Genomic DNA, 56,889 nt, shown 5'->3' on the forward strand with positions numbered 1-56,889 from the left:
TGTTTCGGGCCAATGAGTCCTGTGAAAGTACCGCTGCCCGCCTTGGTGCATGTCTTGAGTCAGGTGAAGCAGCGTTAGCGACCACGCCAGAACCGCGTCGTACCAACAAGGCGGACCAGGTGATGGCACAGGAAAGACTGGCCCGAAACAAATGTGGGAGCGGGCTTGCCCCGCGATGCGCCGCGCGGGCGGCGCTCGATCTCATAGGCGCTACAACCCTTTCGGCATACACATCGCGGGCGACATACGGTCTCAAGCCCACCACATCCCCCCGTCACACAGAATCAAATCCCTGGCACACTCAGGCAAGACACCTACCGCTCGTTAGGTGCCCAATAGCTGCCACAGCCAGCGCTTGTGCAAGCCCTGCTTCCTAACAATTCCAACTGTCCAGGCTGCGCCATGATCAACATCGAAACGCCCACCTATTACACCGCGACCAAAAAATACAACCTCAGCTTCCCCACCCTCGAAGCCGACATCGAAGCCGATGTGGTAGTGATCGGCGGTGGCTTCTCGGGCATCAACACGGCCCTGGAGCTGGCCGAAAAAGGCATCACCAATGTCGTCGTGCTCGAAGCCCGCTACCTGGGCTTCGGCGGCACGGGGCGCAACGGCGGGCAGATCATGGCCGGCATCGGCCACGACCTGGAAAAGATCAAGAGCAGCGTCGGCGAACAGGGCCTGCGCGAGATCTTCGAGATCAGCGAACTGGGCGCCGGCATCATCAAGGACCGCATCGCCCGCTACGCCATCGACGCCGACTTCTGCCACGGTTACGGCTACATGGGCTTCAACGCCCGCCAGGAAAAGACCCTGCGCGCCTGGGAGAAAGACTTCAAGGCGATCAACGGCAAGGACGAGATCCGCTTCCTGGGCGGCTCCGAGGTCAAGCAGATCATCGGCTCCGACGCCTACAGCAGCGCCCTGCTGCACATGGGCGGCGGCCACGTGCATTCGCTCAACCTGCTGCTCGGCGAAGCCCAGGCCCTGGTGGGCCATGGCGCACGGATCTTCGAGCACAGCCCGGCGCTGGAAGTGCACTACGGTGAGCGCATCAGCGTGCGCACCGGCCGTGGCTCGGTCAAGGCCAGCAAACTGCTGTGGGCCTGCGACAGCTTCCTCAACAAGCTCGAACCCGAGCTGCACGCCCGCACCGTCAACACCTACGCCTTCCAGCTGATGACCGAACCGCTATCGGATGAACTGATCCAGCGCATCAGCCCGATCCGCGGCGCCTACAGCGATATCCGCCCGGTGATCGACTACTACCGCGTCACCCGCGAGAACCGCCTGCTGTTCGGCGCCGCCACGCCTTTCGTGGAGCACATCCCGAAAGACCTCAAGGCGTGGAACCGCAACCTGATGCTAAAGATCTTCCCGTACCTCAAGGACGTGCGCATCGACCTCGCCTGGGGCGGCCCGATGGCCACCAGCGCCAACCTGTTCCCGCAGCTCGGCACCCTGAGCAACCGCCCCAACGCCTTCTACGTGCAGGGCTATTCGGGCTTTGGCGTCACCCCCAGCCACATCATTTGCAAGATCCTCGCCGAAGGCATGAGCGAAGGCTCCAGCCGCTACGACCTGATCAGCTCGGTCAAGCACGCGCGCATCCTCGGCAAGGACCACATTCGCCCACTGCTGCTGACCGCCGGCAAGACCGTGCATCAGCTGTCGGGCTTCTTCAACGGCCGCCGTTGAGCCTTTTTGAACTGACCAGGAGAACCACCATGACCCTTACCGCCGTCCGCCAGGGTGTGCAACTGTCCGAACTCGATGCCTGGGGCACTGTTGCCGACCTGGGTTCGACCATTCTCGAAGGCGAGGTCAAGTGCTACGGCAAGATGACCCACGGCGCGCCGACCGACCCGGTCAGCAGCGCTTACTTTGGTACCACCCAGGGCAAGTTCCGCATGGTCTACCCGTTCAGTGAACAGGCCGTGATCGTGACCGGGGAGATCCAGCTGACTGATGAGTCCACCGGGCAGGTGACCCGTTACAAGGCAGGTGATGCCTGGTTCGTGACCAAGGGCACGCCGGTGTTGTGGGAAGTGTTGAGCGAGACCTTCGTCAAGCATTACCTTGCGGTAGCCTGATCGAGCCATCGCGGGGCAAGCCCGCTCCCACGCCAAACGTTGATTGTGGCGTGGGAGCGGGCTTGCCCCGCGATCTTTTTTACCCTAACGCCCCGCCATCAGGGCCATGGCCCGGAAGTCCTTCGGCGACTGCTCGAACTGCTTCTTGAACGCCCGGCTGAAATGCGCCGAATCGGTGAACCCCCACTTGAACGCGATCGAGGTGATCGACTCGCGCTTGAGGAACGGGTTGGACAGGTCATCGGCACTACGCTTGAGCCGTGAACGCTGGATATACCGGCAGACACTGTCACCCTCCTCCTCGAACACTCGGTACAGATGCCGCACCGAAATGCTCAGGCGCTCGGCCAGGTTGGCCGGCGTCAGGCCGGGCTGGCCCAGCGACTCGTCGATGACCTTCTGCACATAACCGCGCAGGTTGCTGCCAGCCACGCCGCCCAGCGCGGCGGCATTGTGCTCGCCACGCTCGAAACCGGGCTCCAGCAGGGAAATGAATGCCGACTGCAGGGCATCGCCTTGCGCACCGCCTGCGTCTTCCTCTTCGCGGCACAACTGGTCCATCAGCAAATGCAGCATGCGCCCGCAGGCGTTGGTCGAGGAGATCTTGCCAAAGGCGGCGCCTTGCCCGGTCACGTGCTTGCGCACCTGCTCGCGGGACAGCGACAGCGAGACGTGCTCGATCAACCCGAACGGCGTGATCTCGCAAGGGCCGACCGAGTCCATCAACAGCAGATCGCCGGGTGACAATTGCAAGCTCACCCCGCCCTGGGTGATCCGCGAATAGCCCATGCGCTGGCTGACCAGGAAACAGTGCTGGTCGTCGTCGCGGTCGGGGTTGTCGCCGAAACGGCGGATATTGCCGGCATTGGTGCGCAGGTTGGCCAGGGCCAGGCCTGCGCGATTGAAGGTGGCGATTTCGCCGATGAACAGCGCTCGGTTGAACGCAAGTTCGGTCTGGAAACGGCCGCACACTTGCTGCATGGCGGCGGTCCAACGGTCCAGGCCGTCGGCTTCGGGCTGGGTGCTGCAGTGGGAAACGGGCTGGGGCATGGCAACCTCCACACGCGGGCATTGTTGTTATGGGCCAATTGTTAACATGTTATCCATTGACGCACAACTGTCATCTGTTGACCGGTGTAGAGAGCAGGTTTTATGCCAAGGGGTCTGGGGTTGCGCATGGGTTGAGAGTGCTGGGGCTGCTTTGCAGCCCTATCGGGGGGGGGGGGGGGGGAGGAAGGGGGGGGGGGGGGGGGGGTTGGGGGGGGGGGGGGGGGAGGGGAGTCTTCGCTGCTTCCTTCTCCCGTTTTTGTGCGTTCCCCTTCCCCCTCCCCCCCCCCCCCCCCCCCCCCCGATAGGGGCGCACAGCGCCCCTGCTTTCAAAACTCCCGAAGGATACGCTGCAGCGCCTCGAAGGCCTGCCAGAGATGCCCACGCTGATCAGCGCTGAGCGGGATATAGCGGCGGAATGCGGGCACCCGGTTGACCACTTCACTGGCCCCCATATGCTCCAGGGTGACCTGCCACTGGCCACCCTCGCAGCCAATGCTCAGGCGCTTGAAGTCCAGCGGCATCAGTGCTGCCTGCAAGGCACTGTCGTCGCTGATACGCGCCTGCAGCAGGTCGAACAAAGCCTTGTCACCACCCCGCTGCCGACAGGCCAGGCCCGTACGGCGCAATGCCCCGCGGTGATGCATGTCCAGCTGCACCGTGCCCTGCCCCGAGGCAGGCACACTTAGGCGGAACTCGCACATCACCAGGTGCATCAGCAGGTGGCTTTCGGTGCGTTCGCGCACCTCGACCACCGGGCCATCCTGCCGGTAGGTAAAGGTGAGCAGAGCTGCCCCGGATTGCAACTCCGTCAAACCGAGGTTGCGCTGCAGCCGCGCCAGGGTCGCCCCCGGCCGGTAGCCGGCCGGGGCGCGGGGGCCGGTCAGGCGTTCAAGCCAGCTTGCCGACATGCTGCACCTGCTCGCTGTGGAAGTGGCCAGGTTCGGCGCCGAACTCTTTCTCCAGCACATCCTCGACCCGCGCCGGCTGGAACGGGTTGACCTTCTGCACGCAGAAGGTCCAGAACAACGCGTAGGCCGCCGTAGCGCCCAGCATCACGGCAAACGGCACATACACATCGGCAGGGTTCATGCCCGGCGGGGTGATGAACCACATGCCCAGCAAGATGCCGATGCTGGAGACAATCTGCGGCAGCGGGAACAGCGGCGAGCGATAGGCGCGCGGCAGGTCCGGGCGGCGAATGCGCAGGATCACCACCGACAGCGTCACCAGCAGGTAGGCCGTGCTCCAGGCGCACACCGCCGCCAGCACCAGGTGCAGGATGTTGTCGGTGTTGCCGCCCAGGTACCAGGCGTGCAGGCACGGGATCAGCGCCACGACCAGGATGCACAGCAGCGGCGTCTTGAAGCGCGGGTGCAGGTAGGTGAACACCTTGGGCAGCGCCCCATCCACGGCCATGCCGTAGAGAATCCGCGGCACCCCGGCCATCAGTGTGTTGATGGTGGCCGCGCCGGCGAACAGGAAGCCGATGCCCAGCCACACCGGGCCGATATCGCCCATCACCTGCTCGGCGAAACGCGGGATAGCCATGGGTGTATCCAGCAGGTGCACGCCGCTGGCGGCGTCGAGCAGCACGTTCTCCACCTGGCGCTTCATCGCCGCGCCGTAGATGAACATGCAACTGGCCACGCCGAACAGGCCCAGGGCCATGGCCTTGGGCATCACCCAGGCCGAACGGCGCAGCTCCGGGGCCAGCGGGGTGACGAACTCGCAGCCGACGAACATGAACATGGCCATGCCCACCAGCGAGAGGATGGTCATCAGGTCGGTGCCGACCATCGATACGCCGAACGGCCCTTCCAGCTGCACCGCCGGCGCCGCCAGCAGGCCGAGCACGCCGAACACCATCAGCGTGGTCCACATGCCGAAGGTCAGCACCACTTCGGCGCGGCCGAAGGCACTCACGCCAAAGGCGTTGAGCACACTGAACGCCAGGACGAAGCCCACCCCCAGCAGCCAGGAGCCACCGGCGGATTCAGCAAGGGTATTGAGGTGCTCGAAGTTCACCAGCGCCATCACCCCCGAAAGGATGGTCTCGGCGGTGCCGGCGAACACATGCACGATCAGGTAGGCCGACAAGGTGCCGGTGATGGCGAAGAAGCGGCCCAGGCCGCAGTTGATGTAGTCGTACACGGAGCCGGTGGTCGGCAGGATCGCCGCCGCTTCGGCGAAGGTGGTCGACTGCGCGAGCATCATCACTGCCGCAATCACCATGGCCACGGCGAAGGCGCTGCCGCCGATGCCAAAGCCCATGGTGGCGGTGAGGATCACGGGGCTGGCCATGATCAGGCCGACGGTGCTGGCCAGCGCGGTGGGGAAACCGACGCTGCCGCGGTTGAGGTGCTCGGTGAGCTTATTGTTGATTGTCATGGGGTGGGCCCTGGCTGGACGAGGGAAAGATGACGGCTTGCCGGGCGCGCCGCAAGTGCTGGCGATCGCCGAGGGTGCCTGGTGGATGTCTGGCATCCATCGCGGGGGGGGAACAACCCCCCCCGCTTCTTGGGAAGAGGGCGGCCCACGGCGGGGGCCAATTTGTCATCCACAGTCTGTCCCCCCCCTCCCCTCCTTTGTTTTTTTATCTCCCCCCCCCCCCCGCGATGGGCTCGACACCACTACCCGATCACTTTGACTTTCCCCGCCACAGCGGTCTTGCCACTGCCTGCCGCCTTGCTTGTTGCTGGCTGCCAGTTCAGCCCTGCAACATCGCCTGGATCTGCTGGGTGGCCTGGCGGGTGCTTTCGGCGAGTTTCTTCACTTCGTCGGCCACCACCGAGAAGCCACGCCCCACCTCCCCGGCCCTGGCGGCCTCGATGGCCGCGTTCAGGGCCAGCAGGTTGGTCTGTTCGGCAATGCTGCGGATCACCCCCACGGCGGTGGCGATCCGGGCATAGGTGGCCTCGTTGTGCGCCTGCAACTGCTGGTGGCTGGCCTGGGCATTGCGCTCGTCGCTGATATCGCGCACAGCACCCAGCACGCGCACCAGCACCCCCTGCGAGTCACGCACCGCACGGCCGCGTTCGCGGCACCAGATGTAGCCGCGCTGCTTGTGATGCATGCGGTACTCGAACACGTATTCCCCGCTGGCATGCACGCCCAGGATCTCGCGCTCGAAGATGGCCATGATCTGCGCCAGGTCGTCAGGGTGGGTAATGCCGACCTGGGCATCCCAGCCATCGGCCAGCTCCTTCGGGCCGTAGCCCATCACCGCGCGAAAGGCATCGGACAGGCGCATGCGACTGTGCGGATGGTGCACGTCGCCCTGCGCGACCTCGATGTCCCAGGTGCCTTCGGTCAGGGTGGTTTGCAGCAGGTTCCAGAAATGCGCCTGGCGCTGGTGCCCTTCGCTGGCCTGCAGCTGTTGATCCAGTTGTTCACGCAACAGCGCGCATTCGCCCTGCAACTGCTGGTGTGCCGCTTGCTGCTGCGCGTTCATCCGTTGCTGGCTGGCCAGCGTTTCGCCCAACAACTGCAGCTCTTGTGCCTGCGCTTGCAGCTCCCGCGCCTGGCCTTGGCGCTGCTGCTCCAGCGTTTGCAGGGCCTGCAACAAGGGCGGGTGGCGGCGCACCTCCACCAGGCTTTCGGCAATCTCGCCGCGGCCAAAGCGGGTCAGCGCCTCGGCCAGCGTGGCCACCCAACGTTCATTGCGAAACAGCATTCACGCCCCCTTGAACCATCGAACAAAAGCGCGAGTTCAACCCAAGTCGGCGGCCGCCGTCTTGCGCCGGCCTGCCGTTGGCTTGACCTTGGCTGCCAGGGTTCAGCGGCTGATGATCGCCTTGAGCACGGTCTTGAAGGTCTGAAGCTGTTCCTCGCTGAACTGGCCGAACACCTGGTCCTGCTGGGCCTTGGCAATGCTCCACAGCCCTTCGGTCTCGATGCGCCCGGCCTCGGTCAGGCATACCCGGCCGTTGTCGTCGGTGACCAGGCCCTTGCGGGTCAGGTTGGCGATGGCCTCGCTCACCTCACGTTCGGGCATCGCCACTTCGCCCAGCAGTTCGGCCTGGGCCAGCCCGGCGTCGTGTTCCAGCACCATCAGCATGCGTGCCTCGCTGGTGCGCAGGCCGGTGGCCAGTTGGCGCGGCTGGTAGCTGGCCTGGTAGGCGCGCAGGGCCTGGGTCATCAGGTAGTACAGGTTGTGCTGCAAACGGCCCTGGAAATGGCTGCTGGCCGGCGCGCCTTCTGCGCGACGGGTCATCCGCGTATGCGGCAGGACCATGGAGTAGGCGCCCTGGTGGTACAGCAGCGGTGAGCGGCCGAGGTCATCGAAGGCCAGCACCTTGCCGACCAGGATCCAGTGGTCGCCGCCGTCCAATTGCTGGAACTTCTGGCAGCGAAAGCGCGCCGCGCAGTCGGGCAGCAAGGGCGCGCCGCCCTCGCCTGCCTGGTAATCGATACCGGCAAAGCGGTCGTCACTGGGGCGGGCGAAGGTATTGGACAGGTCGATCTGGTCAGCGGCCAGCACGTTGACGGCGAAGTGCTCGGCGGCGTCGAACACGGCGTGGCTGCTGGAGCGTTTGTCGATGCTCCAGAGAATCAGCGGCGGATCGAGGGATACCGAGTTGAAGCTGTTGGCCGTGACGCCGACCTTGTTGCCGGAGGCGTCGGCGGCGGTGATCACGGTAACGCCGGTGGCGAAGTTGCCCAGGGCGCGGCGGAAGGCACGGGTATCGAAGGGGGTGGACATGCAAGGCTCCAGGATTGTTCTTGTGTAGGGCGGTTGCGGCCTCATCGCGGGGCAAGCCCGCTCCCACGGGGTGAAAGTGTGGGAGCGGGCTAGCAACCCCTCCCCGTTGGGGGGAAGTGGCCAGCTCCCCCCCCCCCCCGCGATGACTTGCTCAGGTCATCGCCGGATCCGGCTCCAGCCCCATCAGCTCACGGCCGAGGATCTGCGCGCAGACGTCGTAGTCGGTGTAGGCATGGGCACCGGTCATGTGCGCATCGCGGAACAGCCGCTGCATCTCGCTGCTGTCGAACCAGGCGCCGCCACCGGCGGCTTCCATCAGCCGGTCCACGGCCTGGATGCACAGCTTGACCGCATAGCCCTGGTTGGTGCGCCAGTAGGCCAGCTCGGTACGGGTCGGGTATTGGTGGCGTGCGCTGAAATCGGCGATCTGCTCCCAGCTTTTTTCCAGCAGCGCACGGGCCGCGGCGACCTGGTGGGTCGACTCGGCCAGGCGCATCAGTGCCGGGGTGGCCGCGCCGACCGCCGCGCCGGTGTAGGCCCGCACGCGGTTGCGGGTCTTGTCCTTGAAGGCTTCGAGCATGCGCTCGGCGATGCCCAGGCTGACGGTGGAGAAGCCACTGGCGAAGTACGGGCGGTACGGGTTGAAGTAGATCGCGCTGTCCGGGTACAGGCCGAAGCCCGCCGAGGTGCCCTCCATCATGTCCTTGGCCCTCTGGATGCGGTGCTCGGGCACGAAGGCGCGCTCGACCACCAGCGTGCGGCTGCCACTGGCACGCATGCCGGCGGCGAACCAGTCGTCGCGGATCTGGTAGTCGCTGCGCGGCAGCACGGCGAAGCAGTAGTCCTGGCCACCCTGCGGGTTGGCGCGGCGAAAGCCCATGATCGCCCACTCGGCATGATCACAGCCGCTGCTCCAGCCCATCTCGCCGCTGAACAGCACGCCGCCCTCGACCTCTTCGGTGCGACCGAACGGGGCGATGCTGCTGCTGGCGGTGGCGTGCGGGTTGTCGCCCCAGACTTCGTCCTGCAGTTGCTTGGGGAACATCGCCAGTTGGTGGCTGTGGGTGCACAGCAGGCTCATGGCCCAGGCGGTGCTGGCGCAGGCGCCGGCCAGGGCGGCGATGCATTCGGCGAACTGCGGCAGGCTGATTTCCAGGCCGCCATAGGGCTTGGGCAGGAAGGCCTGGTGCAGGCCGATGCCTTTGAGCAGGGCAATGTTTTCGGCGGGCACGGTACGCTCGCGCTCGGCCTGGTCGGCGCGGGCGGCGATGGCCGGCAGCAGGGGCTTGAGGTCTTCGAGCAGGGAATTTGGCTTTTTCATGGTCTGGCTCATTGTTATTGGACCCTGGCGAGCGCTGCCTGGTGGTGGCGGCTCGCTGATGAATGCCGGGTCAGTATGGGAGCCTGGGGTGCGGTGGAAAATGCAACTTCCGCACCTCGGATTGTATTTTTCATGGGGTGGCTTTGTGGCTGGCAGGCAGGGTCATGGGGGTGGCAGGGGTAGGCAAGAACACCGAGTACGCAGGCGTTAGGCTCGGGATATGAATACGTCCCTATCGCGGGGCAAGCCCGCTCCCACGCCAGTCGCCCAAGTTGCAAACGGGGTTGCGTGGGAGCGGGCTTGCCCCGCGATTGAACACTGTCTTGCGGAGCCCAAAGCATGAGCGACATCCCCCTCCTCCCCAGCGTTACCGCGTTCCTCGCCCGCCACCACGGCCTGTACATCCACGGCCAGGCCATCGCCAGCCAGTCGAGCGCCAGGATCAAGGTGGTCAACCCGGCCAATGGCGAGGCCATCGCCGAAGTGGCCGACGCCTGCCAGGCCGATGTCGAGCAGGCCGTCGACTCCGCCCGCCAAGGCTTCAACGCCTGGTCGCGCACCAGCCCCGCCGCCCGCGCCGCGGTGCTGTTCAAGCTGGCGGACCTGCTCGAAGCCAACCGCGAAGAGCTGGCCCAGCTGGAAACCCTGCAATCGGGCAAGCTGATCAACATCGCCCGTGCCTTCGAAGTGGAACAGGCCGCGCACTTCTTGCGCTACTACGCCGGCTGGGCGACCAAGATCACCGGCCAGACCATCACCCCGTCGCTGCCCTCTTTCGCCGGCGAGCGCTACAGCGCCTTCACCCTGCGCGAGCCGATCGGCGTGGTGGTGGGGATCGTGCCGTGGAACTTCGCCACCATGATCGCCATCTGGAAGCTCGCCTCGGCCCTGACCACCGGCTGCAGCATCGTGCTCAAGCCCAGCGAGTTCACCCCGCTGACCCTGCTGCGTATCGCTGAACTGGCCACCGATGCGGGCCTGCCAGCGGGCGCGCTCAACGTGCTGACCGGCGGCGGCCTGGTGGGCAAGGCGCTGGTCGAGCACCCGGGCACCGACAAGGTGTCGTTCACCGGCTCCGTGCCCACCGGCATCGCCGTCGGCCAGGCGGCCATGGGCGCCAAGCTGACCCGCGCAACCCTGGAGCTGGGCGGCAAGAACTCGGTGGCGTTCCTGCCCGATGTCGGCATCGACAAGGCGGTGGACGGCATCATCGAGGCGGGCTTTCTACATTCCGGGCAGATCTGCGCGGCGGGTGAGCGCTTCTTTGTCCATCGCTCGCGGATCGAGCCGATGCTCGAAGCGCTGTCGCACCGTTTGGGGCAGCTGAAAACCGGCTCGCCGCTGGACGAGAGCACCCAGTTCGGCCCGGTCGCCAACAAGCCGCACCAGCTGAAGCTGGCCGAGCTGTTCGCCACCGCCCGCGCCGAAGGCAGCCAGATCATCCACGGCGGGCGTATCGGCGACGGCCCGGGCTGCTTTGTCGAGCCTACGGTGATCCTCGCCAACAGTGCCGCCGACACCCTGCTCAACCAGGAAACCTTCGGCCCGGTGGCGACCTTCCTGCCATATGACGACGAAGAGCAACTGCTGCACCTGATGAACGCCACGCCCTACGGCCTTTCCGCCAGCCTGTGGAGCAACGACCTGGGCAAGGCCATGCGCCTGATCCCGGAGATTCAGGCCGGCACGCTCTGGGTGAACATGCACACCCTGCTCGACCCGGCGGTGCCCTTTGGCGGCATCAAGGCCTCCGGCATTGGCCGTGAGTTCGGCTCGGCGTTCATCGACGACTTCACCGAGCTCAAGTCCGTGATGATCCGCTATTGAACCTGCACGACAACCTGGGCCGATACTGCCTGCAGGCGTTCAGCCAGCAGGTACCGGCGGCGCTGGCGGCGTTCTACCGCATCGATGCCGGGCAGCAGGCCTGCGATTTCCTGTTGCAGGACCTGCAGGCGCCCATGCATGCGCGCTACTTGCAGCACTACCGCGCCTACGACCCGCTGCAACCGGCGCGCTGCCTGGCAATCGGCACGCCGGTGGTATCGCTGCGCCAGGGCCTGGCCCAGTTGCCCGAAGCCCAGGGCAACACCTACCGGGGCTTTCTGGCCCGGCACCAGGTGGTGGATGTGGTGGAGATCATCGCCCAGGTCGGCGGCCGGCCGCTGGCCGGGGTGTCGCTGTTGCGCTGCGCAAGCCAGGGCGAGTTTCGCCCCGACGAGCTGCAGCGCCTGCTGCCCTTGCACGGGCTGATGCAACTGGCGGTGGCCAGCCAGCCCTTGGCGCCAAGGCCGGCAGCGGTCGAACTCACCCCCCGCGAACGGCAGATCGCCGAACTGCTGCGCCAAGGCCACAGCAACAAGCTGATCGCACGGGCGCTGGAGGTCGGATTGCCCACCGTCAAGACCCACCTGATCAACCTGTTCCGCAAGCTCGGGGTGAGCAACCGCACCGAGCTGGTGGCGTTGCTGTTTCTGTGACTCAACCTTCCGGTTGATACCGGGCCGCCGCGCCGCGTTGCACCCTGTGGGCACCTAAACCCCAGGAGTCACGCACATGTCCAAACCCTCCGACTGGATCACCGTAGGCGCCCTTGCCGAGGGCTTCGCCCCGCAAGCCTTCATCCTGCCGCAACGCGCCGACCTGAGCGGGCGCAGCCTCAGCCTGCACTTCGCCAATGGCTGGCTGATCGAGCACCGTTTCGATACCGATCAACTGCACTGGCACGCCGCCGACGGCCATAGCCAGGGCTCGGCCAGCTACCGCGCCACCTCGGTGCGCGACGGCATCTACCTGGTGGATTTCATCAAACACGAAGGCGGCCAGGCCTGGTCGGTATCGCTGGTGCTCGACACCCTCAGCCAATCCTTCACAGCCGTACTTGGCCGCTTGCCGGGCCAGGCCCGCACCCAGCGTGGCCTGTACGACCTGGCCCTGGCCGGTGAGGCGCTGACCGGCGTCGAGGCCACATTCCTGCACGGCACCCTAGACCGCCCCTGGCAGGATGGTGCCTGCCCACACGCGCCGACCCGCGAGCTGGTGGGCCTGCGCAATCACTACCGCTACAGCCCGACCGAGGAGTACGAGCACATCTACCTCAACCCCGACTACTACAGCTGGCAGTGCCTGAAGGGTGTCGAGCAGGGGCTGTGCGACACCGACCGTGCCCATTACTACAAGATCGCCGAACAGCTGTACCTGTTCGTCTGGTGCGAGAAGATCGTGCCGACCCTGGGCCTGGTGATGATCGACCTGCAGCAGCACCGCAGCGACGGCAAGATCTTCGGCTACGAGGGCGGCAGCTTCGATGCCCTGGCCAACTTCCCGGTGTCGTCGTATTGCCGGGTGCTCAACCGTACGGAGTACCCGCAGTGAGCCGCAGCGTGCTGATCACCGGGGCCGGCAGCGGCATCGGTGAGGCCTGCGCCCTGCGCCTGGCAGCCCAGGGCTGGCAGGTGGCGCTGGTGGGCCGTCGCCGCGAGGCGCTGGAGCGCGTAGCCCAAACCACCGGCGGCCTGGTGTTGGCGGGTGATGCGGCCGACGGCGCCACCTGGCGCGGCTTCATCGAACAACTGGACGCGCGTTTCGGCGGCCTGGATGCCGTGATCGCCTGCGCCGGCGGCCATGGCCTTGGTCGGGCCACCGAGACCAGTGACGAAGCCTGGCAGGCGGCACTGCGCAGCAACCTCGACAGCGCCTTCCACACCGCCCGCGCCTGCCTGCCGCTGCTGATGCGGCGGCGCGGCAGCCTGGTGCTGCTGGGTTCCATCGCGTCCTTGGCTGCCGGGCCCGAGGTGTGCGGCTACACCACGGCCAAGCACGCGCTGGTCGGCCTGAGCCGTTCGCTGGCCCGCGACTACGGCCCGGCCGGCGTACGGGTGAACTGTGTATGCCCAGGCTGGGTGCGCACGCCCATGGCCGATGAGGAAATGCAGGTGCTGATGGCCCACCACCAGGAAGACCTAGACGCGGCCTATCGCAGGGTCACGGCCGACGTGCCGCTGCGTCGCCCGGCCAGCAGCGACGAGATCGCCGCCGTGTGCGAGTTCCTGGTCAGCCCGGCGGCGAGCATCGTCACCGGCGCAGTACTCACCGCCGACGGCGGCGCGACCGTGGTCGATGTGCCCACCCTGCCCTACACCCGCCTGGCGCCACAGCCATGAGCGCCCGTCACGATTTTCAAGAGTGCACGGTGCTGGTGACCGGTGCTGCGGGTGGCATCGGCCAGGCCATCGTCGAGGGGTTTGCCCGTGCTGGAGCGCGGGTGATTGCAGTGGACCTCGACCCGGCGGCGCTGCGCCAGGTGGTCAAGGTGCAGCTCGCCCTGGGCCATGAGGTGGAGGGGCTGGCCGTGGACCTCGCTGACGAACAGGCAATCGCAACCCTGCTGGCCGGCCTGGAACGCCTGGACGTGCTGGTACACAACGCGGCGTATTTTCCGCTCACCCCCTTCACCGACATCACCCCGGCTCTGCTGCAACGCACGCTGGCGGTCAACCTGGGCGCGCTGTTCTGGCTGACCCAGGCGGCGCTGCCGTTGTTCCGTCGCCAGGGCGGCGGCTGCGTGCTGGCCACGTCATCGGTGACCGGCCCGCGGGTGGCCTACCCAGGCCTGAGCCATTACGCCGCGTCCAAGGCCGGGGTCAATGGCTTCATCCGCAATGCCGCGCTGGAGCTGGCCCCCCTGAACGTGCGGGTCAATGGCGTCGAGCCGGGCATGGTGCGCACCCCGGCCATGGGCAACCTCGGCGACCCGGCCCTCAATGCGCGGATCGCGGCCGGGGTGCCCCTCGGCCGCTTGGGCGAACCCAGCGATATCGCGGCGGCGATGCTGTTCCTCGCCTCGGACGCGGCGGCCTACATCACCGGCCAGACCCTGATCGTCGATGGCGGCGCCACCCTGCCCGAAACCCTGGCCAGCTCCTGAGCCGCCCTGGCGGCGACGTGCAAGTGGGCTGGCAGCCACGGGCAAGACCCGCCCCGGCGATCCACGCGCTAATGGTCCGTCGCTTCAGACACCTCTGCCTCCACAACAACGCGGCACTCAAGACCGCACACAACAAACGAGGAACGATCCATGCGTCTCACTCCACGTCGCACCGCGCTGGCCACCGCCCTGGCGCTGCTGGTCAACGGCCAGGCCAGCTCGGCCTACGAGCTGTATGCCGACGACGACACCCACCTGAATGCCGATATGCTGGCGGTGTGGGGCATGTTCAACAGCCGCCACAACTACGACGGCACCCCCGGCGGCTCGACCTGGCGCGAAGGGTTCATCAAGTACGGCCTGAGCGGCGACCAGGGCCTGGCCGGCAATGGCAGCCTGTATGGCGCGTTGAACTGGGTCAGTTCCGGCGCCTGGGGCGATGGCGATGCCGGCGGCAACCAGGATGGCAGCGAACGCACCACCAAGATCGAGGATGCCTACCTGGGCTGGCGCTCGGGCGACCTGTTCCCGCTGCTGGGCAAGGATGGCGTGAATGTCTCCGGTGGCCGCCAGGTGATCAAGCTGGGCAACGGTTTCCTGATCAACGACGACGGCCCCAACCTCGGCAAGGGCCCGGCCGATGGCCAGCTCAACCGCGGTGGTGGCTTCTACCTGGGGGCCCGTCACGCGTTTGATCGCACGGCCATGTTGCGCCTGGGAGGTAACGAGGGGCTGCATGGCAGTGTGCTGTGGTTGAAGTCCGACAACCGCGCGCAGGCCGAGACCGAGTTGGCTGCCGGGACCCTGGACTACACCAATGAACTCGGCACCCTGGGTTTGACCTACATCCACGGGATCGACGTTGCCGACCAATGGGCCAGCGAGTTCCAGAAGGCCCGCGAAGGCATGGACGTTTACAGCTTGCGTGGCGAAGGCAGTGCCGGGCTTGAGAACACCCGCCTTGCCTTTGAGTACGCCTGGCAGGACAAGCGCGGCGGCCATGAAACGGCCTGGTACGCCGAGGCGGGCTACACCTTCGCCGAGGCGCCCTGGGCGCCGCAACTGACCTACCGCTACACGCGTTATTCGTCGGGCTGGGACTTGCTGTTTACCGGGCTTTCCAGTGGTTATGGCACCTGGATACAGGGTGAAGTGGCGGGCAACTATGCCGGGCCGTTCAATACCAATAGCGGGATTCACCACATCGGGCTCAAGGCCACGCCGCGGGACAACGTCACGGTCGGGGCGTTGTTCTTTGACTTCAATACGGTGCGAACGCGGGACACGCTCGATCTCGATGCTCAGGAGCTGGACGTGTATGTGGAGTGGGCGGTGAATGAGCACCTGATCGTTACGCCGCTGGTGGGGTTGTTCAAGCCGCGCAAGGATGAGAGCAATGGGGGGAATCAGGTGGGGAGTGGGACCAATGTGTATAGCCAGTTGACGGTGGCTGTGCCGTTTTGAGCGTGAGGGCGGACAAGTGCCAGGCGCAAGCCTTGCAGCGCTCTTGAGATCGAGCGCCGCCCGCGCGGCGCATCGCGGGACAAGCCCGCTCCCACATTTGTTTCGGGCCAGTCTGTCCTGTGCCATTACCTGGTCCGCTTTGTTGGTACGACGCGGTTCTGGCATGGTCGCTAACGCTGCTTCACATGACTCAAGGCATGCACCAAGGCGGGCAGCGGTACTTTCACAGGTCTCATTGGCCCGAAACAAACTGTGGGAGCGGGCTTGTCCCGCGATGCGCCGCGCGGGCGGCGCTCGATCTTGAGGGCGCTGCAAAACCATCGGCGAGCACCTGGGACCTTCACTCAACCATCTTCGAAAGCTCGCAAAGGCCCCTGCTTATAGCTCCGAAGGCCCCAAAAAACGCCCCCAGAGCCAGCAAAAACTCACCCCAACAACACCCGTAAATCAGCCCCCGCCTCACCCATCGGCGGACACCAGTAATACCCGCCACTCAAAGGCCGGCTGAAGCGGTAAAGCCCATCAACCACCCCATCCTCCAGCCCACTCATACGCCGCAGCTGCACCTCGAACGCATCCAGCGAGTACCCCAGCGCAACAAACGCCAGCCCCGCCCCACGCTCATCGGCCCAAGCCACCGAACGCCGCACGACAAACGCCTCGGGCTCGAAGCTCTCCTGGGCCGTACGCTTGACGTGCGCCGACTCCGGCGCGTCATCGAGCTCCTCGTTGTCGCTCAGGCGCCGCCCGATGATGTTGTCCTGCTCATCCTGCGGCAGCGCCTTGAAGTAGTTCAGGTCATGCTTCCACAACTGGAACGCGGCAAAGCTGGAGCCGGCCAGGCCAGGTACGTCACCTGGAACGATGGCGGCATCGACCGCGTCCTGGTCCACCGGGTTTTCCGTACCGTCCTCGTACCCCGTCAGGTCATGCCCGCCGCGGTGCAGGAAACCATCGACGCTATCGACCAGGCGCAGCGCCGGTGCCAGCATCGCTTGCAGCGCCTGGGCCCGCAGGAACAGCTCGCCACGCTCCTCGCCGCGCAGCCACAACCACAGCGCGTGCTGGGTCGCCGGGTTCTCCACCACGGCGTCCAGTTGCGGGAAGCTGCGCAGGCCCGGCACTTCGCGGCCCAGGGCCTTGGCCAGCGGCGCGCCGACGCACAGGATCAGGCTCTGCCCATCGACTTCGGCGATCAGCTGGTCGAGCACGGTGGGCAAGGCCTCATGGCAATCGAGGGCGAAGAACAGGTGGCGGGCATGGGCCGGCACCGGGGTGGCAAGCAGACCTTGCTGGAACGGCATGACAGGCTAATCCTTCGGCAAAACGCAGATGCTACTGCGCCAGGCGCAGCATCGCAACGCGACGCAGGGCCGCTGGGTCCGTGGCTTTGGTAATAAATGGTTACCAAGTATGGCTCTTTGCGATTAGCTATCGTTCAGCCGCCACCTAGACTGCTCGAGATCCTTCGCCCGAGAGACCACCCATGACCGCCTCGCCGCTGCTCACCGCAATCCTGCCCCTGGCTCTGGGCATCATCATGCTCGGCCTAGGGCTGTCGCTGACCCTGGCCGATTTTGCCCGGGTGGTGAAATACCCCAAACCCGTGGTCATCGGCCTGGCCTGCCAGATCCTGCTGCTGCCCCTGGTGTGCTTCCTGATCGCCAACGGCTTTGGCCTGGAGTCGGCGCTCGCAGTGGGCCTGATGCTGCTGGCCGCCTCCCCTGGCGGTACCACAGCCAACCTGTTCAGCCACCTGGCCCATGGCGACGTGGCCCTGAACATCACCCTCACGGCCGTGAACTCGCTGATCGCCATCCTCACCATGCCGCTGCTGGTCAACCTGTCGCTGATCTGGTTCATGGAGTCGGACCAGGCCATCCCGCTGCAATTCGCCAAGGTGATGCAGGTGTTCGCCATCGTCCTGCTGCCGGTGGCACTGGGCATGCTGATTCGCCACTGGGGGCCGCGCTTTGCCGCGCGCATGGAAAAACCGATGAAGCTGGTGGCGGCGCTGTTCCTGGCCTTCACCATCGTCCTGGCGCTGGCCAAGGACTGGCAGACGGTGGTCGAGTACGCACCGATCGTGGGTGGCGCCGCGCTGCTGTTCAACGTGCTCAGCCTGGGGGTGGGTTACTGGCTGCCACGGCTGCTGAGCATCCCGAAACGTCAGGCGATCGCCATCGGCATGGAGATCGGCATCCACAACGGCACCCTGGCCATTGCCCTGGCACTGAGCCCTTCACTTTTGAACAACGCGACCATGGCAGTGCCAGCGGCGATCTACAGCCTGATCATGTTCTTTACCGCAGGGGCCTTTGGCTGGTGGGTGAGCCGGGGCCATGGGGTGGAGAAGGCAGCTGGCCAACCTGCGAACTGAGCCCATCGCGGGGCAAGCCCGCTCCCACGCTCAAGTTCAGTGGCTGCAACGTGGGAGCGGGCTTGCCCGCTTGGGAGGGTGTGTGCGGGGGGGGGACATCCCCCATCGCGGGGGGGGGGGGGGGGGAGGGGGGGGGGCCCCCCCCCCCCCCCCCGATAAGTCAGCCCCGACGCCGTTTGAGCTGCTGTTTCAAAACCCGCAACGGCGGCGCATAGAAGAACCCGAACGACACACTGCCCTGGCGGCCTTTCACCGCATGGTGCAACTGATGCGCCCGATGCAGGCGCTTGAGGTAACGGTTGACCGGCTTCGGCGCCCGTGGCCAGTGCCGGTGAAAAAAGCCGTCATGGGCCAGCACGTAGGCCATGCCATACCCCGCCACGCCGCCGCCCACCCACTGCAAAGGCGCGTGCCCGGCCTTGCCCAGTGCCACCAGCGCCGTGGCGATCAAGCCCAGGGCGACAAGATACAGGTCATTGGTTTCCAGCATGCCCAGCTGCGGTTCATGGTGCGAGCGGTGCAGCCACCAGCCCCAGCCATGCATGACGTACTTGTGGGCCAGCGTGCCGACGCCCTCCATGGCCACCAGGGTGCCGAACAGCACGGCGAGATTGAACAGCATGGGAGGGTCCAAGGGTTGGCAACGAAAGCCGCAAGGGTACCACTGCCCAGCGCCGCTGTTCCATGAAGGCCGCCCACCTGCACGCGCCCGCCGTAACACAAATGTCATGCGCCCAGCCTTGACCCTGCCAGGCTCAGGGCGTAAGGTCCGCCGCGCATTCAAGCATCCCCCGCACAGGAGACCCCTGCATTGGACAGTAGCCCCAGTCGCTTGCGACAGGCCCACATGGCGAGCTAGTCCGGCAGTGTCCCTGCCACTGTCTCGCCGCACTCGGTAGACGGTGGTTTTCTCAGGTCTCAGACGGCCTACCCCTCCTCCTCTTCCCCCGCCCCGCCACTTCGTTGGCGTGCCGGCCCGTGGTCCTGCGCATTCACCGTTTTCAACCGCGCCGCTGTGCAAGCGGCGCCTGCATGGGCCAAGGCCTGTGGAACGAGGTTCGCTATGGATTGGAAAATCTTTCTGCTGCGCGTGAGCGTGGCCCTGGTACTCGGCGCGCTGATCGGCGCCGAGCGGCAACTGCGTCAGCGCCTGACCGGCCTGCGCACCAACGCGCTGGTCAGCACCGGCGCCTGCCTGTTCGTGCTGATGACCCAGGCCGTGCCGGGCATGAGCCCCAGCGATGCCTCGCGCATCGCCGCCTATGTGGTGTCGGGCATCGGCTTTCTGGGCGGTGGCGTGATCATGCGCGACGGCTTCAACGTACGTGGCCTGAACACCGCCGCGACCCTCTGGTGCACCGCCGCGGTCGGGGTGCTGTGCAGCCTCGGCCTGTTGCTGGAGGCCGCGTTGGGCAGCCTGGTGGTGCTGTGCGCCAATATCCTGCTGCGTGACATCGCCCAACGCCTGGACCGCCAGGAGGTGTTGCCGGCCAGCGAGGTCGAGCAGCGTTTCGAAGTGCGCATCGTCTGCCGCGCCGAGGACGAGATCCAGGTGCGCAGCCTGATGCTGCACAGCCTCAGCGACCCAGGCCTGCGCCTGCAGTCGCTGCACAGCGAGGACCTGGCCGACCCTGCGCGCCTGGAAGTGCGTGCCGAACTCTTGGGCAACCCGCAGGCGCCCGCCACGCTGGAACGCCTGGTCAGCCGGGTAAGCCTGGAGAAAGGCGTCAGCTCGGTGCGCTGGCAGCTGCAGGCCCTGGCGCTGAACAGCGATTAAGCGTCGTGGCGCAGATGCCGCTCCCGCAGCTCCTGGCGCTCCTTGGCTTCGATGCTCAGGCTGGCGGTGGGCCGCAGCAGCAGGCGGCGCAGGCCGATCGGCTCACCGGTTTCCTCGCACCAGCCGTACTCGCCACGGGCCAGGCGCTCCCCGGTAGCGCGTGCTGCACCAGCGGCAAGCCGGCCGGCGCGCGGCTGTAGGTTCGGCGCTTTTCCTCCAGCGTGTGCGGCGCATGGTCGGTGCCGATCACGTCGATGCGGTCCTCGGCCAGCGCCCGGCGCAGCGCCTCGCGATCGCTGGCGGTCTTGATCGCCGGGTTGCACTTGATCAGGTGGCCGAGGCTGGCGTAGTCGCTGTCGTCGAAATGCAGGTGGTGCAGGCACACCTCGGCGGTGATGCGCTTGCCGGCCAGCGGGCCGGGCTCGAACAACGCCAGCTCCCGCGCGGTGGTGAGGTGCAGCACGTGCAGCCGGGTGCCAAAGCGCCGGGCCAGCTCGACGGCCAGGCTGGACGAGCGATAGCAGGCCTCGGCATCGCGAATCAGCGGATGCGCGGCCGGCGGGATGAACTCGCCGTGTCGGTCGCGCCACCAGGCCTCGTTGTCGAGGATGCTGGGCGTGTGTTCGCAATGAGCAAGGACGATGGTCGGCGCATAGACGAACAGTTTTTCCAGCACCTGCGGGTCGTCCACCAGCAGGTTGCCGGTAGACGCCCCCATGAACACCTTGATCCCGGCCACCTCACGTGGGTCGAGGGCGGCAATGGTGTCGAGGTTGTCGCGGCTGACGCCGAAGTGAAAGCCATAGTTGGCCTGCGACCCCGCCGCCGCCCGGCGCCGCTTGTCGGCCAGGGCCTCGCGGGTCAGGGTTGGCGGGCTGGTGTTGGGCATGTCCATGAAACTGGTGATGCCCCCGGCCACCGCCGCCCGCGACTCGCTGGCGATGCTGCCTTTGTGCGGCGCGCCCGGCTCGCGGAAATGCACCTGGTCGTCGATCATCCCCGGCAGCAGGAAGGCGCCCTTGGCGTCTATCTCCCGATCTGCGCGCACGTTGTCGATGCTTGCGTCGATCCGCTCGATGCGGCCGTGGCGCACCAGCAAGTCGGCGTCGAACTCACGCCCCTCGTTGACCAGCCGGGCATTGCGTACCAGCAACGTGTCCATGCTCAGAACTCGTTGTGCAGGGCCTTGTAGCCCTGCACCAGGTCGATGTTGGTGCGCGCCACGTCCTCGGAGAACTCCGAGGCCGAAACGCTCACCGGCGGGTAGCTGGCAAGGTCGGTGTGCGGGCCGATGTGTTCGGTGGGCGGCACGTAGAAACGCGCCGGCAAGTCGCGGCCATCGACCACCGAGTTGTGCCGCACCACGCTGCCGTCCCCCACCTTGCAGTTGAACAGCACGCTGTTGAAGCCGATGAACACCCGGTCGCCGACCTCGCACGGGCCGTGCACGATGGAGCGGTGGGCAATGGAGCTGAATTCGCCGATGCGCACTGCGGCGCCGGATTTGGAGTGGATCACCACGCCATCCTGGATATTGGAGTTGGCGCCGATGACGATCGGCTGCATGTCGCCGCTGGCATCCACCTCGTCGGCGCGGATCACCGCGTAGGGGCCGACGAACACGTTGTCGTGGATGATCACCTTGCCGGAGATGATCGCGGTGTGGTCGATGTAGGCCGAGGCGGCGATTTCGGGGAGATGGCCAGAAGGGTTTCTGCGGATCACGGAGGGAGACCTTGGTCGGTGAGAGCCGCAAATGTTACGTTATAACACTAACAATGCAAACACTCTCGACGGGCCTCATCGCTGGCAAGCCTCCCCCACTTGATTCAGGCTTGTGCGGTTGCTGGAAACCGACAAGGGATCAACAACCGGATGAAAGGTGATCAAGCGCATGGCCTACGGTTACCGGGCAACGAACTCCATTTCCTGAAGATCAGGAATGACGTCCCCGGTAATCCGTGAGGAACCTTTTTCATATCAAGTTCAGAGGGTCAGACGGATCGCTCTGGGCATCGAGCATGGCGAAGATCTCGTCGGAGGTGACTACCTTGATCTCCGGCACCCTGGAGGCACGCTCCACCGGCGCCATGGCCAAGGGCTCGACACGGGTGTTGGTGAGCAGCGCCTGCCACCGTGCCAAGGCTTCGGCCAGTTGCGGCTGGCCGGCGAGGGTGCCGTAGACGTCGGCCTCGCTGATCGGGGCGTGGCGCAGGCTGCCTAGGCGTGCACGGGTGGCCTCCAAGCGTTCCAGTTCCCGCTCGATCTGCGGCAAACTGGCTTCACGAGGGCGCCGGTAATGGTCGCCCAGCGCTAGCCTGGTACGGCGATCGCGCAACTGCCTGCTGATCTCCTCCAGCGCGTCCTCCACCACTTCCAGTTCCCGCACGGTCACCGCCGGCGTGCGGTTGGCCAGCGCCTGCTGGTGGCGGCGCAGCATGGCCCAGCAGGCCGGGACATAGCTGGTGACCATGTAATGATCGTTGAGGCTGAACGAGCGGTGCTCGGGCAGCTTGTCCACCTGCCTCAGGTACTGGTTGCAGGCAGCTCGCGCGGTGATGGTGGTGCAGCCCGGGCTCCAGAGGATGGCCGACGCCTCCTGGTCACTGAGCTGGATCGGCATGAAGTGGCGCAGGTCGCCATGGTGCTCGTAGGGCTCGCCGTCCTGGTTGACCAGGCCTGAGTGCATTCTATTCACGCCTAGCGGGAAGCTGATCTTCGCCAGGATCGCGCCTTCGGCGATCACCTCGTAGCGGGTGTTCATCCACGGCAGCGGCAGGTTGGGAATGAGGTCATTGTTGCTGACGATGCGGTGGTGCAGCAGGTCGGCGGCGCTGCGGGTGAAGGTGGCGTCGCCAGCACGCGGGGCGCCGTAGGTGTAGAGCTGCAGGGGGTAGCGGCTGTCGGATACGCGCAGCATTTGCGCCAGCAGCAAGGCGATTGCACCGCCTAGGCTGTGGCCACAGATGATGAGCTGTTGTGATTGGTAGAACTTGTCCAGGTAGCTTGTCACGAACAGCGAGGCACGCTTTGCCGCCAGGTAAAAGCCCCGATGAACCATACCGTTCCCCTCTTCGAACGGCACCTGCAGGGCATCAAAATCGCGAAGCAGATCGGGGATCATCTCGCTGGTGCCGCGAATCGCGATGATCATCACATCGGCGTTGTGGGTAATGAAGGCCTGCGTGTCCGTAGCGTCTAGCTCCTTCCTGTCATCCAGGAAATGAATAGAGGCCGGGTTATCCTGCTCTTCACCCAAATCGGGACTGTTCTCCTGATAGAGGTCAGGATCGAATGGCACGATTTCCCATCGCTGTGAGTAGGGCACATCCTCGTACAGCGGGAAGTATTCCTTGGGCTGGGACGAGTCAACGCGCCAGATCTCCTGGCCACAGGCCAGCGCCTCGCCAAACCAGTTTCCGACGGAGGGGGCATGGGGAAAACTGACCGAAGAGGCCAGCACAGGATGGCCCGGTGGCTCCTGGCCGAACGGGTTGTAGCTGAGCGTGGCCATCAAGGCCAACTGATACAGATTCAGCGCGCAGAACTCAGGGTCCATTGATAGCACGGGCCGGAACGCTCGAAGCGGGCGGACCTCCAGCACAGTATGCTTGCCGGGCATGAGCGCCACACCCCACTCGCAGTGCTTGCCCATGATCCGCCGGAGCCCTTTGGCGGGTGGGAAGGAACGTGCTGATAGCGGAGGAAGGTGGCAGCCATGACGGACAAGCTCCCGAACTTCTACTTGAAGGAAATAGTCCGCATGCTCGCCTGCCGGGTTGGAGGTCGTTCGAGTGCTATCGTGGTTCACATAGCGAGTTTGTTCTGCACAAACCTGAATGTCTGTAATTTTTAGCGGATAGTGGCGCCGCTTTTGTAGCCATGAATAACATTCATCACCGCCCGCGTAGTCAACTGTAAATCGCAAGCACACTGGACCAGCGTAATGACGTTGGATCTCCCCTCTACCCTCCGCATTTAGTGCACCCTTATATATCACCCCCTCCATGTCGACAACCTCATAAAAAGCCCCCGCATATGAGGCGCCACTCCCTAGCTCATCCACTAACTGAAAGCTTGTTGATCCGTCACGACTTGGGCAGACCAACATAAGGCCATTCACTGGATGATTTATCTCTTTTATGAACTCGTCGCGATTCATCATTGATTATTCACCGCAGTTTGGATAAATGTTGCAGATGCGTCCGTCCGGCATCTTGAAATTAACAAAATTTGTTTGATTTCCCCGGCAAAACCCGTAAAGATCATTAACGCCCTTCCCTAAGCATCTCTTCCATCCATAGGGGAATTCGATCCAAGTATCTCCAATTGAAGGGATTTCTTTATCTTTAAGCCTAATATTCATTCTTACTGTTTTGCCAGGAAGTTGACTGACCAGGTAAGCACCAAAAGGACTCCCGAGAGAAACCTCGCCGCGCTCATTGTCTTTCTTGCAATCTAATATTTTTCGAATTACACGATCCGGCCCCATAGTGCGAAATAGCCACTGACATTTACCGTAGAACGTATCTCCATCCTCGGCATTCATGACGCGCCGATATTTTTCATCCAGCTCTGTATAAATCCCAACATTAGCCCTATCTTCTGATCGATGGTAAAAAGCGCTCCCGTAAGAGGCCATGATTCTGATTTTTATATGACTAACAATCATCCGGCAGCCCTTGATTGTTTTTCGAATTTCAATGGTCAACGTCGGGCTGTACTCTTTAGGCCAATTCCTATTGAACGACGGCATGGTTCTACGCCAATCGGTCACTTCGCACTTTGTCCCGGGCTCAGGCTCATAGAGCGCAACCGCCGCGTACCCAAAGTCAGGGGGTAATTCACCCACTAACTTGAACGTATTTGGCTTTTCTTCAGTGCACCCCACGGCTGAAACCAAACCGACCAGCACCCCACACTTGAGTATCGAACTCTTCATACTTTCCTCCCTGTTCAAAACACCGTGCGAAGCCGCAACCGTTCCAGGTGCGCCTGAGGGCTTTCATCAACCAGCGGCGCACACTCACGCGGCACCTCGTACCCCGGCGAGTGCAGGCTCAGCATCAGCAGGAACTCGATCGCCTCCCCCGTATGCCAACCCCAGGCCCGGGCCTGGCGCAGCTGGCTTGCCAGCCAGTCGAGGGGCGGCTGGCTTTCGGCGAGGGCGCTGTAGGCAGGCAGATGCCGGCTGCAGAGATAGCGATGGGCATTGGCCAAGACGACGCCATCGCTTGCGGCCTCGGCCGGGGTGGGAAACCAGCTTGGGTCGGACGGGGCCGGGTAGGCGCGCGGCGCCGGGTTGTCCACCACCTGCCAGGCCGTGGCCTGCCAGTAGCACACACTGATAGCCTGGCCGAGCCAGGCGGCCCTGTGCTCCGGCATCGCCATCACCCGGGCCAGCTCGCGATTGTCGTGGAAGCGGTACAACGCCCGTTGCGGCCGCTGGCCCAGCAGCAGCCGGGCACGCCAATGCTCGACCCAGGCTGCCAGCTCACCGGGTGCCAGGCTGGCCAGCCAGCCCCAGTTGTCGTGCGGCGCTTCCAGCAGGCTCTGCAGCAAACGCACCTCGCCTTCACCAATCAGGAAGCACACAGGCCCATGCGCGGCGAGGTGGGCGACTTCGGTCTGGTGGTACAACGCGCACCAGCGCTCTGAGCCCAGGTGGGCCATGAGGGCCTGGCGGGCGTCGAAGCCGGCATCCAGTATCAGCACGATGTCGCGGCCACTGGCCCGCTCCCGTGCCATCCATTGCCAAGGGGTGGGCGCGTTCATACGGCACCTCCCAAGGACAGTGCCTCGCAACAGCTGTCACACACTGGACACATCACACTGTGAAACGCCTGGCTCGCTGTCACCAGTTCCAGTTGTACCGGGCCCACCGTGGTCGGTAGCAACGGAGCAGGCTGCGCCTGGCTGTCGCCCGGCAGCAACGGTTGCGCCATGACGCTGGCCGCCGGCGTGCCCCCCACCTGGATCGGGCTGCTGGCAAAAATCCCGGCACTGTTGATCACCAGGTGCTGCCCGCCGACCTTGAGGCTGATGCTGGCCCCGCCTTCCACCACCACCTCGCCGTCCGCCGACACCTGCACCTGGCGCCCGGCGTGCTGCACCAGCACCGTACCCACGCGGGTCTGGCTGCCTTGCTCGACCACCAGGTGGTCACTGGCCCGCACCAGCACCTTGCGCTCGCCGCCCACGCTGCGCTGCTCGTCGGCCTCCACCGTGACCAGGCTGTCGCCCCCGACCAGCAGTTGGCGGTGGCCGCCGATCTGCACGTGGCTGTCGTTGACCACCAGTTGCTCGAAGTCGCGCTGGGCGCGCAGGTACAAAAGCTCCTGCCCGGCGCGGTCGTCCATGGCCAGCTCGTTGTAACCACCGCCGCCGCCCAGGCTGCGGCTGCGCAGCACCGTGCGGCTGCGGTATTCGGGCAGGGCATAGGGTGGCGGGTGCAGGCTGTCGGGCAGGCAGCCGCTGACCACCGGCTGGTCGGGGTCGTTGTCGAGGAAGCTGACCACCACCGCCATGCCGACCCGGGGCAGCGTGACGGCGCCGTGGTGATCGCCGGACCAGCTGGACATCACCCGCAGCCAGCAGCTGCTGTGCGCGTCGTTGCGGCCTTCGCGGTCCCAGTGGAACTGCACCTTGACCCTGCCCAGGGCGTCGCAATACACCTCTTCGCCGGCCGGGCCGGTGACCCTGGCCACCTGGCTGCCGGGTATCTGCGGCCTGGAATGGGTCAGCGGCGGGCGGAACAGCAGGTCCCAGGGGGTGGCGGTAAAGGTGTTGCTGTAGCGCTGCGCGGCATCACCGGGCTCGGCGTGTTCTTCGAGCACCTGGGGCTGGCGCCCTTCGTGGTGCACGCTGGTCAGCAGCCACAGGTCGTTCCACGGCTCGCGCGGGTGGTCGGTGAGTTGCAGCAGGTGGCCGCTGAGCAGATGCGGGGCGTCACTCGCGCCCTCTGCCTGGCAATGGTTGGCGCGGCAACGTTGCAGCGCCCGCTTGCTCAGCGAGCCGCCCAGCTGCTGGTCGAGGGTCTGGCGCAGGCCGCCAGGGTAGCTGTAGTGCTCCAGGGCCACCTCTTGGGCCTCGCCGCTTTTGCTGGGGTAGGCCAGCGGCAAGGCGGCCTTGCGAAAGTCGTGGTCACGCAGCTCCACCTGGTTGACCGCAGTTCGTACCCCCACGCCGAAGCGGCTGACCACCACCGTGTCGGCCTGCATGCCGGACGGTGGGTGAAAGCCCACGGCAGGCCCGAGGCGGGGGAAATGCGACTGGTGATCGGCAAACAGCACGCGGTGGCCCAGGTGCGAATGGCTGAAGTGGTAGTGGATGCCGTCTTCCTGGCACAGCCGCTCGATGAACGCCAGGTCGCTCTCGCCGTACTGCACGCAGTAGTCACGGGGTGGGTAAGGCTCTTCGAGGAGGAACTGATAGCTGTCGCTGAACAGCCCATGCTCACTGAGCACCTGGCCGACGATCTGCGCCACCGTGCGCTGCTGGAACACTCGGTGGTTGTGGCGCAGGCCCAGGCGCGCCAGGCGCGGCTGCAGCCGGGCGTGGTAGTGGGTGAGCCGGGTGCCGATGGCGCCCTGGCGGAAGTGAGTGATGACGCCATGCGCACCGGCGCCTTTGTTATCGAAGGCGAGGAAGGCCGGCTGGTTGAGCATGGGTTCGAGCGGCAGGCGAGGGTTTTCGCTGACCAGTTCGATATCGAAGCTGAAGAGCCTGCTGATGGCGTCGTCGCCTTTGAACGCCAGTACCTGAAGATCGTGCTGCACCGCCGGCACGTGAAAGCGCAGGCGGTCTGTGAGTGTCGAGTCGAACATCCGTTGTCCCTTGTCAGGTCAGTCTGGCAAGGGCTTGCACAGCGTCGCCCTGCCAGGGGAAAAGCTGCCAAGCTAGCGGGGCCTGCCATCGAAATATGCAGGATCAGTCCGAAAGCTCGTAGGACGATTCCCGACAAGATGTGGGCATATCCAGGCGGCGATGCACGCAAAAGGCCAGCATCGATCTTGATCACCTCTGGCTTTAGGGCACAATCCCACTACCCACCTCGAGCCCCTGCCATGACCGTTCGCCCCACCCTCGCCACCGACCTCCCCCTCCTGCCCGCCATCGAACGCTCCGCCGCCCAGGCGTTCAGGCAGTACCCGACACTGGCCTGGCTGGCCGACAGCGAGGTCATGGATGAAGCGGAGCATGCCGAATTTTTCCTGGCGGGCACCAGCTGGGTGGCGGTGGATGCGCAGGACCGGCCATTGGGTTTCCTGTGTGCCAACCGTGTCGACGGGGTGCTGCACATCGATGAGCTGTCGGTCCGCCAGGACGCCCAGGGCCAAGGCCTTGGCCGGCAGTTACTGGATCGGGCGGTGGCAGCAGCGCGCCAGCTCGGGCTGCAGGCGGTGACGCTGACCACCTTTGGCGAAGTGCCGTGGAATGGGCCGTTCTACCAGCGTTATGGGTTCGAACAGCTGGGGGATGAGGCGCTGGATCAGCGCCTCAAAACGATATTGGCAGGCGAACGGGCGCATGGGCTTGAAGATCGTTGTGCCATGCGGCTAGCCGTTTAGACGCTCAGGGCTGCACGCCGACCTCCACACTGCCCGCCAGGCAAAACCGGTCCCTGCCCTGGTGCTTGGCCTGATACAGCGCCGCATCCGCCGCAGCCATCAGGTTTTCTGGTGTCACCGCCTCCAGGGTGGGCGCCCCCACGGCGATGCCGGCGCTGACCGACACCTGCCCCAGTGGGCTGCCACCATGCTCGATGGCCTGGCGGCGCAGCAGTTGCAGGACTTCCTGGACGATCTGGCTGGCGCCCTGGGCATCGGTATTGGGCAGCAACAGAGTGAACTCCTCGCCGCCATAGCGCACCGCCAGGTCGCCCGGGCGCTTGAGCACTTGCTTCAACAGCCCGCCAAAACGACGCAGGCACTCGTCGCCGGCCAGGTGCCCATAGCGGTCGTTGTAGGCTTTGAAATAGTCGAGGTCGAGCATCACCAGCGCCACCGCATAGCCCTGCCGACGCGCCCGGCGCAGCTCCGGCTCCAGCACCGCGTCCAGCCGCCGGCGGTTGCCCAGCCCGGTCAAACTGTCGGTCAGGGCCAGCGCCTTGAGCGTCTGGTGTGCCTGGTGCAACGCCCGCTCGATGACGATGCGTTCGCGTAACTGGCGCAGCACCACCCAGCCAAAGCCGGCCACCCCGACCAGCAGCAAGACCAGCACCACCAGCGACTTGAGCATGTCGTGGCGCCACGGCGCGATGATCGACTCGCGGGACAACCCCGCCTCCACCACCAACGGGTAGCTCGACAACGCGCGAAATCCATACAAGCGTGGCGTGCCATCGACCACCGCCACCGCCTCGGCCACGCCTTCGCTGGCATAGGGCAGGTATTTGCGGAAGATATCGCTGCCCGCCAGGCTGCGGCCGATCACCTGCTCGACGAATGGCCGGCGCACGAGGATGGTGCCGTCGCGCTTGGCCAGCACCAGGGCGCCGCGCTCGTCGATCTTGAAGTCGCCGTAATAGCGCACGAACCAATCGACCTTGATGGTGCCCAGCAGCACCCCGGCAAAGCGGCCGTCAGGGTAGTCCAGGCGGCGCGAGATGGGGATGATCAGGTCATTCGTCGAGCGGCTGCGCACCACCTCGCCGATGCGTACCTGGCGGTCGGCGTGGGTGCGGTGGTAGATGAAATAGTCACGGTCGGCGTTGTTGGCATTGGCCGGCACCACGTCCTGGTCGGTGACCACCCAGCTGCCGTCCGGCGCGTAGACGAACAACCCGTGCAGTTGCGGCATGATCTGCACCTGCTGCTTGAGCAGCGCATGCAGGCGCGGCCGGTCGATGTGCTCGAAGCCATCGCCCTCAAGGCGCTCGGCCAGCGCCGCGGTAATGGCGTCGACCTGGCGGATGGCATCCTCGGCGTGCTGGGCGGTGGCCCGGGCCAGGTTGGTCACCGCGTTCTCGGCGTTGAAAAAGGCCTGACGGTAATCGCGCCAGATCCGCCAGCCCTCGATCAGCATGAAGGCCAACATCACCACGGACATGAAACCCAGCACCAGGCGGAACAACGCCACGGCACGGCCCTCGCCCGTCACGGCAAAGGCGCCCTCCTCAGTCTGCTTCCTGGCTGCGCACATCTGGATCCCTTGTCATCCAACTCTCGACGGCAATGACTATAGCCTGCCCGGTAGCCGCTTAGTGGGTCGCAGCCCCGCTCATCCTGGCTGCTGGCTGGCGCGCAGCTGGGCCAGCTGCTGGTCGCGCTCGGCGCACTGACGGCGCAACTCTTCGCCGGCACCCTGGGCCTGGGCAAGGATCGCGCGCAAGCCTTGCACCTGGGCATCGCGTTGCTCCAGCTGGCCGTCAAGCAGCGTGCGTTGCGCAACCGCCTGGCGCTGCTCGGCCAGCAGGCGTTCGTTGTCGCGGTGCAGGCGGGTCAGCTCTTCCTGACGGGCGATGCCACCCTGCTGCAGGGTTTGCAACTGGCCCTGCAATTGCCGCACCTGGGTGTCGACACGCCGCTGCTGGTCTTCAAGCGAGCGGATCTGCGCGTCCTTGTCGGCCAGGCGCAACTGCAGCTCACCGAGCGCCTGATCAAGGCTGGCGCTGCGCAACAGTTCCGCCTGCAGGCTGGCCTGGGTGGTGGCCAGTTTGTCCGACGCGGCCTGCAAGGCACTGGCCTGATCCTGGTGCTGCTGATGGGCAGCGGCCAATGCGCGCTGGCTCAGTTGCAGTTGCAGCTGCAACTGCGCGCACTGTTCGTTGTGCAGCGCCTCGGCCGCGTCGATGCGCGCCTGCCCTTCTTTTTGCAGTTGCGCCGCCAGTTGCGCGACCAGCCGCGTCAGCGGCTCGCTCAGGCTGGTGCTGTCAGCCAGCCCGACGGGCTGCTGCTCAAGGGATTTGAGGTGCCGGTGAATGGTGGTTTTAGAGCCGGTATTGCCGAGTTCGATACGTATTGCATCAATGGTGGGATGCTCGCCCCTGGCCATCAGCGATTGCTGAGCCTGCTGAACTTGCGCTTTGCTGATGCCGGCCCGGGCCATGTTGTCTCCGATACTTCGTAGCGTGGTACGTATTACGTAATTGGCGTGAATTCTGCACCTGCGCGGGGTTCATTACAAGACGGAAGGTCATGGGCAAACGTCGTTTGCTCCTACAGTTGTTCGACGGCCTGAAAACTCAGGCTGCCTGCGCAGGCTCATCACACAGGAGAAGCGATCATGGGCTACGTCACGACGCAAGATGGTGTGGAAATCTTCTACAAAGACTGGGGGCCACGGGACGCCAAGGCCATTCACTTCCACCACGGCTGGCCGCTCAGCGCCGACGACTGGGATGCCCAGCTGCTCTACTTCCTGGCACGCGGCTACCGGGTGATCGCCCATGACCGCCGTGGCCATGGCCGCTCAAGCCAGGTGTGGGATGGCCACGACATGGACCACTACGCCGACGATGTGGCCGCCGTGGTCAACCACCTGGACAGCCAGGGCGCCGTGCATGTCGGGCATTCCACCGGCGGTGGCGAAGTGGTCCGCTACCTCACCCGCCATCCGCAGGACAAGGTGCCCAAGGCCGTGCTGATCAGCGCCGTGCCACCACTGATGGTCCAGACCGAGGGCAACCCCGGCGGCCTGCCGAAATCGGTGTTCGACGGTTTCCAGGCCCAGGTCGCGGCCAACCGCGCGCAGTTCTTCCACGATGTGCCCGCCGGGCCGTTCTACGGCTACAACCGGCCCGGGGCGAAAGCGGCCGAAGGGGTGATCCTGAACTGGTGGCGCCAGGGCATGATGGGCAGCGCCAAGGCGCACCACGATGGCATCGTCGCCTTCTCACAGACCGACTTCAGCGAAGACCTCAAGCGCATCGACATCCCGGTACTGGTGATGCACGGCGATGACGACCAGATCGTGCCCTATGAAAACGCCGGGGTGCGCTCGGCCGAGTTGCTGCGCAACGGCACGCTCAAGCTCTACCAAGGCTACCCCCACGGCATGCCGACCACCCATGCCGAGACCATCAACGCCGATCTGCTGGCGTTCGTGCGCAGCTGAACAGGTGCCTTCGTCAGCCAGCCGATGGCATGGCGAAGGCGCGCACCAGCGCCTCGATCACCACCCGCACCCGTGCGGTGTGGCGCAAGTCCTGATGGGTGACCAGCCACACCTCATAGGGCTTGCGTCGCGCACGGGTCGGCCACAGCCGGCGCAGGCCGTCGCGCTCGCCGAGCTCGATGGGGATTTCACCGATGCCCAAGCCGCTGGCGATCGCCCGCCGCAACATCAGGTTCGAGCCGACCGCCAGCGCCACCCGCGCCTGGCCTATCGGCTCATCCACCAAAGTCGGCGACGGGTTGCCGCGCCAATACGGCTCGTAGACCACCAGTTCATGACCGCTGAAACCGTCGCCCTCGCCCGGCTCGCCACAGCGCTGCACATAGCTGTCGCTGGCGAACAGGCCCAGCGACCAGCTGGCCAGCTTGCGCAGGACCAGGTCCGGGTTGTCGGGGCGCAGGTTGCGGATGGCGATATCGGTTTCGCGCTGGGACAGGTTGACCAGCTCCGAGCCACTGGCAAGGATCACCCGGATCTGCGGATGGCTCTGCTGCAACTGCGCCAGGGCCGGCAAGACAAAGTCGCAGGCCAGCGAATCGGTGGTCGCTATCCGCACCTCACCGGCCAACTCGTTATCGGTGCCCTGCAGCCGTGCGGCCAATTCCAGCGCCGCGCGCTCCATCTGCTGCGCCAGTTCCGCCGCCAGCTCGCCGCTGGCGGTCAACTGATAACCCGCGGGCGTACGCAGGAACAGGGTCGAGCCCAGGTCGGCCTCCAGCGCCGCCACCCGCCGCCCCACCGTGGCCTGATCGACCCGCAGCACCCGCGCCGCCCGGCGCAAGGTGCGTTCGCGGCTCAGTGCCAGCAGCATGCGTGCGTCATCCCAATTCATCAGCGCGTTCCTCGAAGAAAATCTGCAACGGTGCGCCGCAAAAACGCCGCGCGACCGCAAGGTGGTTGCGCCCTACCCTGTGCGGCACGTTGTTCAGAATGACAGAGGTCACCATGCGTCACATCCTTCCCCGCCACATGACTGCCATCGAGATCACCCAGCCCGGCGACCCGCAGGTGCTGCAGCCGGCCACCCGCGACACGCCCCGGCCCGGCCCGCGCGAAGTGCTGATCGAGGTCCACGCCGCCGGCGTCAACGGCCCAGACCTGCTGCAACGCAAGGGCCTGTACGACCCGCCCGCCGGTGCCTCGGACATCCCCGGCCTGGAAATCGCAGGCAAGGTGGTGGCACTGGGCGAACAGGTCAGTCGCTTCGCCCTCGGCGATGCCGTGCTCGCCCTGGTAACCGGTGGCGGCTATGCCGAATACGCCGCGGCCGATGAGCGCACCACCGCGCACCTGCCCCAGGGGCTGAGCATGATCGAAGCGGCGGCACTGCCGGAAACCTTCATGACCGTGTGGGTCAACCTGTTCCAGCGCGGCGGTTTCAAGGCCGGCGACAGCATCCTGATCCATGGCGGCGCCTCGGGCATCGGCACCACCGCCACCCAACTGGCCAAGGCCTTTGGCGCAACGCAGATCTTCACCACAGTCAAGGATGCTGCCCAGCAAGCCGCCAGCCTTGAACTGGGCGCCGATGTGGCCATCGACTACACCCGCGAAGACTTCGTCGAGCAGGTGATGCTGCACACCGAGGGCAAGGGCGTGGATGTGATCGTCGATATCATTGCCGGCGACTACGTGGCGCGGAACTTCCAGGCCGCCGCCCTGGACGGGCGCATCGTGCAGATCGGCGTGATCAAGGGGCCGGCCAGCGGGGTGGACCTGTTCCCCATGCTGACCAAGCGCCTGACCCATATCGGCTCGACCCTGCGCGCGCGCAGTACCGACGACAAGGCGGCAATTCTCGCCGAGCTGCAGGCTCAGGTCTGGCACCACGTGCACAGTGGCGCGGTCAAGCCGCTGATCCATGCCACCCTGCCGCTGGCGGCGGCCAGCCAGGCCCATGCATTGATGGAGTCGGGCCGGCATATCGGCAAGGTGGTGTTGAGCGTGGCGCACGAGGGCTGAGCCGCCCAAGGCGCCACTGTAGTGGCAAGCGTGCCGATCACCCGCCGCTGGCGGCCTTGAGCAGCGCCGCGGCGGCCAGCTTGCCCAGCGCATTGCCCGCCAGCGGACTGTCGCCGGTGAGCAGCTTGCGGTCCTGGTGAACGGCGCCGGAAATACCGTCGTTGATGATTTCGACGCCACACGCCTTGAGGCGCTCGCCGAACTTCCAGGTCAGGTGGCCGGGCATGTAGCCGATGTCCGGGGTCTGGGCATCCAAGGCATCGGGGAAGGCACACATCTTGTAGCCCTTGTAGAGGTGCCCGGCGGCCAGCAACGCGGCCGGGCCGTGGCACAGGCTGATGACGAACTTGTCGTGGTCGGCGGCCCATTGCAGCACCTGCCCGACTTCCTTGCTGTGCGGCAGGCCGATCAGCGCGCCGTGGCCACCGGGGATGAAGACTCCGATGTAGTCGGCCAACGAGCCTTCGAGTACCTCGGCCAGCTTGCATGGCTGCTTGAACGCCGTGCGGTAGCGCTCGAACAGGCCCAGCACCTCTTGGTCTTCACCGGGCATGGCCCAGTACTCGAACTTGACCGGGTTGCCCGACAGGGTGGCCACGTCGAAAGCGAAGCCGGCCTTGTCCAGGTGGTACATGGGCAGCAGGGTTTCCACCGGGTGGTTGCCGGTGGAGAACAGCGTGCCGTTGTCGGTGAGCAGGTAGCGCTCATCGGCGCCGATCAGCAGGATTTTCCAGCGCCCGCCTTTATAAGGGGCCGGGTAGTCGGCGCCGCTGAGGTCGGACTTGCTGGAGGTGAACTGGCTGAGGGAATACGGCGAGGGGAAGAAGGCGTTGTCTTCCGCCGGGTCTGGTTGTGGGCGTTTGTCGTCAGGTGAGGTAGTCATTGCTGTGCTCCTGTGCCTGGGGTGGGTAATTGGGTCCCTGCTAGGAGGCCACCGCAAAGGTGGCGTCGGTGAACGATGCTGCTTAACAGCCATCGCGGGGGGGGGGGGGGGGGGGAACACACACCGATCGCAGGGGGGCGGGATGGCCGCGGGGTTGGAAACTTGACATAAGAGGAAAGGAAGGGGAAGCCTGTGCCCTTGCGATGGGCCTTGAACGACCCGAAGCAGTCTAGTCGAGCGCGGCAGGTGTATCGACGTCGCGCAACACCCCACTGTCGTCCACGTCCAACACCCGTACGCGATCACGGTGCCGTTGCAGCACCGAGCGCGCCCCTTCATCACCGCACAACTCGGCCAGCTCATGCCAATAATCGCGGCCGAACAGCACCGGATGGCCGTTCTGGCCCTGGTAGCGCGGCACCACGATAGCTGCCGGATCCGCCGCCTCGACCAGGCGACGGTAAGTTTGCGGCATGATCCAGGGCATGTCCCCCAGTACGATGGCCACCGCCTGAGCATCGCAGTCACTCAACGAAGCCGCACCGGCCGCCAGGCTGTGCCCCATGCCCAACCCCGCATCGGGGCTAGGGACGATGCAACAAGCGCCAGGCAACCCCAGCATGTCGGCACGCTCACCGTCGCGCAGTACCACCCGCACCTCGTCGAACACCGCCAGGGCCCGCTCGACGCTGTGCTGCAACAAGCTGCGGCCATCAGCGAGCACGGCGCGGCGCTTGTCCGCGCCAAAGCGCGAGCCCTGCCCGGCCGCCAGTACCAGCGCGACGACCGTCACAGTGCCTCGCGGCCAATGCCGCTGCGGGTACGCAGGATATCGGCGAGCACCGCCAGGGCGATTTCCGCCGGGGTCTTGCTGCCCAGGTTGAGGCCGATGGGCGCATGGATACGGGCCATCTCGGCATCGCCGAGCCCGCCGATGCGGCGCAGGCGTTCACGGCGTTTTTCCGAGGTGGCGCGTGAGCCCATCACGCCTATATAGAAAGCTTCGGTCTGTACGGCTTCGAGCATGGCCAGGTCGTCGATCTTCGGGTCGTGGGTGAGCGCCACCACCGCCGTGTCGCGGTGGCAGCCACCGTTGGCGATGAACAGCGAGGGCAGTTCCCGGCGGATTTCTATCCCGTCGAGCACCACGTTGTCCATCACCTCGTCACGCGGATCACACAGCACTACTTCAAAGCCCAGGCCCTTGCCGAACTCGGCGCAGAAGTGCGCGACGCTCGAATACCCCGCCAGCAGCAGGCGCTGGGCGGCGCCAACGCGCAGGCGCACGCTGGCTTCGCCCTGCTCCACCCGCGGCCCCTGGCTTAGATCGTCGTGCAGTTGCCGCGCACCGCTGCGCAGGTTCACCTCGCGCAACAACCGGCGCCGGCCCAGCAGCGCCGACTCCAGTTGCGCCAGGTGAGCCTGGGTTTCGCAATCGCCCGGCAGGTGCTCGACCAGCACATCGAGGATGCCGCCACAGGGCAGGCGGATGTTCGAACGGGTGTCGCTGCCGTCGCCATAGCGCACGACGGCAACGGCATCGACGAACTCGCCGGCGGCGACGCGTTCGAGGAAGTCCTCCTCGACGCAACCGCCGGACAGCGACCCCACCCAGTGCCCGCTCTCGCTCACGGCCAGCAGCGAGCCCGGCGCACGGGGCGCCGAGCCATAGGTGCAGAGCACGGTGCACAGCCATACGCGCAAGCCGTCACGCGACCACTGCGCCGCCTGTTGCACCACCTGCAGGTCGAGATGCTGCACTTCAGTCCGCCTTCAGCTGGGCCAGCTGTTGGGTGCTCAGGTCGCCCGGCAAACCGCCCCAGGCTTCACGCAGGTAGTTGACCATGTCGGTCAGCTGCTGGTCGTCGAGCTTGTCGGCGAAGCCCGGCATCGGCTGCATGCGCTCGAAACCAGTGAACTGCTGTTCGCGGATGCCGTCGACAATGGCCTTGACCAGGTTTCGCGAGTCGGCCTGGCGCAACACGGTGTTGCCCTGCATGGCCACGGCGATGTGCGGCTTGCCCTCGCCATCGACGCCGTGACAGCCGGCGCAGACGTTGAGGTACTGCTGGCGACCGCGCTTGGCGCTTTCGCCCAGGGTTTCATGGGCCACCGCCTGTATCACCTTGGCCGCCGGCGGCTGGTCGCCCAGCAGGTAGGTGGCCATGGCCGACAGGTCGCTGTCTTCCAGGTGCTGGGTGCTGTGGTGCACCACCGGGTACATCTCGTTGAACATGCTGCCCTGGGCACTCATGCCGTGCTTGAGGAAGGTGGCGAGGTCAGCCTGGTTCCAGCCGCGTTCGGCCAGGTCCTTGGCCAGCAGGCTCGGCGCCAGGTAGCCCAGCAGCAGGCCGCCGGTCAGGCGCTTGTCCTGCTGCAGCGCGCCAATCGGGTTGCGCGGGGTATGGCATTCGCCACAGTGGCCGAGCACTTCGACCATGTACTGGCCGCGCTTCCAGGCTTCGCTGTTGCCCTTGCCCTCTTCCAGTTGCACGCTTTTGCCATAGAGCATGTTCCAGCCCATCAGGCCGGCGCGCACGTTGAACGGGAAGCTCAGGCTGGTTTCCGGCGCTGGGCGATTGATCGGTGCCACGGTCATCAGGTAAGCGTGGATGGCGTCCGAGTCCTCACGCTTGACCAGGTGGTACGAGGTGTAGGGCATGGCCGGGTACAGGTTGGCGCCATCCTTGCGCTTGCCCTCGGTCAGGGCGGCGAAGAATTCGTCGGTGCTGTAGTTGCCGATGCCGTACTGCTTGTCCGGGGTGATGTTGGTGCCGTAGATGGTACCGAACGGCGAATGGATCGGCAGGCCGCCGGCATAGGGCGCGCCGCCTTCGGCCGTGTGGCAGGCCATGCAGTCGGCCGCGCGGGCGAGGTATTCGCCGCGCTTGACCAGTTGCTCATCCGCCGCCTGCGCGCCGCACGCCAGCACCAGGCCGACAGCCAGGGCCAGGCCATTGAAAACACGGGTCATGCTCAGCCCTCCTTGACCAGGCCGAGGTCGCCCAGCACATCGCGGGTGGCCTCGTAGTAGCGCACGTAGCCGGTGCAGCGGCACACATGGTGGCCGAGGCTGGCTTCGATGGCGTCTTCCAGCTCGCTCTTTTTCAGCGGCTTGCGCTGGGCCTTCTCCACCAGCACGGTGGCGGCGTTGACGAAGCCCGGGGCGCAGTAGCTGCACTGGAAGGCGAAGCGGTCGACGAACTTCTGCTGGATCGGGTTCAGCTCGGTGAGGTTGCCGGCCTCGTCACGCTTGGCGTGGCCTTCGATGGTGCGCACCTTCTTGCCCTCGAAGTAATGTGCGCCGGTGATGCAGGTGCGCACTTCCTCGCTGGTGCCGTCGGGGTTGTCGACGATCACCACGCAGGCATGGCAGATGCCCTGGCCGCAGCCCAGGCGCGAGCCGGTGAGGTTCTGGTATTCGTGCAGGTAGTCGAGCATCGCCAGGTCATCGGGGACCACTTCGGTGACGACAGGTTGACCGTTGAGGGTCAGTTGCAGCTTGCGGTCAGCCATTGAGGGCCTCCTTGACGCGGGCGGGGGTGATGGGCAGGTCGCGGACACGCTTGCCGATGGCATGGGCCACGGCGTTGCCGATGGCGCCGACCACCGGGATCATCACCACTTCGGCGATGCCCTTGGACGGGTCGGTGGGCGACAACGGCGGCAGGATTTCCGAGGTCTGCTGCCACACCGCCACATGCTTGGCCATCGGCAGGCGGTAGCGGTTGAAGTTCCAGTCGCCCTCACCCGGGCCACCCTCGTACAAGGGCATTTCTTCCAGCAATGCGTGACCGATACCCATGGCGATGCCGCCTTCGAGCTGGCCCTTGACCAGTTCGGGCACCAGCACCCGGCCGCACTCGACCCAGCTGTGGTGGTTGAGCACGCTCACTTCGCCACTGCCCTTGTTCACCTTCACTTCGACGATGGTCGCCACCGGGCTGTAGTAGGTGACCATGGCGTTGTTCAGCTGGGTCGCCGGGTACACGGCGTTCTGCCGGTCGAGCAGGTGGAAGCCGGCGCTGTTCATCTGCGCCTTCTTGGCGTTCACCGCGCCGTCGCCGTACTTGACCGCCAGGGCATCGAGCGGCAGGCGCTCGCGCACGCCGTCGATGACGAAGTCGGCCTCGGCCCAGCTCCAACGGTTGAAGCCGTGCACGCTGACGCCGGTGACCAGGCCCATTTCATGGGCCTTTTTGGCCAGCGTGGCGAACGGAATCGGTGCCAGGCCGTTACCGGTCAGTTCACCGTTGACCCACACCGCGTTCTCGCGGCGCACCACCAGCGGGTTGGCCTGGCCGCCATAAGGGCCCTGGCGCCACAGGGCCATGGCCGCCGGCCACAGGCCGTGGTTGAACAGCACACGGGCCGCTTCGCGGGTGGCGTGGCTGAAGTAGAACGCCGAGTTGGTCGCCGACGACGGCGAAGCCAGCTTGCCGACCCAACGCGGGTTGCGCAGCGCGGCGTCCTGCTCGGCCTGGCTGATCAGGTAGGGGTTGCCGCTGGTGCTCAGTTGCAGCTCAGGCCATTCGGTCTGGGCTGTCTGCACATGGTCGGCAACGCGGCCGAGGAAGTCACTGACCACCAGGGCCTGCGAGGTCGACATGCCGGTGCCCAGCTCGGTACCGATATGGCGCAGGGTGATTTGGCCGTCGGCCGTGAACTCCACCGCCGCCATCGGCGCTTCGGAGCCGGTGCCAAAGTCTTTCTGGGTGATGGCAAAGCCCACGCCATACCAGTTGTCGTGGTCCTTGGCGTCCATGGCTTGCTTGCGCTCATGGCGGTTTTTCCACCACTCATGGGCGCTGGCCTTGTCGAGGATCTCGTGCAGGCGCAGGGCACCGGCCGGGACCGCACCCTGGGTGTTCTTCATGCCCGACTTGAGCGCGTTCTTGCGCCGCAGCTCGATGGCATCGACACCCAGGCGGTCGGCAATCTCATCGACCATCATCTCGGTGGCGGCCATGCTCTGCAGGGTGCCGTAGCCACGCATCGAGCCGGCCTCCACACCACGGGAGTGGTAGGCGGTGACGGACAGGTCGTTCTGCGGCATGTAGTAGATCGACTGCGCCGCGGTGGCACCCACTGCCGCCACCGACGGGCTGTAGTTGATGCGCCCGCCGCCGTCGACGCTCATGTCGGCGCGGAAGATCTTGAAGCTCAGGTCGTTCTTGTCCACCGCCAGTTGGTAGCGGATGTCGAACGGATGGCGCTTGATGCCGCTCTGGAACTGCTCGTAGCGGTCGTTGGCCAGGCGGATCGGCACGCCCGCGCCGTACAAGGCCGCGACGGCGGCGTAGAACACGAAGATGTTGTTGTCCTTGGAGCCGTAGCCCACGGTGTAGCCGGGGTGCATGTTCAGGTTCTTCAGGCCGAAGCGCGACGGCTTGATCATGTGCACGCATTCCTGCGCCACTTCGAACGGGCACTGGGTGGCCACGACGAAATGCAGGGTGCCGGTGGCCGGGTCGTACCAGCCGTTGCCGTTGTCCGGCTCCAGCGCCGCCGGCTCGATCGACGGGGTCTTGTAGCGCTCGTCGAACAGCAGCCAGTTTTCCGGCGGCTGCTTGAGCTGCTCGTCGATGCGCTGGGCGTAGAACATCCCCTGCTCGGTGAGGTTGCCGTGCTGCTTGGGCTCGGCGGTCCACACCGGTTTGCGGGCGAGGATGGTGGGGAACAGCATGGTGTTCTTCAGGCTCGAGTATTCGTCCTCGTCGAACGGCGTGTTGCCGCCCACGCGCACGAAGCGGAAGCTGCCGTAGGGGTCGCGCTGGTACAGCGGGGCCTGGACGCCATAGCGGATGGCCTGGTCGTTGAACTGCAGCTTGAGCTTGGCCTTGCGGAAGCGTTCGAAGTCGTTCCAGATCAGGATCGCCACCGGGTGGCCGATGAACATCGGCACTTGGCCGGGCGGCAGCAGCGGGTCTGGCGAGTGGGCTTCGGGCCAGGCGATACCGTCCTTTTTCAGGTCGTCGGCGGTGACGATGCGGTCCGGCTGCAGCTCGGCGCCCAGCAGCGACAGGTCGTAGCCTGCGTAGATGCGGTCGGCCTTGGTGGCCTTGAGCAGCATGGCGTGGCCTTGCTGCTGCGGCCAGCCGGGCATGTCCTTGGCGCGGATGTCACGGGCGAACACCTTGTTGCCGCACACCTTGGACAGCGCGTCGTTACGGAAACGCGCCTTGCCGTCGTGGTTCATCCACTTTTGCGGCGAGGTGGTGACGCGGTCTTCCATCAGGGCGGCGAAGGCCTGGCTGCCAAGCGGCGCCATGGTCACGCCGACACCGGCGATCAGCCCGCCTTGCAGGAACGAACGCCGGGAAATTTCACGGTTGGACATGGTTGATCCTCTGGGCAGTCAGGCGCTGCCCATGCTTTGTTCTGGTGCTTGTGAAGCGCGAAGGGCGCGCACGATCACAAAAATTGACTATCAAGTCAAGATACAACTCTTGTTACATCGATTGAAGTCAAGCAGACAACTTGTCGCGGCAAGGTCCAGGATTTGCGGTTTGTGTGGGTCCCTTGGTTGGCATGAGGCAATGTGCCACCAGTCATTACCCTGTCATCTTTCTGTCGTATTTTTCAGCGCTCACCCAGGGCAGGGGAAAACCAGCAGTGATCCGCCGTTCTCTCTCATCCGCAGGGCTGTTGCCGCTGCTGCTGTTGATGCTGTGCGCCGTCACCCTGACCTTCCTCTGGGGGCTGCACATCAACCAGAAAGCCGCCACGCGCCAGGATGCGCTGTCGGCAAAAGCTGCCGAACACCTTAACCTGGCAAGCATCGTCGGCGAAAACCTGCGCCAGCTGGTGGACCGCGCCCAGGCCGTGGGCCGCGTCACCCAGGACGACATGAAGCGCCTGCGCCAGGGCAACCTGAGCCTGGCCCGGCTGCTGGCCGAAGACCCGGTGTTCAAGCGCATGAGCCTGTACGACCGCCATGGCCGGCTACTCTCCTCCAGCCATGCCGACGAGCCCGAGCAACTGCCCGACGCCTGGCTCGACCAGCTCAAGCGCCATGTCGGGCAGTACGGTTTCAAGGCCTTCCTGCCCCGCGCCCTGCCGGCGGGCAACAGTACCCTGCCCAACTGGCGCCTGCCGTTCCTGCTGCCGCTGACCGACCTGCCGGGCCGCGAGATCGACAACATCCTCGTGGTGCAGCTGGACATCGGCTACCTGGCGGTACTGTTCCAGCACATCGACCTGGGCCGCAGCGGCCTGGTGCGCCTGCTGCAGGACGACGGCCAGGAGCGTCTGCGCATCGACAGCAGCGGCGTGGTGGTGGCCGGCCAGACCTTGGTACCGGGGCTGCCGGGCAGCGGCGAAGACGCCGGCCAGCTCACCCAGTACAGCCTCGACGGCGCCTTCCAGAGCCTGTACCGGCGCATGCCCGAGCGCGGTTTCAGCGTGATGGTCAGCCAGCGCCAGGACGAAATCCTCGCTCCCGCCAGCCGCACCACCAATCGCCAGTTCTGGCTGAACCTGAGCATGACACTGCTGATCCTCACCAGCCTGGCCTGGGGCCTGCGCCTGCTGCACAAGCGCCAGGAGGCCTTCACCGAGCTTGAGTACGCGCAGCAGGTCAACCAGCAACTGATCGGCCGCCTCGAAGACGAGCACCGGCGCAGCAGCCATGCCGCCGCCACCGACCACTTGAGCGGCCTGCACAATCGCCGCCAGTTCGTCGAGGTGGCCGCCCAGGCACTCACCCGCCAGCGCGGCAAACGCCGGTTGCTGGCCATCCTGTTCATCGACATGGACCGTTTCAAATCGATCAACGACTCCCTCGGGCACAAGATCGGCGACCTGCTGCTGCAGGCCGTGGCCGGGCGAATCCAGCGCCTGTTGGAGCCGGGCGACGAGGCCTCGCGTTTTGGCGGCGACGAGTTCGTGGTGCTGCTGGCCGGCGAACGCAGCGAGGAGCAGATCGACGGCTGGGTGCGTGCCCTGGTGGAGAAACTCTCGGCCACCTACGCCCTCGACGGCCAGGAAGTCAACACCAGCCCCAGCGTGGGCGTGAGCATCTGCCCCCGCGACGGCCAGGACATCGACGCGCTGATCCGCTGCGCCGACGCCGCCATGTACTCGGCCAAGCAGGCCGGGCGTGCCCAGTACCGCTTCTTCGACCCGTCGCTGAACCTCTCCGACATCCAGGCCTTCACCCTCGAGCAGGCCTTTGGCAGCGCCCTGGGCGAGCGCCAGTTTGTCCTGCACTTTCAGCCGCAGATCCGCCTCGACACCTTGCAGGTGCTGGGCTACGAAGCGCTGGTGCGCTGGGACCATCCGCAGTTCGGCCTGCTCTACCCCGACCGTTTCATCGGCCTGGCCGAGCGCAGCGGGTTCATCGTCGAACTGGGCTGGGAGGTCCTGCGCCTGGCCTGTGAGGAGCTGGCACGCTGGGCTGCGCGCGATCAGACCGCGCACCTGGCGGTCAATGTGTCGGCGCTGCAACTGCGCCAGGGCGACTTCAGCGCCCGGCTGTTGGCCGAACTCGATTACTACGGCATCCCCCCCAGCGCCTGGAGCTGGAGATCACCGAAACCACCGTGCTCGAACCCCAGGGCACCGCGGTGGAGCACCTGCACCGCCTGCGCGCTGCCGGCATCGGTATCAGCCTGGACGACTTCGGCCGCGGCTATGCAGGGTTTGCCCATCTGCAGGCACTGCCGCTGTCCAGGCTGAAGATCGACCGCTCGCTGATCGCGCCGCTGTGCAACAGCTACGACGACAGCCCGATCGTGTCTTCGACCATCATCCTGGCCAAGCGCCTGGGCCTGGAAGTGGTGGCCGAGGGCGTCGAGACCCGCGAACAGGTGGTGTGCCTGAAGCTCGCCGGCTGCGACATCGCCCAGGGCTACCATTTCAGCCGGCCGCTGTCGCCGGCCCAGTTGCACGAATACCCCCCCTTCATCGGCAACGAGGACAAGGCATGCGTGTACTGAAATCCCTCGGCGCCCTGGCGCTGGCGCAGGTTCTAGCGGGCCCCGCGCTGGCCAACTGCACGCCCCACAGCCTGCGCCTGGCGGTGATCCCGATCAAAAACGTCGAAGCCATGACCCGCGAGCACCAGCCCCTGGTCGAGCGCCTGAGCAAGGCCGCCGGCGTGCCGGTGGAGCTGGTGATCAGTGCCTCCTACGAAAGCGTGGTGGATGCCATCGTGTCCGGCGGCGCCGACATCGCCCGGCTGGGCCCGGCCTCCTATATCCTCGCCCGCCAGCGTGACCGGCGCATCGAGCCGTTCGCCACCTATACCCTCGCCGCTGGCACCTACACCCCGGCGGGCAACCATTACCAGGCGCTGCTGCTGACCCGCGCCGACGGCCCGAGCAGCCTCAACGCCGTGCGCGGCACGCGGGTTGCGCTGAGTGACCCGGCCAGCACTTCGGGCAGCCTGGTGCCCAGCGTCGAGTTCGCCGCCCTGGTCAGCACCCCACTGCCGCGTTACTTCGCGGCGCTGGTGTACGCCGGCAACCATGACAAGGCGCTCGATGCGCTGCTCGAAGGGCGGGTCGATGCCGCTTTTGTCGCCAGCGAGCGGGCCGACGCCTACCTGGCCAGCCACGCCGTCGACCCGGCAAAGCTGCAGGTGCTGTGGCGCTCGGCGCCGATCCGCTACGATCCCTACGTGTTCAGCGCCAGCCTGTGCCCGGCACTGAAGCAGCGCCTGCGCCGGGCGATGCTCGATGACCCCAAGGCAATGGCCGGGTTCGTGGCGTCCCAGGACGCCACCGGGCTGGTGCCGGTGGGGCACAAGGATTACGCGGGGCTTGAGCGAATGATGGCGCCGACACTGCATCCTTGAGCCTTTGTGAGGCATTGGGGAGCGCCATGCCGGGGTACCGGTCCCCCCTTTCCCCAACCATCTCGGTATCGTGCGCGCCATCGAAAACACCTTGCGATGGCAGCCCCAATGAAACTCTTCGAACCTCTCAACCTCGGCCCTCTGACCCTGCCCAACCGGGTCTTCATGGCCCCCCTCACTCGCCTGCGCAGCCTGGAGCCGGGCGACGTGCCGACCGCGATGATGGCCGAGTACTACGGCCAGCGTGCCAGCGCCGGGCTGATCATCAGCGAAGCCACGCAGATCTCGTTCCAGGCCAAGGGCTATTCCGGCTCGCCCGGCATCCACACCGCCGAGCAGATCGCCGGCTGGCGCCAGGTCAACGACGCGATCCACCAACGCGGCGGGCACAGCGCGGTGCAGGTGTGGCACACCGGGCGCGTCTCGCACACCTCGCTGCAGCCAAATGGCGCAGCACCGGTGGCGCCTTCTGCCTTGCCGGCCAATGCGCGTACCACGCTGCGCGACGAGAGCAGCCAGCTCATCCGCGTCGACACCTCGACCCCACGCGCCTTGAGCGAAGCCGAGATCGCCGGCATCGTCGCCGACTTTGGCCAGGCAGCGGCCAACGCCCGCGAAGCCGGCTTCGATTTCATCGAGCTGCATGCGGCCCACGGTTACCTGCTGCACCAGTTCCTGACCCCCAGCGCCAACACCCGCGACGACCGTTACGGCGGCAGCGTTGAAAACCGTGCGCGCATCGTGCTCGAAGCGGTCGATGCCGCGATTGCCCAGTGGAGCGCCGAGCGCGTGGGTATCCGCGTCTTCCCGCTCGGTGGTTTCAATGGCATCGACAACGGTGAAGACCAGGAGGCCGCGGGCCTTTACCTGATTGGCGAACTGGCCAAGCGCAACCTGGCCTACCTGCACCTGTCCGAACCGGACTGGGCCGGTGGCAAGCCGTTGCGTGACGAGTTCCGAGAGGCGATCCGCACTGCGTATCCTGGGGTAATCGTCGCTGCGGGCGCCTACACCGCCGAGAAAGCAGAAGACTTGCTCGCGCGCGGCTTGATCGATGCGGTTGCTTTTGGCCGGGCGTTCATTGCCAACCCGGATTTGGTCGAACGGCTGCAGCAGCAGGCGCCGCTGAACGCGCATCGGGCGCAGTTCGACTATGCCAATGGCGCTGAGGGGTATACGGATTATCCGTTCCTGCGCCGGGCATAGACTGTTCGGGCCTCATCGCGGGGCAAGCCCGCTCCCACGCAGCATCCAAGTATTGGGATGGTACTTCGTGGGAGCGGGCTTGCCCTCCGCCCCCTGCCAGTCGTTGTTTTTTCTCTCCTCTCCCCCCCCCCCCCCCCCCCCCCCCCCGATACTTTTGGCCAGTTGTGCAGCGCCTGCAACAGACGCAGTGCTAGTTCAAGTACGGTTCATCTTCGATAACGATGTTGACGGCGTACCAAAGGCCGTCCGGCCCTTGGGCCAATTCGTAGCTGACGTGCTGGCCCTCTCGGATGACTGGGGTGCCATCGCCGACCGCGCCTTGCAGAAAAATGACCTCGCTCTCATGTGGCACGACATAGTCAGGGTCGGCCTGTGCAACGGTAGTGAAGCCTGAATGCATAGCTCTTGTTGCCATGTTCATCACCTCCCATTGCGGCGGATTGTGCAAAGCCACTCAATGCGCGAGCTACTCTACCCTCACCTGCGCCGCCTGCATGCCTTTTTGCCCCTTCTCGGCAACGAAGGAAACCGTTTGCCCTTCTTTCAAAGACTTGAAGCCATCCGACTCGATTGCCTTGAAGTGCACGAAAAGGTCCTCACCCCCGCCTTGTGGGGTGATGAATCCAAATCCTTTCTCGTCGTTGAACCACTTAACAGTCCCGTTTTGTCTGTTGGACATGTTGTTCACCTTTGATGACAGCGTTCATGCCTGGTGCGCACCGGGCAACAGGTCGAGACTGATCATGGGCGCCCCAAAGCAAAATCGCTACTGACATTTCTGTCAGGTGTCAAAGGCCCGATAGCCGGGCCTTGCACTATTGCAAAGACGCCAACGCGCTGGCGGCAAGGGCATGCGAGCGCTGCCGCGCCAGCGGATCATGCATACGGCAATCGATCATCAGTTCATCCGCCCCGGTCTGCTCGATCAGCGAGCGCAAGCCTTCCCTCACCCGCTCCGGCCCACCGGCGATGGTGCAAGCCATCACCTGCTCCAGCACGGCCCGCTCATGGCCAGGCAGTCTTTCGACATACCCTTCCTGAGGTTTGGGCAACAGCCCGTAACGCCCCACATGCAGGTCAAGCATCCACTTGCGGTGCGAGCTGGCCAGGTAGTCGGCTTCAGCATCGCTACCAGCGGCGAAGATATTCACACCCACCATCACATAGGGCCTGGCCAGTTGCGCCGAGGGTTTGAAGTTGGCGCGGTAATGAGCGACGGCCTGCAGCAGGTAGCGCGGCGCGAAGTGCGAAGCGAAGGCGTAGGGCAAGCCAAGCCTGGCCGCTAGGTCGGCGCCGAACAGGCTGGAGCCGAGGATCCAGATCGGCACGTCATGCTGCCCGGGCACACCGCGCACCGGGCGCTGGCCGTTGTCGGCAAGGTAGTCGCGCAGCTCGCCGATGTCGGATTCAAAGTCGCGTTCGGGCGCCGTGCCGCGCAAGGCGCGTACGGTCGGGCCGGAGGTACCGGGCGCACGGCCCAGGCCTAGGTCGATGCGCCCGGGGTGCAGGGTATCGAGGGTGCCGAACTGCTCGGCCACCACCAGTGGTGCATGGTTGGGCAGCATGATGCCGCCAGCGCCGACGCGGATCTGCCGGGTGGCGTTGGCGACTTCGTTGATCACAAGCGACGTGGCGGCAGAACCGATGCCGGGCATGTCGTGGTGTTCGGCGATCCAGTAGCGGCGGTAGCCGTGCTGTTCGACGTGGCGGGCAAGCTGGCGGGTTTCTTCGATCGCGTCGGCGTAGGTCTTGCCTTCGCCGATCATGACCAGGTCCAGTACGGACAGGGCTGTCATGGGAGCTCCAGTGGGATTTTGCGTGACAGCAGAGTGTCCGGGGTGGGCGGCGCGGGATAAAGCCGGGTGGCGGCCCAGGACTGGGGCCCTGGATTCCCCAAAGGCTACGCGCGTGTTCGCGGGGCAAGCCCGCTCCCACAGGGATCGCGCTAGCTTTAGCAGTTGAGTAAGACAGTTGCTCCTACAGGGCTTCCCAGGGCACCCCGGTTGCCCAGCTTTCGACCAGCAGATCGATGAAGCCGCGCACCCGTGGGGACAGGTGCCGCTTGCTAGGGTAGACGATGCGGATCGGGTCGGCCGGCGGGCGATAGTCGTGCAGCACTTCGACCAGTGTCCCGGCGCGCAGGTCTTCACCGGTGATGTAAGTGGGCAGGTGAATCAGCCCGAACCCCGCTCGCGCGCCATTGAGCATCGCCTCGGAGCTGTCGATGTTCAGCCGCCCCGGTTCCTCGCACAGGTGCAGCCCGGCGTCGGTGCGAAAACGCCACGGGCTGGACTTTTCTCCGGCCAGGAAGGCGATCTTGTCATGCCCGTACAAATCGGCCGGCGCCTGCGGCGTGCCGTGGCGCTGCAGGTAGTCGGGCGAGGCACAGGTGACGAACTGCTGCCAGGCCACGGTGCGCGTCAGCAGCTGCGAATCCTCTTTCGGCGCGCCGATGCGCACCGCCACGTCGACGCCCTCCTCGACCAGGTCGACGAAACGGTCGGTAAAGCGGATATCGGCGCGCAGCTCGGGCCACAGCTTGAGGTAGCGGTCGAGGATCGGCAGCACATGGCGCTGGCCGAACGACAACGGCGCGGTCAGGCGCAAGGTGCCGGTGGGCTGGCCCCGGCGCTGGGCCATGGTCGACTCGACTTCATCGAGGTCGTCGAGGATCTGCCGCCAGCGCTCGAAGGCCACCAGCCCTTCGTCGGTCAGGCTCAGCTTGCGCGTGGTGCGGTTGAGCAGCCGCACCGCCATGCGGGCTTCCAGCCGGGCGATGCTCTTGCCCACCGCCGAGCGGGTCAGGCCCAGGCTGGCGGCGGCAGCGGTGAAACTGCCGGCCTTCACGGCGCTGACGAAGGCAGCGATATCGCCGAAGCGGTTGGGTTCCATGCTGTATTCCCGAACAAGACAAGCCAGCTAAATGGGTGCGCAACCGCAGATTGCAAGGCCGCCGCCCTCAGCGCCCGGCCTCGGCGGCATGCCCCAGCGACTGGCTGGCCCAGGCAGCCAGCGGCAAGGGTGGCTGCTGGTCGAGGATGCGCCGCCAGATCAGGCTCAGCTTGGCGCCATCGAACAGCGAGGCCGCACCGCCGCCGATCCAGCCCCGGGGCTGAATCACCTGCCATTGGCCGGCAGCGTCACGCTGGGCCATCTGGAAGCGGAAACTGTAGTTGCCCGGCACCCCCATGCGCAGGTCGGTGACCACCAGCGCGTCGCCGACCACGTCGTAACGCAGCCAGTCGCCAGTGAACCAGCGCAGGCGCTCGTGCAGCGGCACGCTGGTCAGCACCTTGCCGGCCTCGAGGTTGCGCGGCTGGCGCAGCATTTCGGGCGGCTCGCGGTCGAACAGGCTGCTGACGCCTTCGTAGTAATCGCCATCCGGGGTTTTCGCCAACATCCGCCAGACCAGGCTGTTGAAGGCCATCGGCACGGCGCGCACCTCGCTGGCGACGATACCCTGCTGCGCCAGCGCCTGGCTGAAGCGCTGTTCGGCGGCCATGCGCCCGGCCATGCCAAAGCCCAGGTAAACCGTGCTGAACGCCAACGCCAGGGACAGCACGCCGACCGCCCTGCCCTGCAGGCCCTTGAACGCTGCGTACAGCACCGCCAGCAGCAACGGCACGGTGTACACCGGGTCGATGATGAACACCGCCGCCCAGCTTTGCGGCGTGGGCTGCAAGGGCCAGAGCAACTGGGTGCCATACACCGTGAATGCATCGAGCAGCGGGTGGGTGACCAGCACCAGCCAGAACGCCAGGAACAACTGCGGCCAGCGATAGCCCTTTTGCGGCCAGTAGCGCTGGCCCAGCCAGGCGACCGTCCAGGCCATCAACAGTGCAAGCCCGGTAAGGACGAACAGCGAATGGGAAAAGCCTCGGTGGAAGGTCATCTGCGACACCGGGTCGGCGTAGCGGATCAGCACGTCGAGGTCCGGCAAGGTGGCCAGGGCGGCGCCGTAAAACAGTGAGCGGCGACCTTGAATACGGCCCAGCACAGCGCCTTGCAGGGCGGCGCCGAGTACGGCTTGCGTCAGTGAATCCAATGCATATCTCCATGAAAAACGCGGTGCAGCACTCAGTCTGCGGGTAACAGCTGCAAGCCCAGGTACAGGCTGAGCATGCCTTCCAGGCGCAGCGGATCGACTTCGCCCAGCTCGGCGATGCGTTCAAGCCGGTAGCGCAGGCTGTTGCGGTGAATGCCCAAGGCATCAGCGCAGGCCTGGCTCTGCCCATCATGGGCGCACCAGGCGCGCAGCGTGGCCAGCAGCTGGCCGCTGGCATCCTTGGCACGTACGCGCAGCAAGGGTTCGAGCAACTCGTCCAGGGCATCGTCGTTGCGGTGGCGCCAGAGCAGCGCCGGCAGGCGGTAGCGGGCCAGCGACAGCAGGCGCTCGCCTGGCAGCACTTCGCGCCCGTAGGCCAGCAGGTCGCGCACCCGCCGGTAGCCGCGGCGCAGTTGCTCCAGGCTTTGCGCCGGGCTGCCCAGGGCCAGGCGTTCGACCACCCAGCCATGGCGTTGCAGGCGTTCCAGCAAGCGCGGCTCGTCCAACGCCACGTTGGCCGGGCGGCACCACAGCAGCGATTGGCGCGCGGGGCTTACACACCAGCTGTCGGGGTAGCGGCTCATAAGCCAGGCCGACAGGGCTTCGGCCGGGGGCCCGGCCTGCAGTTCGAACAGGCAGGGAATGCGTGGCAGGTTGGGTTTGAGCCCGAGCTGCTGGGCCTCATCGACCAGCCGGGGGGATTCGCCGCTGCCGCCTAGCAGCAGGGCCAGCAGGTCGTCACAACGCTGGCGGCGCCATTGCTGCTCCACCTGCAAATGGCGCTGGGCCAGGAGCATTTCGGCGGTCATGCGCACCAGCTCGGCGTAGGTGCGCAGTTGCTGCGGGTCGCCGGTCAGGCCGAGCACGCCGATCAGCCGCTCATCGAGCATCAGCGGCAGGTTGACCCCGGGCTGCACACCCTTCAGGCACTTCGCGGCGTCCACGTCGAGCTCGACGATCCGCCCGTTGGCCAGCACCAGCTGGGCGCCTTCGTGACGGGTGTTGATGCGTTCCGGCTCGCCGCTGCCGAGGATCAGCCCCTGGCTGTCCATCACGTTGACGTTGCACGGCAGGATGGCCATCGCCCGGTCGACGATGTCCTGGGCCAGGTCGTGGTCCAGTTCGAACATGTGCAGGTCCTTAGGGTTGCCTAGGGTTGGTCGGCGGCACAGCAGGCTGTGGCTGGGGCTGTGCAAAAGCACAAAGACAGTGGCGCTACACTCCCCGAGACTCGTCAGGGCGAGCGCCGAAACAGGCGACGCGGTGACAACCATAACAAAAGAGAACCCGATCATGGCACACAGCCCCGCCCCTGACCAAGGCAACGACGTCACCCGCAACGCGCTGTACCGGCGCATCACCCTGCGGCTGATTCCGTTCATTTTCATCTGCTACCTGTTCAACTACCTGGACCGCGTCAACGTCGGCTTCGCCAAGCTGCAGATGCTCGACGCGCTCAAATTCAGCGAAACCGTATACGGCCTCGGCGCCGGTATCTTCTTCATCGGCTACGTGCTGTGCGGCCTGCCCAGCAACCTGGCGCTCAACCGCTTCGGCCCGCGGCGCTGGATCGCGCTGATGATGATCGCCTGGGGCAGCCTGAGTACCTGCCTGCTGTTCGTCACCACCCCCACCGAGTTCTATGCCTTGCGCCTGCTCACCGGCGCCGCCGAGGCGGGCTTCTTCCCCGGCGTGGTGCTGTACCTTTCGCGCTGGTTCCCGGCGGCGCGCCGGGGCCGGATCATGGCCTTGTTCATGTCGGCTATCCCGGTGTCCGGCCTGCTGGGCGGGCCGTTCTCCGGCTGGATCCTGCAGCACTTCGCTGCAGGCCAGGGTGGCCTGGCCGGTTGGCAGTGGATGTTCCTGATCCAGGGCCTGCCGACCGTGGCACTGGGTGCGCTGGCCATCGTGCTGCTTAGCGACGGCTACCAGAAAGCCCCTTGGCTGAGCCCGGCGGAGCGCCAGATGATCGAGGCAGACCTGGCGGCCGATGCCGCGAGCAAACCGGCCACCAGCGGTGACGGCGTGCTCGCCGTGCTGACCAATCCGTTGATCTGGACCTTCGGCTTCGTCTACTTCTGCATCCAGAGCGGCGTGTATGCCATCAACTTCTGGCTGCCGTCGATCATCAAGAACATGGGCTTCGACAACCCGCTGCTGATCGGCTGGCTGAGCGCCATTCCGTACCTGCTGGCCGGGGTGTTCATGATTCTGGTGGGCCGCTCGGCAGACCTGCGCAACGAGCGGCGCTGGCATTTGGTCGTGCCGATGCTGATGGGCGCCCTGGGGCTGCTGATCGCGGTCAACTTCGCCGCCCAGCCGACCATTGCCATCCTCGGCCTGTCGATCGCCACCATGGGTGCGCTCACCGGCCTGCCGATGTTCTGGCCGATGCCGACCGCGCTGCTCAGTGCCGGTACCGCCGTGGCGGGGTTGGCGGTGATCAACTCGGTCGGACAGATGGCGGGCTTCCTCAGCCCGTACCTGGTCGGGTTCATCAAGGACCAGACCGGGTCGACCGATGCGGCGCTGTATGCCCTGGCAGGCTTGATCGTACTGGGTAGCCTGGTGGCGCTGAGAGTTTCGCGCTCGGGTAATCCCGCCTTCGCCCGCGCTCGCTAGCAGACCCGATCGCGGGGCAAGCCCGCTCCCACGCTCCAGGAGTCCTGGAATCCTGGAGTCCTGGACTCTAGGACTCTAGGACTCTAGGACTCTAGGACTCTAGCGTGGGAGCGGGCTTGCCCCGCGATGCTTTTAATGCCGGGCCTGCGCTTTCCACCCTGCCTCATGCAAGGCAGTCAGCAGTGTGTCGCCATCGAGCCCCGGCACCACCGCCCCGCCCTTGCCGACCATCGCCCTCCCCGCCAGCAGCGCATTGACAATCGCCTCCTCCACCGCCTCCGCCGCCGCCATGAACAGCGCCGAGATATGGTCGTTATTGAGCATGCGCACCTGCGTGCACTGGGCCAGGTCCTTGCGCCCGTAGTCGGCCGGCGGCAGGCCCTGATTACCGGTGGAGAACGCCAGGAAGATATCGCCACTGGAGTCCTCGGTACCGCCACCGGTGCGGGCAATGCCGATCGATGCCCGTTGCGCCAGGCGCTGGCACTGATGCGGTAGCAGCGGCGCATCCGTGGCGATCACCACCACGATCGAGCCCATCCCGGGGGTGCCCTGTTCACGCTCGGCGAAGGGCGACGGCAGGTGCCCAAGCTGGCGGCCCACCGGGTAGCCATCGATGCGCAACTCCTGGCGCTGGCCGTGGTTGGCCTGCACCAACGCCCCGACCGTCCAGCCGCCCTGCTGCGCTGGCAGCTGCCGCGAGGCAGTGCCGATACCGCCCTTGAACTCGTGGCAGATCATCCCGGTGCCGCCACCCACCGGGCCTTCGGTTACCGCGCCGGGGGCAGCGTTGTCCAGCGCCTGGCGCACCTGCAGCGGGGTCACGTGCTGGCCCCAGATATCGTTGAGCAGCCCGTCGTAGGTTTCCATCACCACCGGCATGCACCAGTACACGGCGTCATCCGCCAGGCGCTCACGTTCGGCAGCGATCAGCGCATCGCGCACCACGCCGACGCTGTGGGTGTTGGTAATGGCGATCGGCGTGGTCAAAAGCCCCGCCTCGCGGATCCACTCAAGGCCGGTGGCATCGCCATTGCCGTTGAGCACATGGCAGCCGGCGAAACAGGGCGCCAGGCGCGCGGCACCGGGGCGCGGCTCGATCACGGTCACCCCGGTGCGGATCGGCGCCAGGCGTTGTTCATCCAGCAGGGTGCTGTGGCCAACCCGCACGCCCGGCACATCGGTGATGGCATTGAACGGGCCCGGGGTGCCGTGGCCGAGGGTAATACCCAATTGACGCGCACGCATGTCTACTCCTTGGATGCTCACAATTTCTGGAAGGTCGGGCTGAGCCGGCCGTGGGTGCTGTAGAGGATGACCGACACCGCCAGCAGCCCGAACAGAATCAGCAGGTCGCGCAGCGAGGCCTGTTGCAGCAGGGTCACCAGCAGCCAGCCGGCGCCGCTCACGGCCAGCAGCGCCGGCAAGGGCCACAGCGGCATGCGGTACGGGTGTTCGCGGTCGCGGCGCAGCACCCGGCTGCACAGGGCGCAGGCGGCCACTACCAGGTAGATCAGCAGCAGCAACAGCACGGTGAACGAGGTCAGCTCTTCGAGGCTGCCGGACAGGCTCAGCAAGGCCGAGGGGATGGCCAGGAACAGCGTGGCCAGCCACGGCGACTCCCAGCGCGGGTGAATCACGGTGAAGGCGCGGTTGAGGGCCGGTGTCCAGATGGCATCGCGGCCGCTGCTGTACACCACCCGGCCAACCTGGATGACGATGGCGACGATGGCATTGAACACCGACAGGAAGATCCCGGCGCTGACCAGCCGTGCAAGGGTTTCATTGCCATGGGTGGTGAGCAGGTAGCCGATCGGGTCGCCGCTGGCCAGCATCGCGTCAAGCGACGGCGCACCGATTAGCAATGCGGCCAGCGGGATGACTTCGATGGCCACCACCACGACCAGCGACCACAGCACCGCCCGGTGCACGGTGCGCCCGCCGTCCTTCATGTCCTCGGCCAGCAGCACCGCGCCACCATAGCCGTTGAAGGCGAACAGCGCCATGCCTACCGCGCCCAGCACCAACGCCCAGGGGGCAGCCACCAGGGCCCCCTGCTCCAGCACCTGCGGCTGCAGCAGGCTGGCCGCCGGCTGGCTGGCATTGCCAAAGCCCAGGGTGACGATCACCAGCAAGGCGGCCACTTCGCAGATCAGGAACAGCCCGGTGATCCAGGCATTGAGGCGGATATTGAGAATGCCCAGGGCATAGCTGGCGACCACGATCACCAGGGCCACGCTCTGGGTATCGAAGCCTGTGCCCAGGGCGTTATTGAGGTAGGTGGCGGCGCCGGCCGCCAGCACCGGCGGGATGAACAGCATCGAGGCCAGCACGGTGAGGAAGGTGGCATAGCCTGCCAGCCCGCCGAACACCCGCTTGGCGTACACGTACTCACCGCCGGCGGTGCTGTGGGCGCGGCCCAGCTCGGCGTAGCACCAGGCGAACATCAGGGCCAGCAGCGCCGCCATGAGAAAGGACAGGAACGCGCCGCTGCCGGCCTGCTGGATGGCGAACGGGGCAATGACGAACACGGAACTGGCCGGGGTGACCGCCGAAACGGTGATGGCGACCACATCGGGCATACCCAGACGCTGCTTGAGTGCGCTCGCGGGCACTTCGCTGGAGCTCATGGCGTTTTTCCTCTGATTGTTATTGGTAGTGAGGGCAAAACCGGGGGTCGTGCGGCCGCTGGACCTGGCTGGACTGTAGGCGGGTGGGCGCTGGGCGCCAATTACCCTATGGGGGTACGCCCCTTGACGACGTAGGGAAAGATCACCTGATACTGTGGGACGTTCATCGCGGGGGAAACCCCCTCCCCCCAAGAGCCCCCCAAAAGCGGTGAGGGGTTTCCCCCCGCAAGCCCCCCCCTACCCAAACACCACCCCCCCCCCTCCCCCCCCCCCCCCCCCCCGCGATAGGTCTACATTGCGAATGCCTGGGGGATCATGCACAACCTGTTCACCGAAGCCAGCGCCCACGCGGGCCTGGCCCGCACCGTCGAGCAGCTCGGCCAGCCGCGCTTCTGGCGCCAGTTGATGCTGCTGTTGCAGCACTGGGTTCCGTTCGACAATGCCCTGGCAATGTTCTACCCCCGCGCCGGCCTGCCGCGGGCGCTGGAGATCTTCGATGCCCGCGGCGAGGGCAACCCCGAGGCCATGGCCCTGTACCTGAGCGGGCTGTACCAGCTCGACCCCTTCTACCAGGCCTGCCAGGAGGGTATCGGCGATGGCCTGCACCGTCTGGAAGAAGTGGCGCCGGACCAGTTCCGCCAGAGCGAGTACTACCTCACCTACTTCCACGACCATGTGCTGGAAGACGAAATGCAGTTCATCGTGCAACTGGGCGATAGCGGCGCCCTGTCGCTGTCGCTGGGCAGCCGCCAGCGCTTCGCGGCGGCGCAGCATGGCCTGCTGGTGATGGTCTGCCCGTGGGTGCTGGCGCTGCTCGGCCAGCACTGGCAACAGCAAAGCCAGCGCCCGGCGCCGGCGATGGCCAGCCAGGTGCGCGATGCCATGAGCCTGTTCGGCGCCAAGGTGCTGTCGGAGCGCGAGCTGGAGATCGCCCGGCTGGTGTTGCGGGGTTATTCGTCAAAAGCCATGGCCGAGCGCCTGGCGATCTCGCCGGAGACGGTCAAGGTGCATCGGCGGCACCTGTACGCCAAGCTGGATATCTCGTCGCAGTCGGAGCTATTTTCGTTGTTCCTGCAGTCGTTGGGGCATGATCCGCAGGATCCGTGATCGAAATGGGGCACCCATAGCTTGAGCATTGCAGCCGTGAAAATCGCATCCGCTCATGAATCGCTCGGTGGCCCGACCGCCGCCAATGCCAGCAAAGCCACTGTCGGTGAAGCGTTTTCACGTGCCATGGTAAGCATGCGTGTGCCGGTTGCCATTAGCTTACTTAATAGTTCGCTGCTGCCTGCCCCCAACCAGCCTACCAACTCGTCCAGCAGCATCGCACTCAACTGATCAGCCTGCTTCGTTGGCAACCGTAACCCCTCGACTGCCTGGCGAATCAGTGCTGGCTCGCCGATGGCTTGCACCAAGGTTTTGTCGGTCAATACCAGAAACGCCGAAAAAAGATCATCTAGCCGTGAATCGCGGAACTTGAAACGTTGGTCGTCGATATCTTCTCGACAAGCGTTCCAGGCGTTCATGAAAGCCTCACTCTGGAACACCTGCGCGATGATGGTATAGAGATGCCGCTCAGTCATCTTGTTCAAGTTTTGTCGAAGCAGGCGTTCCATTCTGGTCTGCTTGAGCTTTACGACCGGCTCCAAGGCACTGCCACGTTCCTGCGTCAGTTGCGCGAACAGGTCATGTAACACATGCCTTGATGTAGTCTGGGAACTGGTCGTTTCGGCGAGCTCTGTCCAGGTAAACCAGACACCGGCGGTCCCCACCCGAAATTGCTGCTGGAACAACGCATGCAACTGCTGGTTTGCGCCAGCGGTTTGCAACAGATTGACCCAACTGTGCCGCAGCAAAGGGGGGCCCGCGAGTTCCTGTTGTTCAAAGCGCTGTTCATTGCCGAACAAC

The 56,889-nt window shown here is 65.6% G+C and carries 48 protein-coding genes and 5 pseudogenes (1 of these 53 only partly in view); 18 read left to right on the top strand and 35 right to left on the bottom strand.

The annotated features are described in order from the left end of the window. Positions 1-402 precede the first annotated feature (402 nt). Both ACO6VM_RS04855 and ACO6VM_RS04860 read left to right on the top strand, forming a co-directional pair. Entirely contained in the window at positions 403-1,701 is a 1,299-nt protein-coding gene (locus ACO6VM_RS04855; protein ID WP_422402832.1) for an NAD(P)/FAD-dependent oxidoreductase, read from the top strand. 29 nt (positions 1,702-1,730) lie between these two features. Then, on the top strand, positions 1,731-2,096 hold the full coding sequence (locus ACO6VM_RS04860) for a cupin domain-containing protein (RefSeq protein WP_011534256.1): 366 nt from the start codon (positions 1,731-1,733) through the stop codon (positions 2,094-2,096). An 84-nt stretch (positions 2,097-2,180) separates the two neighbouring features. On the opposite strand, the gene feaR is transcribed toward ACO6VM_RS04860, so the two are convergent. From feaR to ACO6VM_RS04895, 7 genes and pseudogenes are all read right to left on the bottom strand, one after another. Then, entirely contained in the window at positions 2,181-3,146 is a 966-nt protein-coding gene (gene feaR / locus ACO6VM_RS04865; RefSeq protein ID WP_401057307.1) for a transcriptional regulator FeaR, read from the bottom strand. A gap of 326 nt (positions 3,147-3,472) precedes the next feature. Beyond that, a complete protein-coding gene (locus ACO6VM_RS04870; protein ID WP_422402833.1) occupies positions 3,473-4,054 on the bottom strand; it encodes a DUF3156 family protein in 582 nt (193 codons plus the stop codon). Beyond that, positions 4,035-5,534, bottom strand: coding sequence for an APC family permease (locus ACO6VM_RS04875; protein WP_422402834.1), 1,500 nt, complete (start codon positions 5,532-5,534; stop codon positions 4,035-4,037). Before ACO6VM_RS04875 ends, ACO6VM_RS04870 begins: the two co-directional genes overlap by 20 nt. 328 nt (positions 5,535-5,862) lie before the next feature. Continuing rightward, positions 5,863-6,096 (bottom strand): annotated as a pseudogene (locus ACO6VM_RS04880) (methyl-accepting chemotaxis protein); the annotation flags it as partial. A gap of 54 nt (positions 6,097-6,150) precedes the next feature. Next, positions 6,151-6,819 (bottom strand): annotated as a pseudogene (locus ACO6VM_RS04885) (PAS domain-containing protein); the annotation flags it as partial. A gap of 102 nt (positions 6,820-6,921) precedes the next feature. Further along, positions 6,922-7,848 carry a p-hydroxyphenylacetate 3-hydroxylase reductase component gene (locus tag ACO6VM_RS04890; protein ID WP_125464010.1) on the bottom strand — a complete coding sequence of 309 codons (927 nt, stop codon included), beginning with the start codon at positions 7,846-7,848 and terminating at the stop codon, positions 6,922-6,924. 151 nt (positions 7,849-7,999) lie between these two features. Then, a complete protein-coding gene (locus ACO6VM_RS04895) occupies positions 8,000-9,169 on the bottom strand; it encodes a p-hydroxyphenylacetate 3-hydroxylase oxygenase component (RefSeq protein WP_401057310.1) in 1,170 nt (389 codons plus the stop codon). Between the two features lie 339 nt (positions 9,170-9,508). On the opposite strand from ACO6VM_RS04895, the gene ACO6VM_RS04900 reads away from it, so the two are divergent. The 6 genes from ACO6VM_RS04900 to ACO6VM_RS04925 all read left to right on the top strand — a co-directional run bounded on the left by ACO6VM_RS04900 (position 9,509) and on the right by ACO6VM_RS04925 (position 15,560). Then, positions 9,509-10,996, top strand: coding sequence for an aldehyde dehydrogenase family protein (locus tag ACO6VM_RS04900; RefSeq protein ID WP_347149403.1), 1,488 nt, complete (start codon positions 9,509-9,511; stop codon positions 10,994-10,996). Beyond that, positions 10,993-11,649, top strand: coding sequence for a helix-turn-helix transcriptional regulator (locus ACO6VM_RS04905; protein WP_401057311.1), 657 nt, complete (start codon positions 10,993-10,995; stop codon positions 11,647-11,649). Before ACO6VM_RS04900 ends, ACO6VM_RS04905 begins: the two co-directional genes overlap by 4 nt. A gap of 76 nt (positions 11,650-11,725) precedes the next feature. After that, complete coding sequence (locus tag ACO6VM_RS04910) at positions 11,726-12,544, top strand: molybdenum cofactor biosynthesis F family protein (RefSeq protein WP_422402835.1); 819 nt, start codon at positions 11,726-11,728, stop codon at positions 12,542-12,544. Then, entirely contained in the window at positions 12,541-13,332 is a 792-nt protein-coding gene (locus ACO6VM_RS04915) for an SDR family NAD(P)-dependent oxidoreductase (protein WP_422402836.1), read from the top strand. Before ACO6VM_RS04910 ends, ACO6VM_RS04915 begins: the two co-directional genes overlap by 4 nt. Continuing rightward, positions 13,329-14,096 carry an SDR family oxidoreductase gene (locus ACO6VM_RS04920; protein WP_422402837.1) on the top strand — a complete coding sequence of 256 codons (768 nt, stop codon included), beginning with the start codon at positions 13,329-13,331 and terminating at the stop codon, positions 14,094-14,096. Before ACO6VM_RS04915 ends, ACO6VM_RS04920 begins: the two co-directional genes overlap by 4 nt. Before the next feature lie 150 nt (positions 14,097-14,246). Next, the gene (locus ACO6VM_RS04925; protein WP_422402838.1) at positions 14,247-15,560 is read left to right on the top strand and encodes a hypothetical protein; all 1,314 of its coding nucleotides are present in this window, start codon (positions 14,247-14,249) and stop codon (positions 15,558-15,560) included. A 425-nt stretch (positions 15,561-15,985) separates the two neighbouring features. On the opposite strand, the gene ACO6VM_RS04930 is transcribed toward ACO6VM_RS04925, so the two are convergent. Continuing rightward, entirely contained in the window at positions 15,986-16,864 is an 879-nt protein-coding gene (locus ACO6VM_RS04930; RefSeq protein WP_125464003.1) for a Dyp-type peroxidase, read from the bottom strand. A 182-nt stretch (positions 16,865-17,046) separates the two neighbouring features. Between ACO6VM_RS04930 and ACO6VM_RS04935 the strand changes: the two genes are divergently transcribed. Next, on the top strand, positions 17,047-17,940 hold the full coding sequence (locus tag ACO6VM_RS04935) for a bile acid:sodium symporter family protein (protein ID WP_401057316.1): 894 nt from the start codon (positions 17,047-17,049) through the stop codon (positions 17,938-17,940). Positions 17,941-18,100: 160 nt separating this feature from the next. Here the strand turns inward: ACO6VM_RS04935 and ACO6VM_RS04940 are convergent, their stop codons facing one another. Beyond that, the gene (locus ACO6VM_RS04940) at positions 18,101-18,562 is read right to left on the bottom strand and encodes a sterol desaturase family protein (protein ID WP_422402839.1); all 462 of its coding nucleotides are present in this window, start codon (positions 18,560-18,562) and stop codon (positions 18,101-18,103) included. A gap of 441 nt (positions 18,563-19,003) precedes the next feature. Here ACO6VM_RS04940 and ACO6VM_RS04945 point away from each other — a divergent pair, with 441 nt between their 5' ends. After that, the gene (locus ACO6VM_RS04945; protein WP_422402840.1) at positions 19,004-19,717 is read left to right on the top strand and encodes an MgtC/SapB family protein; all 714 of its coding nucleotides are present in this window, start codon (positions 19,004-19,006) and stop codon (positions 19,715-19,717) included. Here ACO6VM_RS04945 and ACO6VM_RS04950 read toward each other — a convergent pair. The 7 genes and pseudogenes from ACO6VM_RS04950 to tssI form a co-directional block, all read right to left on the bottom strand. Next, positions 19,714-19,866, bottom strand: a pseudogene (locus ACO6VM_RS04950) (TraR/DksA C4-type zinc finger protein); the annotation flags it as partial. The gene ACO6VM_RS04945 and the pseudogene ACO6VM_RS04950 overlap by 4 nt on opposite strands. A 2-nt stretch (positions 19,867-19,868) precedes the next feature. Further along, positions 19,869-20,879: pseudogene (locus ACO6VM_RS04955) on the bottom strand (dihydroorotase); the annotation flags it as partial. A gap of 2 nt (positions 20,880-20,881) precedes the next feature. After that, entirely contained in the window at positions 20,882-21,442 is a 561-nt protein-coding gene (locus ACO6VM_RS04960) for a carbonate dehydratase (RefSeq protein WP_422402841.1), read from the bottom strand. Positions 21,443-21,692: 250 nt separating this feature from the next. Further along, positions 21,693-23,276 (bottom strand): lipase family protein, encoded by a 1,584-nt coding sequence (locus ACO6VM_RS04965; protein ID WP_422402842.1) that lies wholly within the window; start codon positions 23,274-23,276, stop codon positions 21,693-21,695. Positions 23,277-23,885: 609 nt separating this feature from the next. Continuing rightward, entirely contained in the window at positions 23,886-24,659 is a 774-nt protein-coding gene (locus tag ACO6VM_RS04970; protein ID WP_422402843.1) for a hypothetical protein, read from the bottom strand. A 14-nt stretch (positions 24,660-24,673) separates the two neighbouring features. Further along, the gene (locus ACO6VM_RS04975; RefSeq protein ID WP_422402844.1) at positions 24,674-25,492 is read right to left on the bottom strand and encodes a DUF4123 domain-containing protein; all 819 of its coding nucleotides are present in this window, start codon (positions 25,490-25,492) and stop codon (positions 24,674-24,676) included. Further along, a complete protein-coding gene (tssI, locus tag ACO6VM_RS04980; RefSeq protein ID WP_422402845.1) occupies positions 25,489-27,543 on the bottom strand; it encodes a type VI secretion system tip protein TssI/VgrG in 2,055 nt (684 codons plus the stop codon). Before tssI ends, ACO6VM_RS04975 begins: the two co-directional genes overlap by 4 nt. 240 nt (positions 27,544-27,783) lie before the next feature. Between tssI and ACO6VM_RS04985 the strand changes: the two genes are divergently transcribed. Then, positions 27,784-28,287, top strand: coding sequence for a GNAT family N-acetyltransferase (locus ACO6VM_RS04985; RefSeq protein ID WP_422402846.1), 504 nt, complete (start codon positions 27,784-27,786; stop codon positions 28,285-28,287). Positions 28,288-28,291: 4 nt separating this feature from the next. On the opposite strand, the gene ACO6VM_RS04990 is transcribed toward ACO6VM_RS04985, so the two are convergent. Together ACO6VM_RS04990 and ACO6VM_RS04995 are read right to left on the bottom strand one after the other, a co-directional pair. Then, entirely contained in the window at positions 28,292-29,860 is a 1,569-nt protein-coding gene (locus tag ACO6VM_RS04990; RefSeq protein WP_422402847.1) for a sensor domain-containing diguanylate cyclase, read from the bottom strand. 78 nt (positions 29,861-29,938) lie between these two features. Beyond that, entirely contained in the window at positions 29,939-30,766 is an 828-nt protein-coding gene (locus tag ACO6VM_RS04995; RefSeq protein ID WP_422402848.1) for a DNA-binding protein, read from the bottom strand. A 177-nt stretch (positions 30,767-30,943) separates the two neighbouring features. Between ACO6VM_RS04995 and ACO6VM_RS05000 the strand changes: the two genes are divergently transcribed. Then, positions 30,944-31,774, top strand: coding sequence for an alpha/beta fold hydrolase (locus ACO6VM_RS05000; protein ID WP_422402849.1), 831 nt, complete (start codon positions 30,944-30,946; stop codon positions 31,772-31,774). Between the two features lie 13 nt (positions 31,775-31,787). Here ACO6VM_RS05000 and ACO6VM_RS05005 read toward each other — a convergent pair whose 3' ends face one another. After that, positions 31,788-32,666: a LysR family transcriptional regulator gene (locus tag ACO6VM_RS05005; RefSeq protein ID WP_401057325.1), complete on the bottom strand. Its 879-nt coding sequence runs from the start codon at positions 32,664-32,666 to the stop codon at positions 31,788-31,790. Then, entirely contained in the window at positions 32,653-32,781 is a 129-nt protein-coding gene (locus ACO6VM_RS05010; protein ID WP_390969311.1) for a hypothetical protein, read from the bottom strand. The genes ACO6VM_RS05005 and ACO6VM_RS05010 overlap by 14 nt, the downstream gene beginning before the upstream one ends. A 22-nt stretch (positions 32,782-32,803) precedes the next feature. Between ACO6VM_RS05010 and ACO6VM_RS05015 the strand changes: the two genes are divergently transcribed. Then, on the top strand, positions 32,804-33,796 hold the full coding sequence (locus ACO6VM_RS05015) for an NAD(P)H-quinone oxidoreductase (RefSeq protein WP_422402897.1): 993 nt from the start codon (positions 32,804-32,806) through the stop codon (positions 33,794-33,796). Between the two features lie 37 nt (positions 33,797-33,833). Here the strand turns inward: ACO6VM_RS05015 and hchA are convergent, their stop codons facing one another. The 6 genes from hchA to ACO6VM_RS05045 form a co-directional block, all read right to left on the bottom strand. Then, positions 33,834-34,679, bottom strand: coding sequence for a glyoxalase III HchA (gene hchA / locus ACO6VM_RS05020; RefSeq protein ID WP_422402850.1), 846 nt, complete (start codon positions 34,677-34,679; stop codon positions 33,834-33,836). A gap of 229 nt (positions 34,680-34,908) precedes the next feature. Further along, complete coding sequence (locus tag ACO6VM_RS05025; protein ID WP_401057327.1) at positions 34,909-35,472, bottom strand: nucleotidyltransferase family protein; 564 nt, start codon at positions 35,470-35,472, stop codon at positions 34,909-34,911. Beyond that, a complete protein-coding gene (locus ACO6VM_RS05030) occupies positions 35,469-36,440 on the bottom strand; it encodes an XdhC family protein (RefSeq protein WP_401057328.1) in 972 nt (323 codons plus the stop codon). Before ACO6VM_RS05030 ends, ACO6VM_RS05025 begins: the two co-directional genes overlap by 4 nt. Before the next feature lies 1 nt (position 36,441). After that, entirely contained in the window at positions 36,442-37,653 is a 1,212-nt protein-coding gene (locus ACO6VM_RS05035; RefSeq protein WP_422402851.1) for a c-type cytochrome, read from the bottom strand. 2 nt (positions 37,654-37,655) lie between these two features. Continuing rightward, the gene (locus tag ACO6VM_RS05040) at positions 37,656-38,195 is read right to left on the bottom strand and encodes a (2Fe-2S)-binding protein (RefSeq protein WP_110992682.1); all 540 of its coding nucleotides are present in this window, start codon (positions 38,193-38,195) and stop codon (positions 37,656-37,658) included. Next, entirely contained in the window at positions 38,188-41,019 is a 2,832-nt protein-coding gene (locus ACO6VM_RS05045) for a xanthine dehydrogenase family protein molybdopterin-binding subunit (RefSeq protein ID WP_422402852.1), read from the bottom strand. The genes ACO6VM_RS05040 and ACO6VM_RS05045 overlap by 8 nt, the downstream gene beginning before the upstream one ends. 275 nt (positions 41,020-41,294) lie before the next feature. On the opposite strand from ACO6VM_RS05045, the pseudogene ACO6VM_RS05050 reads away from it, so the two are divergent. From ACO6VM_RS05050 to ACO6VM_RS05060, 3 genes and pseudogenes are all read left to right on the top strand, one after another. Beyond that, a pseudogene (locus tag ACO6VM_RS05050) lies at positions 41,295-43,618 on the top strand (putative bifunctional diguanylate cyclase/phosphodiesterase). After that, on the top strand, positions 43,606-44,478 hold the full coding sequence (locus tag ACO6VM_RS05055) for a phosphate/phosphite/phosphonate ABC transporter substrate-binding protein (RefSeq protein ID WP_422402853.1): 873 nt from the start codon (positions 43,606-43,608) through the stop codon (positions 44,476-44,478). The pseudogene ACO6VM_RS05050 and the gene ACO6VM_RS05055 overlap by 13 nt, the downstream one beginning before the upstream one ends. A gap of 108 nt (positions 44,479-44,586) precedes the next feature. After that, positions 44,587-45,684 carry an alkene reductase gene (locus ACO6VM_RS05060; protein ID WP_422402854.1) on the top strand — a complete coding sequence of 366 codons (1,098 nt, stop codon included), beginning with the start codon at positions 44,587-44,589 and terminating at the stop codon, positions 45,682-45,684. Positions 45,685-45,874: 190 nt separating this feature from the next. Here the strand turns inward: ACO6VM_RS05060 and ACO6VM_RS05065 are convergent, their stop codons facing one another. The 6 genes from ACO6VM_RS05065 to ACO6VM_RS05090 all read right to left on the bottom strand — a co-directional run bounded on the left by ACO6VM_RS05065 (position 45,875) and on the right by ACO6VM_RS05090 (position 50,859). Next, positions 45,875-46,099 carry a cold-shock protein gene (locus ACO6VM_RS05065; protein ID WP_422402855.1) on the bottom strand — a complete coding sequence of 75 codons (225 nt, stop codon included), beginning with the start codon at positions 46,097-46,099 and terminating at the stop codon, positions 45,875-45,877. Positions 46,100-46,150: 51 nt separating this feature from the next. Then, entirely contained in the window at positions 46,151-46,363 is a 213-nt protein-coding gene (locus ACO6VM_RS05070) for a cold-shock protein (RefSeq protein ID WP_401057335.1), read from the bottom strand. A 136-nt stretch (positions 46,364-46,499) separates the two neighbouring features. Next, positions 46,500-47,480 carry an LLM class flavin-dependent oxidoreductase gene (locus tag ACO6VM_RS05075; RefSeq protein WP_422402856.1) on the bottom strand — a complete coding sequence of 327 codons (981 nt, stop codon included), beginning with the start codon at positions 47,478-47,480 and terminating at the stop codon, positions 46,500-46,502. 181 nt (positions 47,481-47,661) lie between these two features. Beyond that, positions 47,662-48,576 (bottom strand): LysR substrate-binding domain-containing protein, encoded by a 915-nt coding sequence (locus ACO6VM_RS05080; protein WP_422402857.1) that lies wholly within the window; start codon positions 48,574-48,576, stop codon positions 47,662-47,664. 67 nt (positions 48,577-48,643) lie between these two features. Then, positions 48,644-49,729: a metal-dependent hydrolase gene (locus ACO6VM_RS05085; protein ID WP_401057338.1), complete on the bottom strand. Its 1,086-nt coding sequence runs from the start codon at positions 49,727-49,729 to the stop codon at positions 48,644-48,646. A 32-nt stretch (positions 49,730-49,761) separates the two neighbouring features. Next, positions 49,762-50,859, bottom strand: a complete 1,098-nt coding sequence (locus tag ACO6VM_RS05090) for a sugar diacid recognition domain-containing protein (protein ID WP_401057339.1) — start codon at positions 50,857-50,859, stop codon at positions 49,762-49,764. 163 nt (positions 50,860-51,022) lie between these two features. Here ACO6VM_RS05090 and ACO6VM_RS05095 point away from each other — a divergent pair, with 163 nt between their 5' ends. Further along, complete coding sequence (locus tag ACO6VM_RS05095) at positions 51,023-52,351, top strand: MFS transporter (RefSeq protein ID WP_422402858.1); 1,329 nt, start codon at positions 51,023-51,025, stop codon at positions 52,349-52,351. Positions 52,352-52,483: 132 nt separating this feature from the next. On the opposite strand, the gene ACO6VM_RS05100 is transcribed toward ACO6VM_RS05095, so the two are convergent. After that, a complete protein-coding gene (locus tag ACO6VM_RS05100; RefSeq protein WP_401057341.1) occupies positions 52,484-53,599 on the bottom strand; it encodes a P1 family peptidase in 1,116 nt (371 codons plus the stop codon). Between the two features lie 17 nt (positions 53,600-53,616). After that, complete coding sequence (locus tag ACO6VM_RS05105; protein WP_401057342.1) at positions 53,617-54,981, bottom strand: APC family permease; 1,365 nt, start codon at positions 54,979-54,981, stop codon at positions 53,617-53,619. Between the two features lie 315 nt (positions 54,982-55,296). Here ACO6VM_RS05105 and ACO6VM_RS05110 point away from each other — a divergent pair, with 315 nt between their 5' ends. Continuing rightward, complete coding sequence (locus ACO6VM_RS05110) at positions 55,297-56,088, top strand: helix-turn-helix transcriptional regulator (RefSeq protein ID WP_347149884.1); 792 nt, start codon at positions 55,297-55,299, stop codon at positions 56,086-56,088. Between the two features lie 53 nt (positions 56,089-56,141). Here the strand turns inward: ACO6VM_RS05110 and ACO6VM_RS05115 are convergent, their stop codons facing one another. Further along, positions 56,142-56,889 carry the 3' portion of a hypothetical protein gene (locus ACO6VM_RS05115; RefSeq protein ID WP_422402859.1) on the bottom strand. 881 nt of this gene lie beyond the right edge of the window, so only the last 748 of its 1,629 coding nucleotides appear in the window; the start codon falls outside the window, past its right edge — the gene reads right to left on this strand; its stop codon occupies positions 56,142-56,144.

The sequence above is a fragment of the Pseudomonas sp. GZD-209 genome, from assembly GCF_049310485.1.
GTDB lineage: Bacteria > Pseudomonadota > Gammaproteobacteria > Pseudomonadales > Pseudomonadaceae > Aquipseudomonas > Aquipseudomonas sichuanensis.

Bases quoted from the DNA above. Each gene is read 5' to 3' on its own strand.
- ACO6VM_RS04965 (WP_422402842.1), bottom strand. From the start codon at position 23,276: ATGGACCCTGAGTTCTGCGCGCTGAATCTGTATCAGTTGGCCTTGATG.
- tssI (WP_422402845.1), bottom strand. From the start codon at position 27,543: ATGTTCGACTCGACACTCACAGACCGCCTGCGCTTTCACGTGCCGGCG.
- ACO6VM_RS05005 (WP_401057325.1), bottom strand. From the start codon at position 32,666: ATGAATTGGGATGACGCACGCATGCTGCTGGCACTGAGCCGCGAACGC.
- ACO6VM_RS04970 (WP_422402843.1), bottom strand. From the start codon at position 24,659: ATGAAGAGTTCGATACTCAAGTGTGGGGTGCTGGTCGGTTTGGTTTCA.
- ACO6VM_RS04985 (WP_422402846.1), top strand. From the start codon at position 27,784: ATGACCGTTCGCCCCACCCTCGCCACCGACCTCCCCCTCCTGCCCGCC.
- ACO6VM_RS05045 (WP_422402852.1), bottom strand. From the start codon at position 41,019: ATGTCCAACCGTGAAATTTCCCGGCGTTCGTTCCTGCAAGGCGGGCTG.
- ACO6VM_RS05080 (WP_422402857.1), bottom strand. From the start codon at position 48,576: ATGGAACCCAACCGCTTCGGCGATATCGCTGCCTTCGTCAGCGCCGTG.
- ACO6VM_RS05090 (WP_401057339.1), bottom strand. From the start codon at position 50,859: ATGTTCGAACTGGACCACGACCTGGCCCAGGACATCGTCGACCGGGCG.
- ACO6VM_RS04895 (WP_401057310.1), bottom strand. From the start codon at position 9,169: ATGAAAAAGCCAAATTCCCTGCTCGAAGACCTCAAGCCCCTGCTGCCG.
- ACO6VM_RS05095 (WP_422402858.1), top strand. From the start codon at position 51,023: ATGGCACACAGCCCCGCCCCTGACCAAGGCAACGACGTCACCCGCAAC.
- ACO6VM_RS04875 (WP_422402834.1), bottom strand. From the start codon at position 5,534: ATGACAATCAACAATAAGCTCACCGAGCACCTCAACCGCGGCAGCGTC.
- ACO6VM_RS04935 (WP_401057316.1), top strand. From the start codon at position 17,047: ATGACCGCCTCGCCGCTGCTCACCGCAATCCTGCCCCTGGCTCTGGGC.
- ACO6VM_RS05065 (WP_422402855.1), bottom strand. From the start codon at position 46,099: ATGGCAACAAGAGCTATGCATTCAGGCTTCACTACCGTTGCACAGGCC.
- ACO6VM_RS04890 (WP_125464010.1), bottom strand. From the start codon at position 7,848: ATGTCCACCCCCTTCGATACCCGTGCCTTCCGCCGCGCCCTGGGCAAC.
- ACO6VM_RS04975 (WP_422402844.1), bottom strand. From the start codon at position 25,492: ATGAACGCGCCCACCCCTTGGCAATGGATGGCACGGGAGCGGGCCAGT.
- ACO6VM_RS05100 (WP_401057341.1), bottom strand. From the start codon at position 53,599: ATGCGTGCGCGTCAATTGGGTATTACCCTCGGCCACGGCACCCCGGGC.
- ACO6VM_RS04940 (WP_422402839.1), bottom strand. From the start codon at position 18,562: ATGCTGTTCAATCTCGCCGTGCTGTTCGGCACCCTGGTGGCCATGGAG.
- hchA (WP_422402850.1), bottom strand. From the start codon at position 34,679: ATGACTACCTCACCTGACGACAAACGCCCACAACCAGACCCGGCGGAA.
- ACO6VM_RS04900 (WP_347149403.1), top strand. From the start codon at position 9,509: ATGAGCGACATCCCCCTCCTCCCCAGCGTTACCGCGTTCCTCGCCCGC.
- ACO6VM_RS04870 (WP_422402833.1), bottom strand. From the start codon at position 4,054: ATGTCGGCAAGCTGGCTTGAACGCCTGACCGGCCCCCGCGCCCCGGCC.
- ACO6VM_RS05070 (WP_401057335.1), bottom strand. From the start codon at position 46,363: ATGTCCAACAGACAAAACGGGACTGTTAAGTGGTTCAACGACGAGAAA.
- ACO6VM_RS04920 (WP_422402837.1), top strand. From the start codon at position 13,329: ATGAGCGCCCGTCACGATTTTCAAGAGTGCACGGTGCTGGTGACCGGT.
- ACO6VM_RS04995 (WP_422402848.1), bottom strand. From the start codon at position 30,766: ATGGCCCGGGCCGGCATCAGCAAAGCGCAAGTTCAGCAGGCTCAGCAA.
- ACO6VM_RS05010 (WP_390969311.1), bottom strand. From the start codon at position 32,781: ATGGTGACCTCTGTCATTCTGAACAACGTGCCGCACAGGGTAGGGCGC.
- ACO6VM_RS05110 (WP_347149884.1), top strand. From the start codon at position 55,297: ATGCACAACCTGTTCACCGAAGCCAGCGCCCACGCGGGCCTGGCCCGC.
- ACO6VM_RS05000 (WP_422402849.1), top strand. From the start codon at position 30,944: ATGGGCTACGTCACGACGCAAGATGGTGTGGAAATCTTCTACAAAGAC.
- ACO6VM_RS05015 (WP_422402897.1), top strand. From the start codon at position 32,804: ATGACTGCCATCGAGATCACCCAGCCCGGCGACCCGCAGGTGCTGCAG.
- ACO6VM_RS04910 (WP_422402835.1), top strand. From the start codon at position 11,726: ATGTCCAAACCCTCCGACTGGATCACCGTAGGCGCCCTTGCCGAGGGC.
- ACO6VM_RS04945 (WP_422402840.1), top strand. From the start codon at position 19,004: ATGGATTGGAAAATCTTTCTGCTGCGCGTGAGCGTGGCCCTGGTACTC.
- ACO6VM_RS05060 (WP_422402854.1), top strand. From the start codon at position 44,587: ATGAAACTCTTCGAACCTCTCAACCTCGGCCCTCTGACCCTGCCCAAC.
- ACO6VM_RS05055 (WP_422402853.1), top strand. From the start codon at position 43,606: ATGCGTGTACTGAAATCCCTCGGCGCCCTGGCGCTGGCGCAGGTTCTA.
- ACO6VM_RS04990 (WP_422402847.1), bottom strand. From the start codon at position 29,860: ATGTGCGCAGCCAGGAAGCAGACTGAGGAGGGCGCCTTTGCCGTGACG.
- ACO6VM_RS04855 (WP_422402832.1), top strand. From the start codon at position 403: ATGATCAACATCGAAACGCCCACCTATTACACCGCGACCAAAAAATAC.
- ACO6VM_RS05105 (WP_401057342.1), bottom strand. From the start codon at position 54,981: ATGAGCTCCAGCGAAGTGCCCGCGAGCGCACTCAAGCAGCGTCTGGGT.
- ACO6VM_RS05075 (WP_422402856.1), bottom strand. From the start codon at position 47,480: ATGACAGCCCTGTCCGTACTGGACCTGGTCATGATCGGCGAAGGCAAG.
- ACO6VM_RS04925 (WP_422402838.1), top strand. From the start codon at position 14,247: ATGCGTCTCACTCCACGTCGCACCGCGCTGGCCACCGCCCTGGCGCTG.
- ACO6VM_RS05040 (WP_110992682.1), bottom strand. From the start codon at position 38,195: ATGGCTGACCGCAAGCTGCAACTGACCCTCAACGGTCAACCTGTCGTC.
- ACO6VM_RS04860 (WP_011534256.1), top strand. From the start codon at position 1,731: ATGACCCTTACCGCCGTCCGCCAGGGTGTGCAACTGTCCGAACTCGAT.
- feaR (WP_401057307.1), bottom strand. From the start codon at position 3,146: ATGCCCCAGCCCGTTTCCCACTGCAGCACCCAGCCCGAAGCCGACGGC.
- ACO6VM_RS05035 (WP_422402851.1), bottom strand. From the start codon at position 37,653: ATGACCCGTGTTTTCAATGGCCTGGCCCTGGCTGTCGGCCTGGTGCTG.
- ACO6VM_RS04930 (WP_125464003.1), bottom strand. From the start codon at position 16,864: ATGCCGTTCCAGCAAGGTCTGCTTGCCACCCCGGTGCCGGCCCATGCC.